Genomic DNA, 48,643 nt, shown 5'->3' on the forward strand with positions numbered 1-48,643 from the left:
CACCGAAACAAGCCCCAGCATGAGACGAAACGGGCTATCTCTCAAAGATCCCAAAACTTGGACACCTGAAAACCTGAACTGCAAAAAAACAAACCCGCCGAAAACGACGGGTTTGTCAGCAGTCTGATGGCCCGCGTTTGCGGGCCTTTTTCGTTTCAGGCTTGGGCAAGGTTTTCTGTTTACCGCTCTAAGGCATAGCTATAATAACCGCGCCGTCCCGGCCTTGAGCGGGGACCTCTGGCGGCCGGAAATGGGTCCCGGCTCAAGGCCGGGACGGCGTGCAGGTAGGGTTCCGGGGCGAAAGAAAACCCGCCGGGGGCTGGGTTCCAAGGGTCAGAAGCTGTACTTGCTTTCCACCAGCAAGCCGTAGCGGTGGTAGTCCTGCTCGGCATCCGGATCATCATAGTTCGAGTGCAGCCACCAGTAGCGCCCGCCGAGGCCAAGAGCCCAGTTCTGCGTCAGCGAGACGTCGATCATCGCATCCGCTTCGGCGCCGTAGGTATAGGTGCTGTCGACGGAACCCGTCTTGTTATAGGCCCAGGGAATGGCCGCCATATCCACGGACCAGCCGACCCGGTCGGTGATGCTGCCATCTGCCGAGAGGCCGAGGCGGATGGCATGCCAGGAAGCATCTCGCGTCAGTGTGGTGCCGCTGTAGGTTCCGGAAAACTTGTCCGTTAGATAGTGATAGCCGAGAAATGCGCCGAGCCGGGCACTGTCGCCTGCAAATTCCGAAACCTGCCATCCGGCATCCAGGGTCACATAGCCGAAGCTGGACGCTTCAAAGCTGCTGGCCTTGACGCCCAGAATGGAGTTGGAGCCGCTTGTGTTGCGTCCAAAGCCGCCATTGCCCTTGATAAAGGCGCCTTGGTCCGGATCGTCGAGCCGGAACAGGATTTCACCTGACTGGCCGGTGACATTGTCCGACTTGATGAGATTGGTTCCCCCGGCATCGATGCTCGAATTTGCCTTGCTGTACCAGTAGCGTATGCCGATGGTTCCGCGCAGGCCCTGGTCCTCATACAGCATCTGTTGCGGGGCAGGTGCGCCATAGTCAGCCGCCAGCACTGGGGCGGTTAGGAAGGGGAGTGCCAAAACGGCGGCGGTCATTCTTGTCATGGGCTGAAATCCATTTGGAGAAAACAATCAGGGATTGAGGTTACATTGGTGTGCATTTGGAAATTTATGGTTAATGCCTGGTTTAAATGCGGTTCTGATGAAGCCTACCTGCCTTGGTGACGGCAGGCGCAGGTCCGGACAATAAAAAACCCGCCGGTAAGGGCGGGTTTTTTGCAAGCTTTGGAGGAGGCGTTTAGCTGCCGGATATTGGCAGATAGTCCTGCGGGGTGATCCCAAGGCGGCGGTCCAGATAATTGCCGCAGCGGTCCATCAGATCGTCCACGTCGTTTTCGAAGAAATGGTTTGCGCCTGGCATGATCTGGTGATCGATGACGATGCCCTTCTGGGTCTTCAGCTTGTCGACGAGGGTCTGGGAATCCTTCAGCGGCACGACCTTGTCATTGTCGCCATGGATGATCAGACCGGAAGACGGGCACGGGGCCAGGAACGAGAAGTCGAACAGGTTCGCGGGCGGGGCAACGGAGATAAAGCCTTCCACTTCCGGACGGCGCATCAGGAGCTGCATGCCGATCCAGGCGCCGAAGGAGAAGCCGGCGATCCAGCAGGAGCGGGCGTCCGGATGAACGGTCTGTGCCCAGTCCAGTGCTGCCGCTGCATCTGAAAGCTCGCCCTGGCCGTGGTCGAACGCACCCTGCGAACGGCCAACGCCGCGGAAGTTGAAGCGCAGGACGGCAAAGCCGCGCTGAGCGTACATATAGTACAGCTGGTAGACGACCTGGTTGTTCATCGTGCCGCCGAATTGCGGATGCGGATGAAGCACGAGAGCAATCGGAGCGTTCCGCTTCTTTGCGGGATGGAACCGGCCTTCCAGCCGGCCGGCGGGACCGTTAAAGATCACCTCAGGCATGAAGCGCAATGTCCTCAGTCTTGGCCCGTTTTCAAGGGGCTAAAAAGCCCAGCGGGCGGATCGGGTTTTGTCTACGTGAAAGCCCTAAGTCTAAACTTGACTCATAGGTTCCGAGTTTCTAAAACCCTTGTTTAGAATTATTCGAAACTCGGCATGGCGTCCTCAGGGTGCCGTTGGAGCGGCTGCTACCCCAAAAAGGCCGGCGCGTCGTTTCGCATTTGGGCACCTTTACGCCATCCGTCCGGAAAATTTCAAGTTTTCCGTGCGCGGTAAGCGATAAAACCGTGCCGGGATCGAATCATCGTCCAAAACACGTAAGCAGACGGCAGTCATGAACGCGAAGCGGCCACATGTTTATCTGGATCACAATGCGGGCGCGCCGATGCGTCCCGCTGTGAAAGATCGCATGATCGAGGTCATGAGCGACGTGGGCAATGCGTCGTCCGTGCACAGCGATGGCCGCCGGGCGCGAGCCCGGATCGAGGCCGCGCGCGAGGCTGTGGCTCAGCTCTGTGGTGCGCGCAGCCGTGCTGTTACCTTTGTTTCGGGCGGCACGGAAGCCAACATGACGGTCCTGACGCCGCAATGGCAGGATCAGGGCGCGCCTTTCTATTTGGACCGGCTGCTGCGCAGCGCCGTTGAGCATCCCTCCGTCACGGCTGGCGGCCGTTTTGCAGCCATGTCCCAAGAGGTTCTGCCGGTCACAGCTGATGGAAACGTCCGGCTGGAGGATCTGGAACAGCGTCTCGCCGCTGGAGAGCCTGCGCTTGTCTCCGTGATGGCTGCCAATAATGAGACCGGAGTGATCCAGCCGCTGGAAGAGATCGGCCGTCTGGTCAAGGCAGCCGGTGGCTTCTTTCATGTGGATGCGGTTCAGGCCGCAGGCCGCATGCCGATCGATCTGAATGCCTGGCAGGCCGATGCGGTCACTCTGTCGGCCCATAAGTTCGGTGGTCCGCAGGGCATGGGCGCGGTCGTCGTCCGTTCCACCGCGCGGGTGCCCGCTGCGCTTCTGACCGGTGGCGGTCAGGAAAACTGGCACAGGGCAGGTACGGAAAATACCGCCGGGATCGCCGGGTTTGGTGTGGCGGCTGAGGAAGCTGCCGCTGAAGGCGCCGATAGTGCCCGCATGAAGGGGCTTCAGGACTCGCTTGAGGCGGGTCTGAGGACTATATGTCCGGATGTGACGATCTTTGGCGCGGCAGCGCCCCGGCTCGCCAACACCACTTGCTTTGCAGTTGAAGGTGTTGCTGCTGAAACCGCGCTGATCGCCTTTGACCTGGAGAGGATATCGCTGTCGTCGGGATCTGCCTGTTCCTCAGGCAAGGTTTCGGTGTCCCATGTGCTCAGCGCCATGGGCGTGGACGAGGCGGCAGCCCGTTGCGCCCTGCGTGTCAGCCTTGGGTGGAACAGCACAGAAGCAGATGTTGCCCGTTTTCTGGAGGTCTGGCCGTCCATTGTCGACCGGCTGAACCCCAAGGCCCGGAGCCGGGCCGCCTGAACGGGTAAAAGAGGAAATTCAGCGCCGGGCTCAGCTCTGGCGCGGCATCCAACGGCCGTAGCCGCGCGTATCCGGAAGGGGAAGCGCGCTTGGCGGGCCAGACATTGAAAAGCGGGGCGCAGGTCCCGATGAGACGGAGTAAACGACATGCCGGCTGTGCAGGAGACGATCGACAGGGTCAAGGAGATCGATGTCGATCAGTACAAATATGGCTTTGTCACCGAGATCGAGTCCGAAGTCGGCGCCAAGGGCCTTTCGGAAGAAACGGTCCGGTTCCTTTCGGCCAAGAAGAATGAGCCGGAATGGATGACCGAATGGCGCCTGGATGCGCTGCGCCGCTTCCAGACCATGGAAGAGCCCACCTGGGCCCGTGTCTCCTATCCGAAGATCGATCTCGATGCGCTTTATTACTGGGCGTCCCCGAAGTCCGTTGAAGGCCCAAAGAGCCTGGATGAAGTTGATCCGGAGCTGCTGGCGACCTACGAAAAGCTCGGCATTCCGCTGCGCGAGCAGGAAATCCTAGCGGGCGTCGAGCCGAAGAACCGGGTCGCCGTCGACGCTGTGTTCGACAGTGTGTCCGTCGTCACCACCTTTAAGGAAGAGCTGAAGAAGGCCGGTGTCATTTTCTGCTCCATCTCCGAGGCGCTGCGCGAACATCCGGACCTGGTCAAGAAGTACCTCGGCTCCGTGGTGCCGGTCACCGACAACTATTATGCGACGCTGAACTCGGCAGTCTTCTCCGACGGCTCCTTCGTCTATATTCCGGAAGGCGTCCGCTGCCCGATGGAATTGTCGACCTATTTCCGCATCAACGAGCAGAACACCGGCCAGTTCGAGCGCACGCTGATCATTGCCGAGAAGGGGTCTTACGTCTCCTATCTGGAAGGCTGTACGGCACCCCAGCGCGATGAAAACCAGCTGCACGCAGCCGTGGTCGAGCTGATCGCTCTCGATGATGCCGAAATCAAGTACTCCACGGTCCAGAACTGGTTCCCGGGCGACAAGGACGGCAAGGGCGGCATCTACAACTTCGTCACCAAGCGCGGCGATTGCCGGGGCAAGAACTCGAAGATCTCCTGGACCCAGGTGGAAACCGGGTCTGCGGTCACCTGGAAGTATCCGTCCTGCATCCTGCGCGGCGACAATTCCCGTGGCGAGTTCTACTCGATCGCCGTTTCCAATGGCTATCAGCAGGTGGACAGCGGCACCAAGATGATCCACCTCGGCAAGAACACGTCGAGCCGGATCATTTCCAAGGGCATTTCCGCAGGCAAGTCCCAGAACACCTATCGTGGTCTGGTCTCTGCCCACAAGAAGGCCTCCAACGCCCGCAACTTCACCCAGTGCGACTCGCTGCTGATCGGTCAGGACTGCGGTGCGCACACGGTGCCCTACATCGAGAGCAAGAACGCGACGGCCCAGTTCGAGCACGAGGCAACCACCTCGAAGATCTCCGACGACCAGATGTTCTACTGTCAGCAACGCGGCATGAACGAAGAAGAGGCCGTGGCGCTTATCGTCAACGGTTTCGTCAAGGACGTGATCCAGCAGCTGCCGATGGAATTCGCCGTCGAAGCCCAGAAGCTGATCTCGATCAGTTTGGAAGGGTCTGTGGGGTGATGACCGTTCCCTCCTTTCGTCATCCTCGGGCTTGTCCCGAGGATCTGCCGACCTGGGAGGAATAGGCCATGTCGGGGTTTGTTTACATGATGTCAGACAAACCCCGGGGTGTGATCTACACCGGCGTGACCAGCGATCTGCCAAAGCGGATATGGGAGCATCGCGAAGGAATCCGGAAAGGGTTCACGTCGAAGTACAAGGCCAGGAACCTTGTCTGGTTCGAAAGCCACCCGAGCATCGTCTTGGCGATCCAGAGGGAAAAGTCTTTGAAGCGCTACCGGCGCGACTGGAAAATCGAGTTGATTGAAGGGCTGAACCCGACCTGGATCGACCTTTATGAGAGAATGGACGAAATCGAAAATGCCTACCAACCGCACCGCAATACGAGGAAGTGGGATGACTACAATTAGTCGTCGGCATCTTCGCGCGGACAGGCGGGTAGATCCTCGGGACAGGCCCGAGGATGACGAGGTTCAGACTGTTCGCACGAGAGTTGAATGATGAACCCCGATGTTGCCGCCAAACAGTTGATTTCGATCTTTCTGGAAGGGCGCTTTAGCTGAGAGTTCGCCCTCTTTCGTCATCCTCGGGCTTGTCCCGAGGATCTGCCAGTCTAGCTCGATCTGTATGAACGAAGGGACGAAATCAAGAATGTCTATCAACCGCACGAAACGGCGAGGAAGTGGGATGACTATATTTAGCCGCTGGCATCTTCGGGCGGAGAGTGCGGTAGATCCTCGGGACAGGCCCGAGGATGACGGAGTTTTCAATTTCCGCATAAGTGTAACCCGGGGCTAGGGTGATGACCGCAGTTAGCATCGATAAGCCAGCCATGCTGGAAATCTATAGCCGATACTTGGAAGTCGTCGATTCAGTTCGCTCAATAATTCAGGAAAGTGTCTGGTCTCATCGCGCATTGGCTCATTGGAGATACGATAAATTGGAAATCGTGGTTCCAGAGAGGACAATCGGACTAATATATAGTTTCTGGTGGAGTGCTGGAGTTCTGATTTGGACTGACGAAACCTTACTCCGTTCTGGGGATGACGCTTGTTCAAAATCATTTTTTCTGAATTCGGATGCATTTGATGCGGAGATTACGGTCTCTGACATCATCAATACGATTGAGCCGCAGTTCGAAGAAGCTGTTAAGCGAGCTAAACGTGAGTGGGATGTAAAAAATCTTGAATGGTCTGCAAACGATCATGAATTGCCCGCTGATGACAACGATTAACAAACCGGACTGTCAGTCCGGACTGAAATGAGGACCATCTCAATGCTTGAGATCAAGAACCTGCACGCCCGCATTGCCGAAGACGGATCTGAAATCCTGCGCGGCATCGACCTGACCGTGAAACCGGGCGAAATCCACGCCATCATGGGGCCGAACGGCTCGGGCAAGTCCACCCTGTCCTACATTCTGGCAGGCAAGGAAGACTACGAGATCACCGAAGGCGAGATCCTGTTCAACGGTGAGAATCTTCTGGAGATGGAGCCGGACGAGCGCGCGGCTGCCGGTGTGTTCCTGGCCTTCCAGTATCCGATCGAGATCCCGGGCGTTGCCACGATGGAATTCCTGAAGACTGCCATCAACGCACAGCGCAAGGCGCGCGGCGAAGATGCCCTGTCCATTCCGGATTTCATGAAGCTGGTGAAGGCCAAGTCCGCGGACCTCAACGTCACCATGGACATGCTGAAGCGCCCGCTGAACGTCGGTTTCTCCGGCGGTGAGAAGAAGCGTGCGGAAATCCTTCAGATGGCCCTGCTTGAGCCGAAGCTCTGCGTGCTCGATGAGACGGACTCGGGCCTCGACATCGACGCCCTGCGCATCGTGTCCGAAGGCGTCAACAAGCTGCGCTCGCCGGAGCGTTCCATGATCGTCATCACCCACTATCAGCGCCTGCTCGACCATATCGTCCCGGATGTCGTTCACGTCCTCTCCAAGGGCAAGATCGTCAAGACCGGGGGCAAGGAACTGGCTCTGGAGCTGGAAAAGAACGGTTACGCCGATTACGTCGGCGAAGCAGCCTGAGCGGGGTGGGAGACATGAACGTGACCACACCGATCAATCTGACGCAGGCGGAAGCAGGTCTCGTGGACCGGTTCGACGCCGCGCGGACGGGTCTTGCCGGGTCTGATGCCGTTGCGGCTCTGAGAGCCGAAGCTGCCGGTCAGATCAAGGCCAAGGGCCTGCCGCACCGCCGGGTCGAGGAATATAAGTATTCCGACCTTCGTGCTTTCTTGAAGTCCGCAGCCCCTCTGGCAGCTGCCGTGACCACGGATGAGGCAAAGGCAGCGCTCGCGGCAGCAGAAACCCTTGGTGGTCTCGACCGCTACCGGATCGTGATTGCCAACGGATCTTATGTTGCTGATCTCAGCGACATTGAAGCCCTCAGCGCTGAAGGCGTGAGCGTTACCGACTTCAATGCTGCTCTCGCCGGTACAAACGGCGCAGCGCTCCTGGCGCAGCCGAAGTCTGCTGGTGCCGATGGCGTTCTGGCCCTTAACACGGCTTTCGTTCAGGGCGGCGTCGTCTTGAGCGTGAAGGCGGGCGCCGAGGTGTCCAAGCCGGTCGAGCTGGTGCAGATCGCTGTCAGCGAAGGGGCACAGGTAACCCGCTGCCGCGTGGAACTGGGGGAAGGCGCCAAGCTGCGTCTGGTCGAGACCTTTGCGGGCAAGGCCGGGGCAGGGGAAACCAATGCGGTCTTTGACTATGACGTTGCAGATAAGGCTCAGCTGGCGGCCACCCGTCTTCTGACCAGCGAAGGCGCAGGGGCTGTTTTGGCAACCACTCTGTCGCGTATTGGTGCAGATGCGGAATTGAAGACCCTCGGCTTCATCGCCGGGCCGGACTTCACCCGGAACCAGCAGTTCGTTGCTTTCACGGGTGAGAACTCCGAAGCCAAGATCTATGGAGTCACACTGGCGCGCGGCAAGGCTCTGGCCGATCAGACCCTGATCGTCGACCATGCTGTTCCCCACTGCAACAGCCGTGAGTTCTTCAAGACGGTTCTCGACGACGATGCCCGTGGCGTCTATCAGGGGCGCATCAATGTGGCCCAGCACGCCCAGAAGACCGACGGCGAAATGATGACCCAGGCTCTGCTCCTCTCCGAAGGCGCGGAAATGGCCAACAAGCCGGAGCTGGAGATCTTCGCCGACGACGTGATCTGTGCCCACGGTGCGACCTGCGGCGAGATTGATGATGATCTGCTGTTCTATCTGCGTGCCCGTGGCATTCCGCTGGACGAAGCCAAAACCCTTCTCGTTCTGGCTTTTCTCTCCGAAGCCATTGAAGAGTTTGGCGAAGAGGATGTAACGGAAGCCCTGGAACAGCGCGTCCGCGACTGGCTGGCTGCGAAGTAAAAAGCGAACTGCAAATCCGCAGCGTTGCTGGGGGTATCACCTTTCCCTCTGGAACAGGCCGGACTGCAGGTCCGGGTGAGGGAACGGGGGTTCTGTCGTCCGGAGCTTGCCCCTCACCCCAGCCCTCTCCCCTGAGGGGAGAGGGGGCAGGCTCTGGAACCGGTGGTTTTGGAGCAAGAGATATGAACGGCGCGCGAAGAACAGCGGAGAATGGGAATGGCGGGTGACATCGTCCTTTGGGGTGCCTTGAATTCCGGGCACTCCTATAAGGCCAGGCTGTATCTTCTGCTCGCCGGGGTCGACCACGCATATAACCGTGTCGATCTCTCCATTCCGCGCGCCGAGCGGCCCGCCGATTTCCGGGCGGTTTCACCCTATGGTGAGGTGCCGGTTTTGAAGCATGGACCACAGGTTCTCGCCCAGTCGAATGCGATCCTTCTGCATCTTGTCCGCTCCTGCGGGAAATTCGGGGTGGAGGACGCTGCCGGTCTCGATCAGATTACCCAATGGCTGTTCTGGGAAGCGAACCGGATCGGGCGCTCTTATCCGAACTACCGTTACTGCCGGCTGTTGGACCCGAACGTGGATCCGGGGCTGCTCGGCTGGTTCGAGGCGACGGCCAAGGACGATCTGGCGTTCATGGATCAGGTTCTGGCGGAAAAGGACTTCCTGACCGGGCAGTTTTCCGTCGCGGATATTTCCTGTGCGGCTTACCTTCTTTATGGCGATCTGAAGCGTCTGGAGCTGGGCGATTATGCCCATGTCGAAGCCTGGCTGGACCGGATCAGGGCCATGTCAGGATGGCAGCATCCGTTCGAAGTGATGGGATGAATGAAAAGCATGTATGACGTTGAAGCCATCCGCAGGGATTTTCCGATCCTGTCGCGTGAGGTCTATGGCAAGCCGCTGGTCTATCTGGACAATGGCGCATCCGCGCAAAAGCCGCAGGCCGTGATTGATGCGGTCACCAAGGCCTATTCGATGGAATATTCCAATGTCCACCGTGGCCTGCATTTCCTGTCGAATCTGGCGACCGACAATTATGAAGCTGCGCGGGAAAAGGTCCGCCGCTTCCTGAATGCTCCCTCGGTGGACGAGATCGTCTTCACCCGGTCCTCGACTGAGGCGATCAATCTGGTGTCCTACGGCCTGGGTCCGGATCACTTCAGCGAAGGCGACGAGATCGTTCTGTCGATCATGGAGCATCACTCCAACATCGTGCCCTGGCACTTCCACCGCGAGCGCAATGGCGCGAAGCTGAAGTGGGTCTATGTGCGCGAGGATGGGTCCTTCGACCTCGACGCCTTTGCGGACACGCTGTCGCACCGCACCAAACTGGTGGCAATCACCCACATGTCCAACGTTCTGGGCACGGTGGTGCCGATCAAGGAGGTGTGCCGGATCGCTCACGAACGTGGCATTCCGGTGCTGGTCGATGGCAGCCAGGGCGCGGTTCACCTGCCGGTGGATGTGCAGGATCTGGATTGCGACTATTATGTCTTCACCGGCCACAAGGTCTATGGCCCGTCGGGCATCGGTGTGCTTTGGGCAAAGACCGAGAAGCTGAAGGCCATGCGCCCCTTCATGGGCGGCGGTGAGATGATCATGGACGTCACCGAGGACAGGGTGACCTATAATGAGCCGCCGCACCGGTTCGAGGCGGGCACCCCGCCGATTGTTCAGGCCATCGGTCTTGGCGCGGCGCTGGACTATATGGATGCGATCGGCCGGGAACGGATTGCGGCGCATGAGGCGGATCTGGCAGCCTATGCCCATCAGCGGCTGGCAGAGATCAACTCCCTGCGCATCTTTGGCACTGCGCCTGGCAAGGGGGCAATCGTCTCCTTCGAGCTTCAGGGCGCCCATGCCCATGACGTCTCGACGATCATTGACCGGGCCGGGGTTGCGGTGCGTGCCGGGACCCATTGTGCCCAGCCGCTCTTGGCAAGATACGGTGTGACGTCTACATGTCGGGCAAGTTTTGGTCTCTACAACACGCGGGCGGAAGTCGACGTGCTGGTTGAGGCCCTGATCAAGGCACAGGCATTCTTCGCCTGAGGACGGATGATATGAGCGAGATGACGACCATCGACACCAATGCCGCCGGAGAGGAACTGCGCACCGACGTGGCTGCGACCTCCAGCATTCCGGCCGCAGAACTGGACCGTCTGACCAACGACATCATCAGCGCGCTGAAGACCGTCTACGATCCGGAAATCCCCTGCGACATCTACGAGCTTGGCCTGATCTACAAGGTCGACATCGAGGATGACCGCTCGATCAACATCGACATGACCTTGACCGCGCCCGGGTGCCCGGTTGCCGGTGAAATGCCGGGCTGGGTGCAGAACGCTGTCGAAGCCGTTCCTGGTATCGGGCAGGTCAATGTGGACATGGTGTTTGATCCGCCCTGGTCTCCCGAACGCATGTCGGACGAGGCCAAGGTGGCCCTCAACTGGTATTGAGTTTGTTGGGGCAGGGGTTTTGAACCTTTGCCCGAATACCTATATCCTGACTGAAGGACTCGAAATTTGATGCCCTCAGGCATCTTGTCCCGGGCGAAGAGGATGACATGGGCGCAGCGCGCAAATTCCAGGTGATGACACTGACCGACGCCGCAGCTGAACGGGTGCGCGAGCTGGTCGAGAACTCTGACAAGGATGTTCTGGGCCTGCGCGTCGGGATCAAAAAGGGCGGCTGCGCCGGCATGGAATACACCATGGAGCTGGTCGAGGAAGCGAAAGCCGGTGACGATGTCATCGAAAACAAGGGTGCACGGCTCTATGTTGACCCCTCTGCCGTTCTGTTCCTGTTGGGCACGGAAATGGACTTCGAGGTGACCAAATTCCGCTCCGGATTCATCTTCAAGAATCCGAATGAAGTATCGGCATGCGGTTGCGGCGAATCCGTCTCGCTGCAGGCTGCCGACCCCAGCGCGGTTTCTGCCGGCGCTTAAGGAAGCACTTTTGATGCCCAGTTTTTTCGAGCGGCTCCGTGCCGACAGTATTGCTGTCTGGCAGGACTATATCTGTCATGAGTTCGTCAATCGTCTCTCTGACGGAAGCCTGCCCGAAGAAGCGTTCCGAACGTATCTGGCGCAGGATTATCTCTTTCTCATTCAGTTCTCCCGGGCCCATGCGCTTGCCGTCTACAAGGCCGGCAATCTGTCGGACATGCACGAGGGCCTCGCTGGCTTGAAGGCAATCATGGACACGGAAATGGATCTCCATGTCGGCCTTTGCGCCGGTTGGGGACTGTCCAAGTCTGATCTGGAGGCACTGCCGGAGGCGAGCCAGACCATCGCATACACACGTTTCGTTCTGGAAACCGGCCTGCGTGGGGACTTGCTGGACCTTCAGGTTGCTTTGGCCCCATGCATTCTGGGATACGCGGAAATTGGCCGGCTGAATGAAGAGGCCCAGCCGCAGGGGCCGACTTCGTCGGCCTACCGGAACTGGCTGGATGAGTATTCAGGAAAGGCCTATCAGTCTGTCGCTCAGGCGTTTTCAGACTGGATGGACCGGACGGCGGAACGCTATCTGACCGAAGCGCGGTATCCCTCGCTGCTGAAGACCTTCTCTCAGGCAAGCACTCTGGAGACTGACTTCTGGCAGATGGGACTGAATGCCGCTCAGTAAGGCAAGGGTTCTGTCTTGACGGCGCCGGGAAAGCTGCGGACCGGGGGCTGAGACCTCAGGCGACCTCGGTACGCTCTCTCAGATCTTTTTCCGTGACCACAAGATTTCGGCCGTTCCGCTTGGCCGTATAGAGCGCTTCATCGGCACGGGCGACAATGCTGTGCGCCGTATCTCCCCGGCTGTAGATGGAGATGCCGATGGAAACCGTTACCCGGCCCAGGTTCTCGCCAGTCGACCGTTTGAGCAGTTCCTTGGACATGACCGAGCTGCGGATCTTCTCGGCGACATTGCGCGCTGCCACCAGATCCGAACGCGGCAGAATGATAGCGAATTCCTCGCCGCCGTAGCGGCAGGGGACATCATGCGATTTCACGCTTTGCTTGGTCGTTAAAGCGACAAGGCGCAGCACCTGGTCCCCGGTCTGGTGGCCATAGGTATCGTTGAAACGCTTGAAATGGTCGATGTCCGTGAGCAGCAGGCACAGGGGCTCAGCAGTATGTTGTGCCTGAGCGAGGCACTGCTCCAGAGCGGTATCGAAATGCTTACGATTGCCCAGGGTGGTCAATTCATCGGTCAGGGATTCGTAGCGGATCGCTTCCAGATTGGACTGAAGCGCCTCGAACTGGCGCTTCGATTCCAGAAGCTGAGCCTCAAGCGTGTTGTTCGCAAGGACGGCCTCACGCGTTGCGTGCAGCATCACGGAGATGAAGGCTTCCACCTTCTTGGGCTCATTGAGTTCAGGCAGAATGCTGGCAGCTTTCCGGAGCGAGGTCCCATACTCCGAGGCTGCGTCCACGCTGTGGGCCAGCGTCTCGATCAACCCCTCCACTTCCTTGGAGACCTTGGAGCCGACATCACTGAGTCGGTCGCCAAGACGGGTCGGGGAGAGATACTTTGCATAAAGCTGCTGCATGTCCTCGGAAGAAATGCTTCCCTTGTGACGCAGGATCTCATTGATTGCCCGGTTCAGGCCGTGATTATAGCCCGAGGAATAGGTGTACCAGAGCTCATAGCTCTTTGGGTAAGCAGGCAGACTGTTTCGCTTTATGTAGGAAATGGCGGATTCACCGTAGACGATGGTCCGTTTGAAGTCGTCATCTTCTGCCATTTTTCGCCCACTTCCAAAAACAGATAAACTCATCACTCGGATGAAAACCACCTATCGTCAATTTCTACAATAACGCTTAAGTTAAAGTTAAAGAGGCTGGGTGATTGGCGTCTGGTGCGGGTTCTGTTTGGCGACCGAGCGTTGAGACAAGGTTAGCTGGATCTCTGCATAGGTTGCATCTTATTGATACATCAAATTTGAATGGTTTTTAATTATAGATTTTGTTTGAAGGATTATTAGGGCACTCACAAGAGATAGTGTGTATTTCTTCAAGACCGTCCCGCCGCCCAAGTTCATGATGCAGGTGTTCGGGGCGCCGGCTTTGAAATTGTTCAGTTGAAGCTGGAACTATTGAAATGTTTGGCATTTGCTTGACGGGCAAGATCAGTCCGATGCTTTGCAAACATGTCCGGTAGAAACAAAAAGCCCCGGATTACTCCGGGGCTTTATGAAAATATTTTCAGGAAGCTTTCTTGGGGCGCGGCTCCCGGAGGATGAAGGCGGGAATATGTCCGCCGATCCCGAAGGCCGGTTCGCTTCTGTCCTGGCGGCCGCCGCCGCGGGGCGAGGCGTTCCGATCGCCGCGAGCATTCCGGTCCCCGCGGGAAGGGCGTTCGGAGCGCACTGGACGCGGCTGCTGTTCGGCATCCGCGCTTTCGTCCGTGTTAGCTGCGATCGGGGTAGCTTCAGCTGCAGCCTTGGGCGCGCGGCGGCGAGGTGCTCTCGTGGCTGCCGGTTTTTCCTGAGCTGCGATTTCCGTGCTCTGTTCGGCGCTGGCTTCGGTACCTTCCACGACCGCATCTTTCCGGCTGGAGCGGGATCTGGGGGCGCGCTTCTTGGGGGAGGCTGCCTGGTTGTCCTGCTCCTCCGGAGAGGTCTTTGCGGCAGCGTTGCGTCCACCCCGGCGGCGGGCCTTACGCTCTTCGGCTGCAGCTTCGAAGTCCACCGGCTCGCCCGTCCATTCGATAGACTGCTTGGTCAGTGTTTCGATGGCGTTCAGATACTTCTGGTCTTCGCCCGTTACGATGGTGAAGGCGGCGCCCGTCCGTCCGGCGCGGCCAGTGCGGCCAATACGGTGAACGTAGTCTTCCGCATGGATCGGAACGTCATAGTTGAAGACGTGGCTCACGTCCGGAATGTCCAGTCCGCGCGCAGCAACGTCGCTGGCGACCAGAAGCGTGACATTCCCCTTCCGGAAGTTGTCCAGCATCATCATGCGGGTGCGCTGGTCCATATCGCCATGAAGCGCACCGACATTGTAGCCGTGACGCTCAAGAGACCGGAACAGTGTGGTGATATCACGCTTGCGGTTGCAGAAGACGATCGCGTTCTTGAGGTCTTCGGCGGTTTCAAGCAGCTCGCGCAAGGCTGCGCGCTTTTCGAAATCTGCGCTTCCGGCAGCCTTCAGCTGCTGAGTGACATTCGCCGATGTGGACGACTGAGCCGCGACTTCGATCTGGGCAGGGTTCTGCAGGAACGTGTCCGTCAAACGCTGGATTTCCGGCGGCATGGTGGCCGAGAAGAACAGGGTCTGGCGGGTGAATGGGATAAGTTTGCAGATGCGTTCGATATCCGGGATGAAACCCATGTCGAGCATACGGTCTGCTTCATCGATGACCAGGATTTCGACCCCCTGAAGCATCAGCTTGCCGCGTTCGACGTGATCGAGCAGACGGCCCGGCGTCGCGATCAGCACATCCGCGCCGCGGTCGATTTTCTTGTCCTGTTCACCGAAGGACACGCCGCCGATCAGCAGGGCGACGTTCAGCTTGTGATTGACGCCGTACTTGTCGAAATTTTCCTGAACCTGTGCGGCAAGCTCGCGCGTCGGCTCAAGAATGAGCGTGCGGGGCATACGGGCCCGGGCACGGCCCTTTTCAAGGAGCGTGAGCATCGGCAGCGTGAAGCTGGCGGTCTTGCCTGTTCCCGTCTGAGCGATGCCCAATACATCCCGGCGTTCGAGTACAAGAGGAATGGCGCCTGCCTGAATGGCCGTCGGTTCGGAGTATCCAGCGGCTTCAACTGCGGCGAGAACCTTCTCGCTAAGGCCGAGACTATTAAATGACATAGAGCGGGGTGCCCGGTAGGTTATTGCAAGGATGATGAGATCTTCCAGCCGACTGCGGCCAGGTTGCGCACACCCTACATTTGTTCGCTTGCGTGTCAATGATTGCGAGGGGGGAATGGCGCAGAAATTCGCCAGATATGCCTCTGGAAGCCTATTTCGGTTAACAAGGCGGGTTGTATCCGCGCGAAAGGCTTCTCATTGCGGGTTTCCGGCTTGCGATTGACGCAGGTGCGGACGGCTCCGTTTACCCAATGGCAGCGGGAGGCGTCCGGATTTTCAGGCGGGGATACGGAACGAGGACCGGGTCTGTGCGGGCCGCTGGTTGCCTGTCCAGCTTGAATCAAGCAGCACATAATCACGCGCGAAGCGGCGGCGCAGCTCCCGGGCTGCCGGAGACCCGGCGAGCGATTGCGCAATTTCCTTCACGCGGGCGGAGGTGGAGATCTTCGGCGCTTTGGGGCCGATGTCGACACGCGCACGTTCCCACAACTGGCCACGCAGACGGGACCATTGCAGGTGCAGGCGGTCCATGGACAGGATCAGGTCCGGAACAATACGGCCTTCATGCTTCAGGATCGACGTTTGCGTCCGCAGCTGGTTGTCGCAGGACATGTCGGACGTCGTCGCCACACGGGCGGCGAACTGGTCGAGCGTCATCTCCTTCGAGAAGCCGTTGTCAGCAAAGAACGTGGGAAGCGGCGCATCGCTCTCAATCACGGAGACGAAACTATCCGCCACCCGTTCGAACGGATTCTGGATGAGGGCGAAAACAAACGCGTCAGGCAGCTTGCGCTGCAGATCCCGGGCCGTATAGAGGTCGGTATCACGATGCCACACGAGGGCCGGGTCCGGTTGTCTTTGGCTGAAAGCCTGTGAAGAGAGCGTAGCGCGTCTTGAACCTCCGATGTCAGAAGCTTCCCTGAAGGTTTCTGCTGAGCTGGACAGGCGGTCGATAAGTCTGGAGAGGGTGCGCGCGGGGCACCCGGGAATACGAGCGTAAGCGACCTTGATGTCCGGGAAGGTCACAAAATGATGTTCCCGGAGCGGCCGCCTTCTGCGGTCTATGGCTGAATACAATGAATGAAGCATAGGAAAAAATCCCAAAATCCGAGCTTAGAAGTAACGTATCATTATCGCTGCGTCAATTTGTTCGGAACGGGGCGGAGCTTAAAAAATAACCCTGTTCAAAATTTGACCCATCAAATGTCCAGATCTTCCGCGAATTCGGCATTGTCCTGAATGAAACGGAACCTGGCTTCAGGCTTGTTGCCCATGAGGCGCTCGACCGTGTCGCTTGTCTCTTCTTCCGCCATTTCCGAGATCGCCACACGCAGCATCGTCCGCTTGGACGGATCCATGGTGGTTTCCTTCAGCTGGGCCGGCAGCATTTCGCCAAGGCCCTTGAAACGTCCGATCTCCACTTTGGACTTGCCCTTGAAGACGGTCGCCATGAGCTCGTCCTTGTGAGCGTCGTCGCGAGCATACAGGGTCTTGCCGCCTTGTGATAGGCGGTAAAGCGGGGGCACAGCCAGGAATAGGTGCCCGTTGCGGATCATGGCCGGCATTTCCCGGTAGAAGAAGGTGATCAGCAGGGATGCGATATGGGCGCCGTCCACGTCCGCATCGGTCATGATCACGACCTTCTCATAGCGCAGATCCTCGTCGCGGTACTGGGTGCGGGTGCCGCAGCCCAGGGCCTGGATCAGGTCGGCGAGCTGCTGGTTCGCAACCAGCTTGTCACGGCCCGCATTGGCGACGTTCAGGATCTTGCCCCGCAGTGGGAGGACCGCCTGGTTGGCGCGGTTGCGCGCCTGTTTGGCGGAACCACCTGCCGAGTCTCCCTCCACGATGAAGAGTTCCGTGCCATCCGCCTGATTGGCAGAGCAATCGGCCAGCTTGCCGGGAAGCCGCAGCTTGCGGACGGCAGTCTTGCGGGCGACGTCTTTTTCCTGGCGGCGGCGCAGACGTTCCTCGGCCCGGTCAATCACCCATTCCAGCAGCTTGTTGGCCTGGTTGGGGGACGCAGTCAGCCAGTGGTCGAAGGCATCGCGGACAGCGGTTTCGGCAATGCGGGTTGCCTCGTTCGTGGCCAGCTTGTCCTTGGTCTGGCCAACGAATTCCGGCTCGCGGATAAAGACTGACAGCATGCCGCCGGCGGAGGTCATGACGTCGTCGCCGGTGATCAGCGCAGCCTTCTTGTTGTTGGTCAGCTCGCCATAGGACTTGAGGCCGCGCAGCAGCGCATAGCGGAAACCGGCTTCGTGAGTGCCGCCTTCCGGTGTCGGAACGGTGTTACAGTAGGAGTTGACGAAACCGTCGCCAGCATACCAGGTGACCGCCCATTCGACCGCACCATGGCCACCGGATTTGCCGGTGGTGCCGGCGAAGATATCATCAACGACGCGCCGTTCCTTTTTCAGCTTCTCTGCCAGGAAGTCACGCAGGCCGCCGGGGAAATGGAACACGGCTTCCGCGGGCGTGCTGTCCTTTTCGTCCAGCAGCTCAGGCGCACAGTGCCACCGGATTTCAACGCCGCCAAAGAGATAGGCTTTCGAGCGGGCCATGGCCAGGAGACGGGCGGGCTTGAACTTGGCACCGCGCCCGAAGATTTCATGGTCGGGCTTGAAGCGGACCAGTGTCCCGCGCCGGTTCTGGGTGTCGCCAACCAGCTCGAGCGGGCCTTGCGGCAGGCCGCGCTGGAAGCGCTGGCGGTAGAGCTTGCGGGCGCGGGCAACCTCGACGATCAGATCTTCCGACAGGGCATTGACCACGGAAATGCCGACGCCATGCAGACCGCCGGAGGTTTCATAGACCTTGCTGTCGAACTTACCGCCCGCGTGAAGTGTGGTCATGATCACTTCAAGCGCCGACTTGTCCTTGAACTTCGGATGCGGGTCGACTGGGATGCCGCGGCCGTTGTCCGTAACGGTCAGATAACCCTCACTATCAAGGGAAACGTCGATCCAGGTGGCGTGACCGGCAACGGCCTCGTCCATGGAGTTGTCGATGACTTCGGCGAAGAGGTGGTGCAGGGCGCGTTCGTCCGTGCCACCGATATACATGCCAGGACGGCGGCGGACCGGTTCAAGTCCCTCGAGAACCTCGATGTCGGCAGCCGAGTATTCCCCATCGGGCCGGATGGCGGGGGCGGCAACCGGCTTGATGGCAGGCTTGGGCGCGCTCTGGAAAGGCAGGTCGTCCTCTCTGGCTTCAGCCGCGTTGCCACCAAACAAATCGCTTTTACCGCTCATAGAATCCTGTCCATCCTTTGCCGGGCTTTGGGTTGGTCCGGTTCCGTATCGTGCTCATTAACACGTTTTTCCCCGCCACCGGCGGGAGCCGGGCTGAGTGCCTTGCCTTTGCCCTAAACGTCTTTTGCCCGAATCAAAAGAGATTGTCTCAGAACAAAGCTGGAACATCAAAGCGCAAGCGCGGAACTCCCCCGTTTTAAACAGGCTGGTTTGCAGATTTATTCATTCCAGCAACCGAAAATGAACCGGCTGGTGCTCAGATATCTGTCTGACGGCCCGGTACCGTACCGAAGGGGTTTGGGTCCGGTGCGAGGGGGAAGGAGCGGGAGTGAGGTGCGTGCAGAAACCGCATTTTACTCTCTCTGGGCGAAGTTGATGAGGTGGGATGGTTAAACTGTGTCCTTTTGGCAACTGTTCCCCAGGGAGTCGCGTACTGCCCCTGAATGCGGCGTTGCTGCCGCGGTTCGGCCATGTTTCAACATCATCCGGTAGAGGTCTTCCAAGGAGCCAATGTCCGTTCAACTTGAACCTGGCAATGGCTGACCCGGAAAATTGGGCGACGAATGGAGCGGCTTGGAAATTGGGCAGATTTGATCTTGGCAAAATGGGCAGAATAAGCCGGCTTGACGAGATGAATCCCCCGAACTGCCACATTCAGACCCTGAAAGGCCCAAGTCTGGTCGAATTGCACGGATACAGTGTGAAACAGATGGGACAGGGATACGACAGGCCTAGAGAGTTCAAGATCATGTCCGCATTGCGGGACCTTATCATAACGGCAGGTGTGGCTGCCGGCGTTGTCACGATGGCCCTGAGCGGTCAGGCGGCTTACGCGTTTGACGGCACGCCGACGCAGACCAAGCCCTTGTCACTGGAAACGATCTCTCCGAGTGAGGCGCTGCGCTACGGTGCGCGCCAGTATTATTCCGGCGACAAGGCCGGTGCGCTGAACTCCCTGCGTTACGCTGCTGAAAACGGTCAACCCATGGCCGCCTGGAAGCTCGGCGAAATGTATGCCTCAGGCGATGGGGTTAAGGAAGACGACCTCAAGGCCTTCGAATATTACAGCCAGATCGTCCGGGAGCACGGCGACGACCGCCCTGAAGCGCCGGATGCGCCGTTTGTCGCCAGCGCTTTCGTGGCGCTCGGCAATTATTATCTCAACGGGATTTCCGACGTCGTTCCGCAGAATGTCGCGCGGGCCCGCCAGATCTTCACCCACGCAGCCTCTTATTTCGGTGATCCGCAGGCCCAGTATGAGCTGGGGCGCCTTTATCAGGACAGCAGCAGCCGTATGGCTGTGCGCTGGTATAATCTGGCCGCCCTCAAGGGCCACGTCGGAGCCCAGGCCCGCCTCGGAGAGACCCTGTTCACGCAAGGCCATGATGACGAGCGCAAGGCGCGTGGCCTGATGTGGCTCACCATCGCGCACCGCCGCGCCAGCGGCGCTGATGCCGGATGGATCAATGCGCTGCACGAGCAGTATTTCGGTCTTGCGAGCGAAGCGATCCGAAGCCGTGCCCGTGTAATGGCTGACGCCTGGATCGACCACAATCCAGCAGCCGTCCTGGCCGCATCAAGCCCCACACTTCAGTAAGACCTCAGTGCGTTTGCGGCAAAACCGCTGCAAGTTTCCTGCCTGATTGTCTTTTGTCAGCTGGAGTGAGTCCGGCAGAAGGGCAGGGCGTGTCTGTCACCTGCCAGGACGGATTGTTGATCACCATCGTGCAAACGGCGATCTTCCGCCCCTCCGCTTGCTTCAGGCAGACGGATTCTCCGATATCGTAGCGTTTGTCGTAATAGCGGCAGGTGCAGGGCAGGGCGTCTTGCTCGATGCTCTTGTACTGCGAAGAGGGCCATTGCCGTTGTGGCTCGCCGGCACTCGCAGCACCTGTTCCTGCCGGATAAAGAAGACCTGACAGCACGAGGCAAAGCGCGCCAGCCGCCATGGCTGACGGAAATGTCCTGGCCAGAATTTTAAGGGCTTCAGTTCCTGGCGAAGGTGTCATGGAACGTGTCATGGCAGACCCCTCAATCTGAGGTCAGCCTAACATGCTCTTTTCATCCCTAGAAGAACCCTGGGGAAATCAGCTGATGTCTAACGGGCGAGGGGCTTCAGGCCGCCGCCAGATCCACCCACACGGGCACGTGGTCGGATGGCTTTTCCCAGCCGCGCACATATTTGTCGATGCCGCAGCCATTCAAACGGTCGGTGGCCTGCGGTGATAGAAGGATGTGGTCGATGCGGATGCCGTTGTTCTTCTGCCAGGCGCCGGCCTGATAGTCCCAGAACGTATAGGTTTCGGGAGCTTCCGTGCAGGCGCGGACAGTTTCCGTCATGCCCAGATTGACGAGCGCGCGGAACGCCTGGCGGCTTTCGGGCTGGAACAGGGCATCGTCCACCCAGGATTCCGGCTTGGCGGCGTCAACCGGATCGGGAATGACGTTGAAATCGCCCAGAAGCAGAAAGGGTGTCTCTTCCGCAAGGCGCTTTTCCGCGTGAGCGATCAGCCGGTTCATCCAGCCGAGCTTGTAGGAGAATTTCTCCGTGCCGAGCGGATTGCCGTTGGGAAGATACAGGCAGCCGAAGCGGATTGCCCCCTTGGGCGTTGAAACCGTTGCCTCGATATAGCGGGCCTGTTCGTCGCTGTCGTCGCCTGGAAGGCCGCGCTGAACATCTTCCAGCGGCAGCTTGGAGAGGATAGCAACGCCGTTGAAACCCTTCTGGCCGTGGGTTTCCACGTTGTAGCCAAGGCCTTCAAAAATCTCCCGCGGGAAACCCTCGTCCACGGACTTGATCTCCTGGAAACAGGCAATGTCCGGCGACGCTTCCTTGAGCCATTCCTCAACAGCTTCGACCCGCGCCTTGACGCCGTTGATGTTCCAGGTGGCGATTTTCATGTCAGGCGCAGGGCTCCGGTCAGGATTTTGGGTCTGCTCAGCCGTCAGGGTGCTGAGCGTGTGAGGTCAGATCGTGAAGCTGGTGCCGCAGCCGCAGCCAGCCACCGCATTCGGATTGGTGATCTGGAAGGACTGGCCGATCAGATCGTCGACGAAATCGATCTCGGAACCGGTCATGTATTGAAGGGAGACCGAATCGATCAGCACGGCAATGCCGTTTTTCTCGATCACAAGGTCATCCTCTTCCCGTTCTGTAACGAGATCATATTTGTATTGCAGGCCGGAGCAGCCGCCGCCTTCCACGGAAACGCGCAGGGCAGTGCCTTCCGGCTCATTGGCAACAATGCGGGCGATGCGCTTGGCAGCGCGGTCGCTCACTGTTACGGGATGTTCAAGTGTTTCGGTCATGGTGCAGCCTTGAATTGGGGGAGGCGCTTTCCCTGATAGGTATGGTTTCGCATCGCCGCCGTCAATGTGCCGGGCCGGTATGCAGCTCATAACAAAAGCCCCAACGGAGGCGGGATTGGATCTGGAATTAGGGTATGGCGCTCAGGAGCGCGCGGTTTTTGCACAGGATCCGGCCAGAAGCCGGGGGCGTCTGTTCCCGGAACCGGAGAGCCCGACGCGCACGCCGTTTCAGCGGGACCGTGACCGGATTATCCATTCTTCGGCCTTCCGCCGCCTGAAGCACAAGACCCAGGTCTTCGTCTATCATGAAGGCGATCACTTCCGCACGCGCCTGACCCACACGATCGAGGTCTCCCAGATCGCCCGCTCGCTCGCCCGTGCCCTGCGGCTGGATGAGGATCTGGCGGAATGCCTGGCGCTGGCGCACGATCTTGGCCACACGCCCTTCGGCCATGAGGGCGAGGATGTCATGCATGAGTGTATGGCGCCCTTCGGCGGCTTTGACCACAACGCCCAGTCCCTGCGCGTTGTCACCAGCCTGGAGCACCGCTACGCGGAGTTCGATGGTTTGAACCTCGCCTGGGAAACCCTTGAAGGTCTCGTCAAGCACAACGGGCCGCTGGTGGACGGCGAGGGAAGGCCACTCGGCAAGTTCGCCGGCAGTCAGCTGCCCTTCGCCATCCGCGAATATGCAGGCAAGCAGGATCTGCTCCTGTCCAGCTGGCCAAGCGCTGAAGCGCAGGCTGCCGCGATCGCCGATGACATTGCCTATGATGCTCATGACCTTGATGACGGCCTGCGCGCAGGCCTCTTTGCCGTCGAGGACATGAAAGCCGTGCCGTTCCTTGCGGATATCCTGGCCGAGGTGGATGCCAAGTATCCGGGGCTGGAGGAATACCGGAGGATCCATGAGATCGTGCGCCGTTCCATCACCCGCATGGTGGAGGACGTGATTTCCGAATCTTTCCGCCGCCTCAAGGAGTTGGACCCGCAGTCCGTGGAGGATATCCGCAGCTGCGGGCTCTGCATGGTCGGGTTTTCCCCGGCTATGGAGGCCGCCGAAAAGGAAGTGAAACGCTTTCTCTTCGCACGGGTCTACCGCCACGAGGATGTTCTGGCTGTCCGGAGGCAGGTGGCGCGGGTGGTCCGTGAGCTCTTTGCCTATTTCATGCAGCATCCCGAAGAGATGCCCGCTCCCTGGTGCAATGCTCTGGAGGAGGCTGCCGAAGAGGTCCAGGCCCGCCGGGTTTGCGACTATATCGCGGGCATGACCGACCGCTTCGCCATGGACGAACACCGCAGATTATTTGACGATACCCCTGATTTGGGTTAGGCCGCTTCTCGACTTCAGACCCTGCTGCGCTGGACGCTCCAACGTCTTCAGCGCGCGGGGCTGTTCTACTTGGGTGCTCGCGAGGGCGCCCGTACAGGTTGGATGATTATGAATATCTTCGCTGAATTCGCCGAACGGGTGAGGGCTGCCGTTGCCGGACTGGATCTGACGGCAACTGATGGAACTGCTCTGGACATCTCCCGCGTGACCGTGGAATCGCCCCGCGATCCGGCCCACGGGGATCTGGCCACCAATGCCGCCATGGTTCTGGCAAAGCCTGCTGGCCTCAAGCCGCGCGATCTGGCCGACAAGCTGGCCGACAAGCTGCGCGCCGATCCGGATATCACCGAAGTCTCCGTTGCCGGTCCCGGCTTCATCAACATGCGCCTGGCTCCGGCCGTCTGGCAGCGGGTTCTGGCAGCAGTCGTCTCCGAAGGGCTTGATTTCGGCCGTTCGAAGATGGGCAGCGGCAAGAAGGTCAACGTCGAATACGTCTCCACTAATCCGACTGGCCCAATGCATTTTGGCCATACGCGCGGTGCTGTTGTCGGCGACGCGCTGGCGAGCCTTCTCGGCTATGTTGGCTATGATGTGGTGCGCGAGTATTACATCAACGACGCCGGCTCCCAGATTGACACCCTGGCCCGCAGCACTTTCCTGCGCTACCGCGAGGCTTTGGGCGAAGAGATTGGAGAGATCCCGGAAGGTCTCTATCCAGGCGACTATCTGGTTCCCGTCGGTCAGAAGCTTGCTGCAGATCACGGTTCTGCTCTCAAGGACATGTCCGAAGACGAATGGCTACCGATCGTCAAAAACGCGGCTATTGACGCCATGATGGACCGGATCCGGGAGGACCTGCTGCAGCTCAACGTCAAGCATGAGGTCTTTTTCTCCGAGCGGACACTCCATGCCCGCGATGCGGACGGCAAGTCCAAGATCGACGAAATGATCGAGGCTCTGCGCGGGGATGGGCTGATCTATGAGGGCACGCTGCCGCCGCCGAAGGGGCAGGTTCCGGACGATTGGGAAGACCGCGAGCAGACCCTGTTCAAGGCTTCGGACTACGGCGATGACACCGACCGTGCGCTGAAGAAGTCTGACGGCTCCTACACCTATTTCGCGGCGGACGTTGCTTACTTCCGCGACAAGTTCCTGCGCGGCTTCGATGAGATGATCTACATCCTTGGCGCAGATCATGGCGGTTACGTCAAGCGTCTGCAGGCAGTGGGCAAAGCCGTGTCCGGCGGCAAGTCCGAAGTCATCGTGCGCCTGTGCCAGCTGGTGAAGCTGTTCCGCGCCGGTGAGCCGTTCAAAATGTCCAAGCGTTCCGGTAACTTCGTGACACTTCGTGATGTGGTGGATGAAGTTGGCCGTGATCCGGTCCGCTTCATGATGTTGTACCGGAAGAACGACGCGCCGCTGGATTTCGATTTCCAGAAGGTGACCGAGCAGTCAAAGGACAACCCGGTTTTCTACGTTCAGTATGGCCATGCGCGCTGCTGCTCGGTCCTGCGTCAGGCGGGGGAAGAATTGCCGGGCGTCGATATGTCGGATGAAGTATTGGCTGCTGCTGATCTGTCCGCGCTCGATGACATCGGTGAACTTGAGCTGATCGCGAAGATGGCCGAATGGCCGAAGATCGTGGAAGCTGCTGCGGAAACGCACGAACCGCACCGGATTGCGTTCTACCTGCATGAGCTTGCAAGCTCCTTGCACGGACACTGGAACAGAGGCAAGGAAATGCCTCAATTACGGTTTATTAACGCCAATGACACCAAATTAACCCTAGCGCGTCTTGCTTTGGTTCGTGCAGTCTCCTTGGTGCTTGCTTCAGGTCTTGCGCTTCTGGGCGTCGAAGCGCCTGAAGAGATGCGCTAAAAGTTTTTGGAAGTCATAGCCCGTTTTCTGCCGGAAACGGGCTGAAACCTTAGGCCGGATAGCAAAACGCCCATGTCAGCAAACGAACGTCCGACCTCCGATTTACGTGCCACAGCCCGGGCTGTGGGGCAGGAGGACCAGTCTGCAGCGGAAGATCCGCTTGTCGAGCTGGCCCGAATCGTCAATCGGAACAAGCAGGCGGGAGCCAGCGTGGCAGCAGGCCGCGTCGGAAGCACCGACTATTTCGCCGGTCTGGATAGTCTGGGCGGTGAAGGCGATACTCTCAGCCGTGGCGCCCCGGAACCCGCAAGCGCTCCGCGCGTCGAGCCGCAGTTTGAAGCGCCCCAGCCTGAGCCGCAAATTGAAGAAGCCGTTGCCGAAGACGATTGGGGGCTTGAGGAAAGCCTGAGCGCAGCGGTCGCAGCCAGCCATCAGCCCGCAGCTGTTACGGCCCCGGCCTATGATGTCCAGCCTGCCTCGCGTCTGGGCAATACCGTTTCGCTCGATCTGGAGCAGAATCTGACTGCCGAGCTGGAAGACGAGCTTATGGGTGCTCTGCGCCAGAGCTTTGATCCGGCAGCGCCTGCTGGTCAGGAACAGGATTATGCGGTCGAAGAGGCCGCTGTCGAGACCGCAGCTTATCAGCCCGAGGCCTATGAGCCGGAAGCCTATGAGCCCCAATCCTATGAGGCTCAGTCTTACAATGCTCAGTCCTATGAGGCGGAGCCCGCCTATGACCGGAACGCCTATGGAGAGCCAGTTCAGGCAGAGGCGCAGACCAGTGAAGCCGACGCATGGCCGGAAGACGCCGAAACAGCTGATCCCTATGCGACCGCCTATGAGCTGTCGGACCCTGAGCAGACCGAAGCCGAGCCGGCCTACGAGGCCGAACCTGCTTATGCACCCGCTGTCTCCGTAACAAGCTCCTACGCCGCCGGGCAGGGCGCGCAGGGCGGCTGGCAGTATGAGCCGGAGCCGGAAGCCTCCCAGCCGATGGCGGAAGAGCATGCGCCCTATGCCGAGCCGGTACAGGCCCAGGCACCCGCCCAGGCACCCGCCCGCAAGGCGTCCGTGGTCGATGAGGATGATCTCTTCGCGGCTCTTTCCATCGATACGTCAGCATCCGCATCGAGCTATCGTGCGCCTCAGGTCTCGGCACCCCAGGCGGCAGCGCGCAGTTCGGCGGGCCCTGATTTCGACGCTCTCTTTGCCGATCTCGACTTCGGGACTTCAGGCAAGTCCAAACCAGCAGACAACCGTCCTCAGGTGGATGTCTCCGATGATATCGACGACATGAGCTGGCCGAACGCGGCGGCCATGCTGCCGGACGTGCCGGAAGAAGACGCGCCACCGCCTCCTGGCGGTTATGATCTGGACGCTGTCGCCCGCGCCATGCAGGAAAGCGACCCGACTATCGGCCAGCAGGGCGTTCTGCCGCCTCATCCCGAACGGGAAAAGAAGGCAGCCCCCCATGGCGGCGGTTCTCGCAAGGGGCTTTATGCCGCCGGTGCCGTACTGGCTGTGGCCCTGGTCGGCGGGGCCGTTGTTCTGTTTACGGGCGACAACTCCGTCAGCGTTCCCGATGGAGCGCCTCCGGTGATTGCCGGTCTGGAAGAGCCCCTGAAGATTTATCCGGAAGAGCAACCCGCGGAAGAGAACCAGAGTTCCAAGCTGATCTACGACCGGGTTGGCAGCAACGCCTCCGATCCTTCGCGCGAGCGTCTGGTTCTGCCTGAACAGACCCAGCCAGCCGAGCTGCCGCCTGCACCCGAAGGGGTCGTGACCAGCGATCCTCTGGTTCCTTCCGGGCCGAAGAAGGTGCGGACACTCGTTGTGCGGCCTGATGGCACGATCATTCAGGGGGATGAGCCTTCTGACTCTCCGGCACCCATCCGCAGCGTTTCGACCACTCCGGCACAGACGGGGACGTCTGAAAACGCTGCCGGCAGCGATGTAACGCCGTCCGGAACGACGCTTCCGGGCGCGGCGCCTGCCGTTCCGGCAATCGTTTCTGGTGCGGAGACCGGCCAAGCACCGGCTGAAAGCACCCCGCAGACAGCTGCTGACATCACGCCGGTTGAGCAGCCGCCTGCAAGTGAAATCCCGTCTGTCCTGCCGAAGGAAAAACCGGCAGTGCCTGTGCGCACGGCAGCTGCCGCGCCGCAGCAGACGGCTCCTGTCCGCAGCGGCCCGCTTGACCTGACCAACCCGGGTGCTGCTCCTGTCAGAACCGCGCCGGTTCAGGCCCAGGCGCCGGCACCGGCTCAGCCCGTAACGGCGGCCCCGTCCAGTGGATCGATCCCGGACGGAACCTATGTGGTTCAGGTAACCTCGCAGCGCTCTGATGCAGCTGCCCGCGATGCCTATACCGCGCTTCAGCGCAAGTACCCGTCGGTTCTGGGCGGACGCTCGGCTGTGATCGTTGCTGCGGAAATCCCGGACAAGGGCACCTTCTACCGCGCCCGCATCCCGGCAAGGTCCAAGGAAGAGGCGATCCAGGTCTGCGAAAGCCTTCAGGCCGCCGGTGGTGACTGCTTCGTCCGCCGCCAGTAACGAGCGATCGGTAACAGAATACGAAAAGGCCGGGGCATTGCTCCGGCCTTTTCTGTAGCGCGCTGGCACACGCCGCTCTTCAGGGAGCAAGAAGCCGGGTGAGACCGGTGAGGGCGCTTGTTGCCCGGGCGGCAAGGGTTTGTTCCGAAGGGCGCATGGCAGCGCTGGTCACCAGACGGATCTGAAGGTCGCCAACGAGCAGCGAAATATAGAGGTCTGTTGCCGCGCCTGTTTCTTCAAAGGCGAGAAGCCCCTTGGCTCTTGCTCCTTCCAGAACCTTGCCGATCAAAGGGGCGATTGTGTCCCGTCCTGCGGCTCCCAGCGCCTCGCCGAGCTCGCCGGTGGGATCTGAGGCTGCAGCTTTGTTCAGGGCGATTGCTCTCGGGCTGGTTAGAAGCTGGAGAAGCTTCGGGCCAAGGGCGGCAAGTGTTTCGAGGGGCGCGCGGGACTCGGATGCCTGTTCCTCAAGAAAGGCGCGGATTTCTGCGGTGTTGCGCTCGACCAGCGTCCGGAAGAGGCCTTGCTTGCCGCCGTACCAGTTGTAAAGGGTTTCGTTGGATGCCTTGGCCTTGCGGGCAATCGCCAGCATGGAGGCCGCCGCATAGCCTTTTTCCTCCAAAACCGCATAGGCGGCCCGCTCAATCTCGCTTTGGCGCTGTGTCTTGCTGCCGTCCCGCATCTGTTCTCCTTCGGGTTGACAGTAACCGTACATGGAATTACGGTTTTAGCAACCGTACACATGATTACGGTTTTGAGGAGGTGTTCATGACCCAATCCCGTCCCGCCGCTGCGGCACTTGCTGCTCTCATCATTCTGCAATCTGTTATGCTAATGGCGCTCTATGCCGGGGTACCGCCCCATCCTCCGGCGGCAACTCCCTTGTTCGGCATCGGGCCGTTTCTGGGCATGGCCCTTTCAGCCGCAGCCGCGGCTTTGGTTCTCGGTCCGCTCAATGGGCCAGCGGGACGGGCGCTCACCGCTCTGGCCGCTGCTCTGGCGCTGGTCTCTTTCGGTCCGCAGAAATATGCAGATCCGGCGTTTGCCCAGATTTGGCCTGCCGTTCTGAGTGCCCAGGCGGCTGTGGCCATGATTGGTCACGCGCTCTGGCGCAGCCGGAAAGCCGCCCGATGACCTCGGGTCCTCTTCAGCCCGTCAATGCCTTGGCAAGATAGGGCAGGCTGAGGTCCAGGCGGTAATCGATGCCTGAATGATTGTCCTCAAATTCCTCATAGACATGGGGAACCTTGGCGGCAGACAATTTACGGGTCATGCGCCTTGCGCCATAGAGCAGATTATACTGGTCAAGGGTGCCGCAATCGATCCAGATACCCTTCAGGGACTTCAGCGCGTCCACATGCCGGTCCATCATCCGCACCGGATCCCAGCTCAGCCAGGTGTTCCAGCGCTCATCGATGAGCTCGCAGGTTTCCGGATCGACCGGCAGCCGGATGCCGCAAAAGGCGTCCGGATCCGGATCATAGGTCGCGGCCATGGCCAGGGTCATGAGCACATGCATGTCCGAGCCGGAATATTTCGGCCCCGCCTCGAAGCTCTTGATGAAGTCCTCGATGGCCCCCTTTTTCTGAAGCGTTCTCAACGTCGCAGGCATGTCCGGCAGGTAGCAGAGCTCGAAAGCCATATCGCCGGAATGGCAGGCGATGGCAGACCAGACATCCGCGTGCAGCATGCCGTGGATCAGGGAGCCATAGCCGCCGGACGACTTGCCGAAGCAGGCGCGCAAGCCAGGGCCGCCGCAGCCGAAACGGTTCTCGACCGCCTCCAGCATTTCCGTGGTGAGATAGGTTGCCCACGGCCCCATGGCCGCGCTGTTTATATACTGGTTGCCGCCAAGCCGGGTGAAACAGTCGGGAAAGGCCACGGCAACCGGGGGCAGGGCGCCTTCGTGGATCAGCCGGTCCAGGCGCGCAGGCAGGTTCTCGCCAAAGTTCTTCCAGCTGATATGGCCGAGGCCGCTGCCGGTAAACCCGGCCAGATCGACCAGGAGCGGCAGTCCCTCGCCGCTGTGGCCGTTCGGGATATAGACGGCGACTTCGCGCGTTGTCCGGTCCCCTAGCATGTTGCCTCCCAGAATTGAGGAGGCAATCTGAAGGTGATGGACCGTTCCCTGCGGGCTGTCTGGAAGAACGTACATGGTATCTCCGGATCGTGTGCTTTTTCCCTTTATGCGCGTTTCCATCCGGAGGGTGCAAGGCATTGCTGCACGTGTCTGCTTGACCGCCGCCAATCCCGCAGATACAGGCAATCCATGACCAAGGCATTCATCAGCGGCTGTGCCGGACTGCGCCTCACGGCGGACGAGAAGACGTTTTTCACCCGGGAAGATCCCTTGGGCTTGATCCTGTTCCGGCGCAACTGCGACCACCCGGAACAGGTGGCGGCCCTGACCGCAGAGTTCCGGACGGCGGTCGGGCGTGAGAACGCGCCTGTGCTGATCGATCAGGAGGGCGGACGGGTCATGCGCCTGCGCCCGCCCCACTGGCCGTCCTTTCCGCCGCAGAAGCTCTTTGGCGATCTTTACCGCGCCGATCCGGGCCGGGGCCGGGAAGCCGCCTGGCTTGGCGCCAGACTGATCGCCCATGAGCTTCTTGCCCTCGGCATCAACGTCGATTGCCTGCCGCTGCTGGACGTCAGCCAGCCGGATATGGTGGATGCCATTGGGGACCGTGCCTATGGCAGCGCGCCTGACATGGTTGCGAAGCTTGGCAAGGAAACCTGCGAGGGGTTGCTGGCAGGCGGTGTGCTGCCGGTCTTCAAGCATCTGCCGGGTCATGGACGGGCAACGGTGGACAGCCATCTGGAGCTGCCGCGCGTCGACGCGCCGCGCGAAGAGCTGGATGCGGTCGACTTCGCCCCCTTCAAGGCCCTGAGCAGCTATCCGATGGCCATGACGGCGCATCTCCTGTTCACCGCCATCGATCCGAAGGCGCCAGCGACCCAGAGCCGGGTCATCATCGACAGCATTATTCGTGGCCAGATGGGCTTTGATGGCGTCCTCATGAGCGATGACATCAACATGAAGGCCCTTGGTGGGGATATGCGCGAAAGATCGGCTGCAACTTTTGCCGCCGGGTGCGATCTTGTGCTTCACTGCAATGGGGAACTGGACCAGATGCAGGCTGTCGCGGATGTGGCGCCGGATCTGGAGGGGATGAGCCGCCTGCGCTGCGAGCGGGCGCTTGGCTGGCTGAAGGCGCCGGATCCTGCCTTTGATGCGGGAGCCGCCTGGGCCCGGTTCCGCATTCTGACCGAAAGCCTGGCCTGAGCGCCGCGGGCGGAAGGCAGGAACAAGGGAACCCGCCGGGATCCTGTGAGGGGCTGCCCGCAGCACTCTCTGACGGGAAACGGGCAATTGGGACTGGGGCATGGCAAGCGATGACGATCAGGTCGATCTCCTGAGCACCGCATTGGAAGAGGACCGCGCCTCTTCCGATCCCATGCTCATGGTTGATGTCGAAGGCTTCGAAGGTCCGTTGGACCTGCTGCTTACGCTCGCCCGCAATCAGAAGGTGGATCTGACGAGGATCTCCATTCTGGCCTTGGTTCAGCAGTATCTCGACTTCGTGACCGAAGCGCGCAAGATGCGCCTTGAACTGGCGGCGGACTATCTGGTCATGGCGGCCTGGCTCGCTTACCTCAAGTCCCGTCTCCTGATCCCGGAGCAGAAGGGCGAGGATGAGCCGTCCGGTGAGGAACTGGCGGCAGCGCTGGCGTTCCGGCTGCGCCGTCTCGAGGCCATGCGGGACGTTGCTGCCCGGCTGATGAAGCGCTCGCGGCTTGGCGTCGATGTCTTTGCCCGCGGCCATCCGGAAACCACGTCGGTCACCCACAAGAGCATCTGGTCAGCCAGCATCTACGAATTGCTGACCGCCTATGCGACCCAGCGCCAGCGGACGTCGGTGACCCACCATACGGTGATCCGGCGCAACGTCTGGTCTCTGCAGGAAGCCCGTGAGTTGCTGACCCGGCTGGTTGGCCGTATTGCGGAATGGGCGCCGATCAACGATTACCTGCGGGATTATCTTTATGACGACGAGGACCGGGCAACCGTGATCGCGAGCACCTTTTCCGCCAGCCTCGAAATGGTCCGCGAAGGCCATATCGAGATCCGGCAGGGAGAGGCATTCACCCCGATCTATATCCGCGCGAAGGCAAAGGAGCGTCAGGATGGCATCTGAAGCGGATCTGCTGACAGCAACCGAATCCGGGCGGCCGCCGCTCAGCGACCGGGACCGGGAAGGGATGCGCATGGTCGAAGCGCTGCTCTTCGCCTCTGCCGATCCCCTGTCTGTTGACGAGATGAAGGAGCGCCTGCCGCGCAATTGTGATCTGCCGGCCATACTGGCGGAGCTGCAGCGCATCTACGCGGTGCGCGGGGTCAATCTGATCCGTGTCGCGGGGAAATATGCCTTCCGGACTGCCGAGGATCTGGCCTATCTCATGCGCCGCGACCGGGAAGAGGAGCGCAAGCTCTCCCGCGCGGCTCTGGAGACCCTAGCCATCATTGCCTACCATCAGCCGGTGACCCGTGCCGAGATTGAAGAGATTCGCGGGGTTTCTACCTCCAAGGGAACCCTGGATGTGCTTCTGGAGACAGGCTGGGTGCGCATGCGCGGGCGCCGCCGCACACCGGGACGGCCCGTGACCTATGGCACCAGCGAGCTGTTCCTGCAGCATTTCAGCCTGGAAAACATCCGCGACCTGCCAGGTCTTGAGGAGCTCAAGGGCGCGGGCCTTCTTGACAGCGCGATCCCGGCCTCGTTCTTTGTGCCGACCCCGGACGATACACCGGATCTGACCGAGGAAGAGGACCCGCTTGAAGAAGGCGGCCTGTTCGGCGACGCGGATCTGGACCAGAAAACCGAGACCACATGACCTTGAATGACCCCAAGATGGGGAAAAGCGGCCAAATATCAGCGGATCTTGCAAGCAGCCGTACGCCGCGCAATGACAGCGATCCGAACTGGGGCCCCCGGGGAACAGCCCGCGCGACGATCGCCGCCGGTCTCGTGTTCGAGGGAATCTGCCATGATTATGATGGCAATGACTCGGTCGTTGACCTCTCGATTTCGGTCGCACCGGGGGAAGTTCTCTGCCTTCTCGGACATTCAGGCTGCGGCAAAACGACACTTATGCGCATTGCCGCCGGTGTCGAGCGGCAGAGCCGGGGCAGGGTGCTGATCAACGGCCAGGAAGTGGCTGGTCCCAACCGGTTCGTCCCGCCCGAACAGCGGGGTGTCGGGCTGATGTTCCAGGATTATGCGCTGTTTCCGCATATGACCATTCTGGACAACGTCTGTTTCGGCCTCAACGATCTGCCGCGGGAGGCGGCGGAACGCGAGGCGCTGGCCACGCTGGAACGTGTCGGCCTCAAGGGCTATGCCGCCGACTACCCCCACGCCTTGTCCGGGGGAGAGCAGCAGCGGGTCGCGCTTGCCCGCGCAATCGCTCCGCGTCCCGGTGTCCTGCTGATGGATGAGCCGTTCTCGGGGCTGGACCGCCGCCTGCGCGACAGTGTGCGCGAGGAAACCATGTCGATCCTGCGCGAAACCCGCGCCACCTGCATTGTCGTGACACACGACCCGGAAGAAGCCATGCGCATGGGCGACAAGATCGCCCTGATGCGCCGGGGGCGCCTGGTTCAGCACGGAACTTCCGAGGAGCTTTACAGCAATCCCGCAGATGTGTTTGCGGCGCGGTTCTTCTCCGAACTCAACCAGATGCAGGGCAAGGTCTCCCGCGAGGGGATCGAAACGCCTATCGGGCTGATCCAGGGCAATGGCGCGCCGGTCGGAACGCACCTCGAAGTCTGTGTCCGTCCTCACGGCATCGTTCTGGAGCCGGCGGGAAGCACCAGCGTCACCGGCCGCATCGTAGCCAAGCGATTCGTCGGCGAGATGGATCTTCTGGCCATCCGGGTCGAGGGGCACGACAGGTTGCTGCAGGCGCGGGCACGTCCCGGTGGTGGTTTCGAGGTGGGCATGGATGTGGGATTGTCCACCGATCCTCAGGATGTTCTGGTGTTTGAAGCCCAGCAGTGACCTTTAAGGACTTGTTCCTTATTCCTATATGGGGGCATGGTCACTGTGTTGCGGCTGCGAAGCCTTTTTTGTAATAGTGGCGGCAGGCTGAAGAGCCGGACCAACCGGGAGTTAGACGCATGGGCGTGAGTGTTTGGCAGATTCTGATCATCGCGGTGGTCGTCGTTCTGCTTTTCGGACGGGGCAAGATCTCCGACCTGATGGGTGATGTCGCCAAGGGCATCAAGAGCTTCAAGAAGGGCATGGCCGAAGACGACGACGCACCGTCGGCTTCCAGCGCGCCTGCCGCGTCCCCCAAGACGATCGATCATCAGCCGTCGCAGACCGTGTCTGCCGAAACGGCTGAAGACAAGTCCAAGGCTTCCTGAAGCGACGCCGCGTCCGGCGCCGTGCCCGGCTGCCGGACCCAACCAGTGGGCCGGACCTGAATGTTCGATATCGGATGGACTGAAATCATGGTGATCGCCTGTGTTGCGATCATCGTTGTCGGTCCGAAAGACCTCCCCCGCATGCTGCGGACCGTCGGTCAGATGATCGGCAAGGCCCGCCGCCTGTCACGGGAATTCCAGTCCACTTTCAATGACGCGATCCGGGAGGCTGAACAGCAAGCCGGTATCGACGAGATGCGCAAGCAGGTGGAAGCAGCTGGCAACACCAATCCCCTCGGAGACCTCAAGAAGTCCATCGAGGCGGATTTGAACGCAAAGACTGCCAAACCGACCGCGCCTGAGGCCGTTCCGCCGGTGCCGATGGCAACGGCTCCCTCAGCTGAACCTGCAGCCGAGCCTGTTCCGGTAGAAGCTCCGGATGCGTCCGGAGAAGCCGCCGTTCCTGTTTCCGAAAAGACGGAAGCCGCCAAGGCTCCCGAGGAATCCAAGGCATGAGCCAGGACGATATCGAGGCCTCGAAGGCTCCACTCATCGAGCATCTGATCGAATTGCGCCAGCGGCTGTTGAAGTCGGTGATCGCGGTCCTGATCATGTTCGTGATCTGCTTCTATTTCGCCACCGACATCTACAACATCCTGACGGTGCCCTACCTGAAGGCTGCTCCCAATCCGGAGCACGTGGAGATGATCTTCACCGCGCCGCAGGAGTGGTTCTTCACCCAGCTGAAGCTGGCGCTGTTCGGGGCCATGTTCCTGGCGTTTCCGGTGATCGCCTCTCAGGTCTACATGTTCGTGGCGCCTGGGCTTTACAAGAACGAGCGGTCGGCCTTCCTGCCGTTTCTGGTCGCCACGCCGATTCTCTTCGCGCTTGGTGCCTGCCTCGTCTATTTCCTCGTCATGCCCATGGCGATGACCTTCTTCCTGTCCATGGAACAGGTTGGAGGCGAGGGCAAGGTGGCCATCCAGCACCTGGCAAAGGTGAGCGAATATCTCAGCCTGATCATGGTGCTGATCTTCGCCTTTGGCCTTGTGTTTCAGCTGCCTGTGATTCTGACGCTGCTGGGCCGGGCCGGGCTGGTTTCGGCGCAAACCCTCCGGGAAAAGCGCAAGTATGCAATCGTCTTTGCCTTCGTGGCAGCAGCTGTCCTGACGCCGCCGGATCCGATTTCGCAGATCGGCCTTGCACTGCCGACGCTGCTTCTCTACGAAGTCTCCATCATTTCCGTCCGGCTTGTCGAACGCCAGCGAGCGGAACGAGAGGCAGAGCGCGAGGCCGCTGAGGGCTGAGGCTCCTGCAAATCGTCCCGGAGCGGCGCGGCAATCCGCACTTAACCAAGCGCCGCCCGGGAAGCACGATGTTCGATATCAAATGGATCAGGGAAAACAGCGAAGCCTTTGACGCGGGTCTTGCCCGCCGTGGCTATGAGCCCTCAGCCGCCAAGCTGATTGCGCTGGATGATGCGCGCCGGTCCCATATCACCAAGCTTCAGGACGCCCAGAACCGCCGCAACGCCGCCTCCAAGGAAATCGGCAAGGCAAAGGCCAGCGGCGATGAAGCCGCAGCCCAGGCCGTGATTGATGAGGTCGCCAAACTCAAGGCCTTCATCCAGGTGGGCGAAGAGGAAGAGCGCAAACTGGTTGCCGCTCTAGATGAAGCCCTTGCCGTCATTCCGAACCTGCCCCATGACGATGTGCCGGATGGGGAAGACGAGGCGGGCAATGTCGAACTGCGCGTTGTCGGTGAAAAGCCGGTCTTCAGCTTCAATCACAAGCCGAAGGAACACTTTGAGCTGGGGGAAGTGCATGGCGGAATGGATTTTTCGACCGCTGCCAAACTCTCCGGTTCGCGCTTCGTGGTGCTGAAGGGCCAGATCGCCCGTCTGGAACGCGCCCTCGGCCAGTTCATGATCGACATGCACACGCAGGAGCATGGCTATACGGAAGTGTCGCCGCCGCTGCTCGTGCATGACACGGCTCTGTTCGGAACGGGCCAGTTGCCGAAGTTCGAGGAAGATCTCTTCAAGACGACGGGTGATCACTATCTGATCCCGACCGCCGAAGTGCCGCTGACCAATCTGGTGGCAGGTGAAATCCTGGCCGAGGAAGAACTGCCCCTGCGCGTGACGGCGCTGACCTATTGCTTCCGCTCGGAAGCAGGGTCTGCCGGGCGCGATACGCGCGGCATTCTCCGTCAGCACCAGTTCCAGAAGTGCGAACTGGTCTCCATCACCCGTCCGGAAGACTCGCTCAACGAACTTGAGCGGATGCTGTCCTGTGCGGAAAACGTGCTGAAGAAGCTCGGGCTGCATTACCGGGTCATGACGCTTTGCACCGGGGATATGGGCTTTGGCGCCCGCAAGACCTACGACATCGAGGTCTGGCTGCCGGGGCAGGACACGTTCCGTGAAATCTCGTCCTGCTCGGTCTGCGGCGATTTCCAGGCCCGGCGCATGAATGCCCGCTACCGGCTCAAGGGCGAAAAGCAGCTTGGCCACGTACACACACTGAACGGTTCGGGTCTTGCCGTTGGCCGCACGCTTATCGCTGTCATGGAAAACTATCAGAATGCCGATGGCACGGTTACCGTGCCGGAAGCACTGCGTCCCTACATGAACGGGCTGGAGACCATCGGCTGATATGCGCATTCTGATCACCAACGACGACGGCATTCACTCTCCGGGCCTTGCTGCCCTGGAGCGCATCGCCCGGACCTTGAGCGATGATGTCTGGGTCATTGCGCCTGAGACGGACCAGAGCGGCGTTGCTCATTCGCTGACCTTGAGCGAGCCCCTGCGGCTGCGCAAGATCAGCGAGCGGCACTATGCCCTGCGCGGCACGCCGACCGATTGCGTGATCATGGGTCTGCGCAAGGTTCTGCCCGGTGCGCCGGATCTGGTTCTGTCCGGTATCAACCGGGGCCAGAACCTGGCCGAAGACATCACCTATTCGGGCACCGTTGCCGGGGCGATCGAAGGCTCTCTGCTGGGCATTCGCTCCATCGCGGTCTCGCAGGCCTACAATTGGACGGATGAGAATGGCCCGGACTACGGCATTGCCGAGGCTCATGCCACGGAGCTGTTCCGCAAGCTGATCGATTTCGAACTGCCGCCGTTCACTCTGCTCAACGTCAACTTTCCGGCCTGCCCGGCGGATGAGGTGCAGGGCGTGAAGGTGACCGTTCAGGGCCATCACGAGCAGAGCGGCCTGGTCGTGGACGAACGCAAGGACGGGCGCGGCAATCCCTATTTCTGGCTGGCCTTCCGTGACCGCGGCAAGTCGATCCTTGAAAACAGCGACCTGCATGCGATCGAAGACGGCTATATTTCCGTGACGCCGCTGCGCATCGATCTGACGGCCCATGACATGGTTGGTCAACTGGCCAGCAGTCTGTCGGACGGAACCGGTCAGGACTGAGCAGCTGTCATCGGGGGGAATGAATGAGCGGCGCAAACGGGCCGGGGCAGATTATTGAACCGCACCGCGAAACCCCCGATGAGGTGGAGGCGCGGGCCTCGCTTGTTCTTGCCTTGCGCCGGAGAGGCATTGGCGACCGGGCGGTGCTGTCAGCTATAGAGCGGGTGCCGCGCCGCCTGTTCCTGTCCGCCGTTCACCATCATCTGGCCTATGAGGATGCCTCACTCCCGATCGAATGCGGGCAGGTGGCTTCCGCACCCTCCTTTGTCGCCAGGGTCATGCAGGAGCTGGAGCTGAAGCCGGAACATTCGGTTCTGGAGGTCGGCACCGGCTCAGGCTATCAGGCCGCCGTCCTCGCCCATCTGGCGGGCAGGGTGGAAAGTGCCGACCGGTATCAGGCGCTCGTGGATCTTGCCGCCCAGCGGATAGCCGCTCTCAAGCTGAAGACCGTGCAGGTCCACCACGCCGACGGCTTGCTCGGACTGGGCGCACAGGGGCCCTTTGACCGGATCGTGCTCAACGGATCGGTGACAGAGATCCCGCAAGGGCTTTTTGCGCAGTTGAAGCCGGGGGGGATTCTGATTGCGCCGCTTGGTATTCCCCGTGAACCGCAGACGCTGATCAAGCTGAACCGGGCAGGCGGGTCAGAGGAGCGCAAGAGGCTCGGTACCGTGCGCATGATCTCCTTGGTTCCCGGTCTCGCTGGGCGGCTGTGATAAAACAGGCCCGGACTTGATATCTGGGGCAGGTCTGGTTGAGATCTTGTCCAGCTTGCTTCACGTATTGTCAGCATTGAGGATCTATCTGAGCGAAAGTCAGCATTGGCACAGATTGAGCCGGTTTCTTAGCTCTTTATAAACCTTACTGGTTTCTACTCTTAACCATAATGATCAATCATCTATCGGTTGAGAGTGCTATGAGTAAGCGGCTGCGTATCCTCCGTGGCGATCTGATGTCACGGATTGCCTTGATCTCCCTGACCGCCGGTCTGCTGGCGGGGTGCAGCTCTGCGACTGAGCGCTTCAGTGACTATGACTTCACCACGAGCAGTGTGTCGAACCGGCCTTCTGCCTCCAGCCAGCCGGCGCAGCCGTCCTACCGGGATGTCGCCAGCGGCTCGCAGAATTACGGCTACAACGGCCAGCTTCCCTCCGCAGGCGGGCGTGCCGGTGCAACCGGGTCCGTAACCCGCTCCGCAGATGGGGCTCCTCTGCCTCATGCAAATGTGCCTTCCGGCGGCGCCTCTTATGCATCTGCTCCGGCAGCCGCTCCCGTGCCTTCGCGCCGGTCTGTGGTGACTTCGAATTCGCTTCCGCCGGTCGAGACGGCGCCTGCGCCGGAAACACGCACGGCTTCGCTGCGTGAGCCGGTTGCGGCAACGCCTTCGGTCTCGACGGCGAATGCGGTTTCCTGGAATGGCTGGTCTTCTGCGGGGGGCACGCGCGTCACTTTGCGCAACGGCGACACGGTCGCGGGTCTGTCCAAGCGTTACGGGGTTCCCGAGCGGGCGATTGTTGCTGTGAATGGCATCGAAGACATTTCTTCGGTCCGTCCGGGACAGAGCCTGATCATCCCGACCTATGTCTATTCGCCGAATGGCAGCAGCCGGCAGGCCGATGCTGGGGCGGTCGTTCGTCCATCGTCACGCCCGGATACAATGGTAACCGGTTCGATCCCGAACGCGTCCGAGGCGGGTGTCCGCGCTGTTCCTGAGGCCAAGCCCCGCTATCAGCCGCAGTTCGCTGAAGTCCGCTCCGGCAAGGTCTCGGATGCAGCTCCCGTCCGCGTCAGCACGCCGGACGCAAAGCCTGCCCATTCGGCCGCGCCTGTCGCCACCCGCACGGTGAGCGTTTCCGGGTCTGTTCCCCAGAGCCCGTCCAAACCTGCTCTGGTCTCCAGTGTGCAGGAGCCTGTCCGTCAGGAAGCCGCTCCGGCCAAGATTGAGAAGCCCCAGGTTGTCGCCAATGCGGATCCGGTCGAAACCGGCGTTCCGAACTTCCGCTGGCCGGTTCGCGGCAAGGTGATTTCTGACTTTGGCGCCAAGCCGGGCGGCGCGCGCAATGACGGCGTGAACCTCTCCGTTCCGGAAGGCACTCCGGTCAAGGCCGCCGACAGCGGCACGGTGATCTATGCCGGGAACGAGCTGAAGGGCTACGGCAATCTGGTTCTGCTGCGCCATGAAGACGGCTGGGTGACGGCATATGCCCATAACTCAGAGCTGAACGTGAAGCGCGGTGACGCGGTCAACCGGGGTGACACGATCGCCCTTGCCGGCGCCACGGGTTCCGTTAATCAGCCCCAGGTGCACTTCGAAGTGCGCAAGGGCAACAAGCCCGTCGATCCGATGCGCTATCTGCCGAAGGACTGAGACAGTCTGCTGAGCGGATTTTCACTATCGAAAGCCCCGGCAAGTCCGGGGCTTTTGCATGTGTGGTCTGCCTGCCTGAAAACCCAGGGGTGCCGTTGTCAGCTCAGCGTCTGTCCCAGACGTCCGGCGAGGTCCTGGATGAACTGAAAGGCTACACGTCCTGAGCGGCTGCCACGGGTGGTGGCCCATTCCAGCGATTGCGCGCGCAGGGCGTCCGCCTCGATCTTGAGGCCGTAGTGCGCGGCATAGCCGTTGACCATCTCCAGATAATCGTCCTGACTGCATTTGTGAAAGCCGAGCCAGAGGCCGAACCGGTCGGAGAGGGAGACCTTTTCCTCGACCGCTTCTGCCGGATTGATGGCGGTGGAGCGCTCGTTCTCGATCATATCCCGCGGCAGCAGATGGCGGCGGTTGGACGTTGCATAGAAAATGACGTTGTCCGGACGCCCCTCGATGCCGCCTTCCAGCACCGCCTTGAGCGATTTGTAGGACGTGTCGTCATTGTCAAAGCTCAGGTCGTCGCAAAAGATGATGAAGCGCTGGCTTGCGTCCCGGATCTGCTTCATCAGGGCGGGCAGCGTCTCGATGTCCTCCCGGTGGATCTCGATCAGCTTGAGATCGTTTGAACCCATTTCCTGATTGACAGCAGCTTGAGCAGCCTTCACCAGCGAGGACTTGCCCATGCCGCGGGCACCCCAGAGCAGGGCGTTGTTCGCGGGCAGCCCGCGGGCAAAGCGGCGTGTGTTGTCGAGCAGAAGATCCCGGACCCTGGAGACGGAACATAGCAGAGCGATGTCGACCCGGTTCACCTTGGCGACCGGCACCAGTTCGCCGGGGGCAGGGGACCAGACGAAAGCATCCGCCGCATCGAGATCCGGCGCGGCAGGAAGCGGCGGCACCGCACGGGCCACAAGTTGCAGCAGGGAATCGAGTTTCTGGTTCAAAAGGGCGATGTCGCTGGTTTCGGGCATTGGGACTTGTAACCTTGAATTTCGGACCCACTTTGGGGGCGGCCAGGAGCGAACAAGACGAGTAACACGGGGATGGCGGTACGAAAACGGCGCTTATTCCCATTCCGGTACGCTTGTGGCGGGCCGGATTACTTGAAAACCGCCACGCCGCCGGTATAGTCCGGCCACCAGAATTTGGCATTTGTTGCCGGCGGCAAGCTTTGCCGGCGCGAAGAGCCCTCAGAGGAGATATGTATGTTCATCACCCCCGCCTACGCGCAGACCGGAGCTCCGTTCGACGTTGGCATGATCGGCCAGTTCCTGCCGTTCATCCTGATCTTCGTGATCATGTACTTCCTGATCATCCGTCCGCAGCGTCAGCGCATGAAACAGCATCAGGCCCTGATCGCAGGTCTGCGCCGCGGCGACAAGATCGTCACCAGTGGCGGTCTGATCGGCAAGGTCTCCAAGGTGGTGGACGACAGCGAACTGGAAGTGGAACTGTCTGAAGGCGTCAAGGTGCGGATCGTCCGCTCCATGGTTCAGGAAGTCCGTTCCAAGTCCGAACCGGCCAAGGAAGGCGCATAAGCGCTCCCTGACTTCGCATTTGCGCCAGGCCGGTCTCTTTTCCCGGCCTGGCACCCCAGCACAGGCCTCCCGTCATGCTTTATTTTGCCCGCTGGAAGATTGCCGTCATCACACTCGTGGTCCTTGCCGGCATTCTGACGACGCTGCCCAATTTCTTCTCCGCCAAGACTCTTGAAAGCTGGCCGGGCTTCCTGCCGCACAACAAGATGGTTCTTGGCCTCGATCTGCAGGGCGGTGCCTATCTGCTCTATGAAGTCGACAAGGCCGACTATGTCCAGAAGCGCTTCCGGACCCTTGAAGGCGATATCCGCAATGCGCTGCGTGAGCAGCCGCGCATCGGCTATACAGGCCTCGGGATCCAGGGCGATGCTGTTCAGGTCCGGATCCGCGACCTGTCCCAGCTTGAGGAAGCAACCAAGCGCCTGAACGGCTTGCGCAATCCTCTCGTCAACTCGGTCTTCGGCGGTCAGGCCGTCAACGAGTTCGACGTCAATGTTTCCAGCGATGGTCTGGCGCGCATCACCTATTCCCAAGAGGGCCTGGACCAGCGCCTGCAGTCGATCGTTCAGCAGTCGATCGAGGTCATCCGCCGCCGCGTCGACGAAATCGGCACCACGGAACCCAGCATTCAGCGGCAGGGCACCGACCGTATCCTGGTTGAGGCACCGGGTGAAAGCGATCCGCAGCGCCTGAAGGATCTGGTCGGCCAGACCGCGCAGCTGACCTTCCACATGGTCGATACCTCCATGTCCGGCCAGCAGGCGCTCCAATCCCGTCCGCCAGTGGGCACCGTCGTGGCCATGTCCACAGACGATCCGCCCATCCCCTATCTGATCGACGAGACACCGCTTCTGACCGGTGAAGACCTCGTGGATGCCCAGGTCTCCTTTGATCAGCGCAACAATGAGCCGGTGGTGAACTTCCGCTTCAGCACGGCAGGCGCCCGCAAGTTTTCGGTCATCACCCAGCAGAATGTCGGCAAGCCCTTTGCCATCGTTCTGGACAATGAAGTGATCTCCGCTCCGGTCATCCGGGAGCCGATCACCGGCGGGTCGGGTCAGATCTCGGGTAATTTCACGGTTGAAGGCGCCAATGACCTGGCGGTCCTGCTGCGTGCGGGCGCTCTTCCGGCCAAGCTGACCGTGATCGAAGAACGCTCCATCGGCCCGGGTCTTGGCGCCGACTCGATCGAAGCCGGCAAGCTGGCCTCGCTGATCGGGGCTGCCGCCGTCGTGATCTTCATGATCCTGGCTTATGGCCGTTTCGGCATCATTGCCGACGTTGCACTCGCGGTGAACGTGATCCTGATCTTTGGGGTGTTGACGACACTGCAGGCAACGCTGACGCTGCCGGGTATTGCCGGTATTGTTCTGACCATCGGCATGGCGGTGGACGCCAACGTACTGATTTATGAGCGTATCCGCGAGGAAATGCGGGCAGGGCGTTCTGCGATCTCCGCCATCGACGCCGGGTTCAGCCGCGCACTCGGCACCATCCTGGATGCCAACATCACAACGCTGATCGCGGCACTGATCCTGTTCCAGCTCGGGTCCGGGCCGGTCAAGGGCTTCGCCGTTACGCTTGCTGTCGGTATTTTCACGACCGTCTTTTCGGCCTTCACCTTCACGCGGTTCCTGATCGCCATGTGGGTGCGCCGCGCGCGGCCGACGAAACTGCCTCTGTAATCCGGGAGTTGAAAGAGTGGCTTTGCTAAGACTTATTCCGGATGACACGAAGATCCGGTTCATGTGGCTCAGAAAGATCAGCTTCCCGCTGGCCATCGTTCTGGGGCTTGGTTCCATTGCACTGTTCTTCATGGTCGGCCTGAACTACGGCATCGACTTCAAGGGCGGTACGGTTATCGAAATGAAGACCCAGGGGCCTGCCGATGTGGCGGGTATCCGGTCGGCCCTGAGCGATCTGAACCTGGGCGACGTTCAGGTTCAGCAGTTCGGCGGTGAAGATGAAGTGCTGGTCCGCATTGAGGAGCAGCCGGGCGGAGAACTTGCCCAGCAGGCCGTAGTCGCCAAGGTGCGTGATGCCTTTGCCGAAGACCAGGTGGATTTCCGCCGGGTTGAGGTCGTGGGCCCACGCGTGTCCGAAGAGCTGGCGCGTGCCGGGATCCTCGGGGTTGCTGTCTCCCTGATTGCGATCCTGTTCTACATCTGGTTCCGGTTCGAGTGGCAGTTCGCCATCGGTGCGATCCTGACCACTTTCAATGACGTGCTGGTCACCATTGGCCTGTTTGTCATCCTGCGTCTGGATTTCTCGCTGTCGTCCATTGCGGCGGTTCTGACCATCATCGGTTACTCGCTCAATGATACCGTGGTGGTCTATGACCGGATCCGCGAAAACCTGCGCCGCTACAAGAAGATGCCGCTGACCGATCTTCTCGATCAGTCCATCAACGAAACCCTGTCGCGCACCACCATGACGTCGCTGACGACCCTGCTGGCCCTGTTTGCCCTCTATGCCTTCGGCGGCGAGGTCATCCGGTCCTTCACCCTCGCGATGATCTTCGGGATTGCCATTGGCACCTATTCGTCGATCTTCCTGGCAGCTCCTTTCCTGATCCTGTTCAACCTGCGTTCGGACGGCAAGTCTGACGGAGAGAATGCAGAATCCGGGGAAACCGGCACAGCTCCGGCGGCCTGAGGCGATCATGGAAATCCGGGACGCTCATTTTCCGGGCCGGGCCCCGCTCGATGCCTATGGCAACGGCGGGTTCCGGTTCGCCAACATGTCCCACCGGGGCTCCATCCTGTGCGTGCCTTCGGGCATCTATGGATGGACCCCGGTTTCCTTTGCCGACCTTACCCTTGACGCCTTCGCCAAGGTTCTGGAAGAGCCGGGCGATATTGAAGTGCTGCTCGTCGGCACCGGTACGGATCTCCGGCCCCTGCCTCAGGAGCTGAAACAGGCGTTCCGGGAGGCCGGTATCATTTCCGATGCCATGTCCACAGGGGCCGCCGTGCGCACGTTCAACGTCATGCTATCGGAAGAGCGGGCCGTCGCCGCAGCCCTTCTGGCAGTGGAGTGAGTCTAGACGCTTCAATCGCGTTGCGTGGTGGGCTTCTTCTCTATCCGCAGAGTTCGCAGCATGCTCCCGTCTCCCCCCTTGAGGGGGAGATGTCAGCGTAAGCTGACAGAGAGGGGTAAAGTTTCTGCAAGCTCAGTGACGCTGATGTGCTCCGAGGGGCTGAGTACCCCACTCTGTCTCCCGAAGGAGACATCTCCCCCTCAAGGGGGGAGAACGGGGTATGCCGCGCTGCTTTGATGTAAGGCCAAACGTTGTGCGAGGGGATCTCTTGGCTTTGAAATGCCGGTTTTATTCTGAGATTCTCCTTCCCAAATCACATACGATCAGATCATGACCTCCAGCTCTTACGACTACGCCCGCGAGATCGTCTATGCCCAGGACCGGGACCGGTATCTGGCCGGGCTCTTTGCAGCTGAGGACGCCCGGAACGGGCTCTGGTCGCTTTATGCGTTCAATGCGGAGATTGCCCGGGTCCGGGATCTGATCCGCGACCCTCTGCCGGGCGAAGTGCGGCTGCAGTGGTGGCGGGACTTCCTGCAAGGCACGGAGCACGGGGATGCGGCTGCCAACCCGGTCGCCGATGCGCTGGGGCAGACGATCCGCGCCTATAACCTGCCGGTCAAGGCCTTGACCGACATGATTGATGCCCGCGTCTTTGATCTTTACGACGACCCGATGCCCACGCTTCATGATCTGGAGGGGTATTGCGGTGAAACCGTTTCAGCTCTGTTCCAGCTGGGGGCTCTTGTCCTGAACAAGGGGCAGGATGCAGGCACGGGAGAGGTGGCTGGCCATGCGGGCGTTGCCTTTGGTCTGTGCGGCCTGATGCGCGCATTGCCTTGGCACGCGGCCCGCGGACAGATGTATCTGCCCGCCGACCTTCTGGACCGGCATGGCGTTGACCGTCAAACAGTGCTCAAGGGCGAGGCCACGCCCGAGCTGAGGGCCGCTCTTGCAGAACTCCGTGGCCATGCCCGCCATCACCTGGTCCGTGTGCGCCAGAAGCTCAAAGATGTGCCGCCGCAGGCCGCAGCCGTCTTTCTTCCGCTTGCCTTGGTAGAGCCGGTGCTGGCCCGGATGGATGCCAAGGATTTCGATCCCCTGCGCGGATCTGCCGAGCTCTCCCAGCTCCGGCGCCAGTGGATTCTGTGGCGGGCTGCGCGCAAATCCGGTCCGAAACTCTGAATTCTCACAAAAAGACGGCCCCGGATAGAATCCGGAGCCACTGATTTGCTGATCGTCAATTACTCGGCTGAAGCGGGGCGATCCAGGTGGCGAAGTCTGCTTTGGCGCGTTCGGTCATGGCCAGCTTCTTGGCATTGGTCTTTTCCTTGCCCTTGAGCCGCTTGCCATCTGCTCCGGTTTTCGGTGCGTCGACGGGCGGAAACAGGCCGAAATTGACGTTCATCGGCTGGAATGACCGTGGGCCGCCTTCATCCTCGCGGGAAATATGCCCGCCGGTGATGTGGCCGATCAGGGCGCCCATGGCGGTCGTTTCCGGCGGGGTGACGATATCCCGGCCGAGCCGCTCCATGGCGGCAAAAATGCCGGTCATACAGCCGACGCTGGCCGATTCCACATAGCCTTCGCAGCCGGTGATCTGGCCGGCGAAGCGCAGGCGCGGCTCGGCCTTCAGGCGCAAGGTGCCGTCCAGAACCTTGGGCGAGTTCAGGAAGGTGTTGCGGTGCAGGCCGCCGAGGCGGGCGAACTGGGCGTTTTCCAGTCCGGGGATCATCTTGAAGATCTCTGCCTGGGCGCCGTATTTCAGCTTCGTCTGGAACCCGACCATATTGTAGAGCGTGCCGAGGGCATTGTCCTGGCGCAGCTGCACCACCGCATAGGCCTTGACCGTCGGGTTATGGGCGTTGGTCAGCCCCATGGGCTTCATCGGACCATGGCGCAGGGTCTCGCGTCCGCGGGCCGCCATCACTTCAATTGGCAGGCAGCCGTCGAAATAGGGCGTGTTTTCTTCCCATTCCTTGAAATCGGCCGTGTCACCTGCGATCAGCGCGTCGATGAAGGCGTCATACTGTTCCTTGTCGAGCGGGCAGTTGAGATAGTCCTTGCCGTTGCCGCCGGGGCCCACTTTGTCATAGCGGGACTGGAACCAGGCCTTGGAAAGGTCGACCGACTCGAAATGCACGATCGGCGCGATGGCGTCGAAGAAGGCCAGGGCATCCTCGCCGCAGCGGGCCAGAACGGCTTCCGAGAGAGCTGGAGAGGTCAGCGGGCCGGTGGCGACGATCACACTGTCCCACTCCGCCGGTGGCAGGCCTGCGATCTCCTCGCGCTGGATCGTGATCAGCGGATGCTCTTCCAGAGCCTTTGTGACCGCATCGGAAAAGCCGTCCCGGTCCACCGCCAGCGCACTGCCGGCGGGCACCTGATTGGCATCACCGCAAGCCATGATCAGCGAGCCGGCTTGGCGCAGCTCGTGATGCAAGAGACCAACGGCGTTGTGCTCGCTGTCATCGGAGCGGAAGGAGTTGGAGCAGACCAGCTCGGCCAGGCCTTCGCCCTTGTGGGCATCGGTTTTGCGGACGGGGCGCATCTCATGGAGCACCACGGGAATGCCGCGCCGGGCGATCTGCCAGGCAGCTTCGGAACCAGCCAGTCCGCCGCCGATCACGTGGATGGGGGTCATGTCTTCGATCCTTTGGGATTGGGGGCCTACGGGCAGGCCTCAAACTTTTTGCCAAGGCGCGTCAGAAGCTGACGAACCAGCCGGGCTTTCAGGCGTTTGATTACAGTCTTGATTGGCAAGCTGCAATGCCGTGCTACACAATTCCGTAAGGGCAATTGGGACTGGGGATTCGCCAGGTGAAATTTGGAAACCAGACTAGAGGTGCCACCGGCTTCGCAAGGGCGCTGCCGGCACTGGTTGTTGCTGCGCTTCTGGCGGGGTGTGCAGGACAGGCCGAGGGCGATGCGGGAGCCTGGTATGGCGCGCATAATGGCACCGCGCCCAAGGTGGACCGGATCTATGTCTGTCACGGCTTCGGCTGCGCCTACAAGACGCCGGTGTCCTTTTCCGGAAAGGACCTCGCCCGTTTGAAATCCATCCTGAAGAAGGGCGCCGTGTCTCCGGCGGCGGAGCGCAAGGCAATTGCGGCGGCCGTGAGCTGGCAGGAGCGCCGTGCAGGCCCCATCGTAGGCTCCAGCAACGATATCGGCGGGCTGGACATGCAGAATGCAGGTGTGCGCGGACAGATGGACTGCATCGATGAATCGACCAACACCAACAGCCTGCTGCTTTTCGCGCAGCGTCACGGCTATCTGAAACACCACACGGTGTCCTCGCCCGTGGCACGGGGCTTCTTCCTGGATGGCCGGTATCCGCATGCCTCTGCGACGGTCAGGGAAAAGGGGAACGGAGCAGTCTATGCGATTGATTCCTGGCCGACCAGCAACGGGGAACTGCCGGTGATTTCACCGCTGGACGTGTGGATGGCCCGGCAATCCGGTTAGGCAGAACGTTGTGGCAAAGAGCACGGTCTGCCAGTCATAGAAAAGGTCAAAGAAAAGCCCGCCGGGGGAGGAAACCGGCGGGCATTTTTGCGTCCGCTGTAGCGGCGCTTCACACGGCTTTCGGGAGGAGGAGCGCCGTCTGAACTTTAAAATCTGTCATTTAGCGGGTTGCGGACCGTGCCACGGACACGATGTCCGCGCGGCTGATGCCGAGGTCGGAGAGCTCACGGTTGGAGAGCTGGGACAGCTCGTCGTAGGTGTTCCGGAAACGCTTCCAGCTCTGGTACTTGCGGGCGACATTGTTGAACATGATAGGCCTTCTTTCTCTCTCTGTGGCCTAGAGCGCCGCGGATCGGCGTCAGGCCCGTTCGTCATTTGATAATCAGAAGATAGGCCTATCGGATTGCCTTAGGTAGAGGCCAAACCGCACGTCTGATCTGCTGAAAATGCAGACCTTTGCTCAGTCTATGCTTTGGAGGTCTGCCGCTTTATTTTGTTGAACTGTTGCGGACAAAAGAAAAGCCCGCCGGAGGGAGGAAGCCGGCGGGCTTGTTTGCTTCTGCTTTTGCGAAGCGCCGGATTGGCCGTGGGAGGAGACCGGCCGTCCGGGAAGGAACTCAGTGCTGACCTTAGAGCGTGTCGCGTTTAATCACTTTGATATCCCGCCGCTTTGAGGAAGTTGTAGCACTCCTCCTCGGGGAAGAGATTGCAGACGTGCCCGACGGCATTCCACAGGTCTTCATAGGTTCTGGCGGC

Annotated in this window: 47 protein-coding genes; 33 read left to right on the forward strand and 14 right to left on the reverse strand. The window is 60.4% G+C overall.

Annotated features, from left to right (window positions below):
* Positions 1 to 333: 333 nt before the first annotated feature.
* Together IG616_RS21625 and IG616_RS21630 are read right to left on the reverse strand one after the other, a co-directional pair.
* Complete coding sequence (locus IG616_RS21625; protein WP_192150841.1) at positions 334 to 1,119, reverse strand: hypothetical protein; 786 nt, start codon at positions 1,117 to 1,119, stop codon at positions 334 to 336.
* Positions 1,120 to 1,312: 193 nt separating this feature from the next.
* The gene (locus IG616_RS21630) at positions 1,313 to 1,987 is read right to left on the reverse strand and encodes an alpha/beta hydrolase (protein ID WP_192150842.1); all 675 of its coding nucleotides are present in this window, start codon (positions 1,985 to 1,987) and stop codon (positions 1,313 to 1,315) included.
* A gap of 331 nt (positions 1,988 to 2,318) precedes the next feature.
* Between IG616_RS21630 and IG616_RS21635 the strand changes: the two genes are divergently transcribed.
* The 11 genes from IG616_RS21635 (at position 2,319) to tenA (ending at position 12,112) form a co-directional block, all read left to right on the forward strand.
* A complete protein-coding gene (locus IG616_RS21635; protein WP_192150843.1) occupies positions 2,319 to 3,488 on the forward strand; it encodes a cysteine desulfurase family protein in 1,170 nt (389 codons plus the stop codon).
* Positions 3,489 to 3,635: 147 nt separating this feature from the next.
* Complete coding sequence (gene sufB, locus IG616_RS21640; protein ID WP_192150844.1) at positions 3,636 to 5,108, forward strand: Fe-S cluster assembly protein SufB; 1,473 nt, start codon at positions 3,636 to 3,638, stop codon at positions 5,106 to 5,108.
* 68 nt (positions 5,109 to 5,176) lie between these two features.
* Positions 5,177 to 5,518 (forward strand): GIY-YIG nuclease family protein, encoded by a 342-nt coding sequence (locus IG616_RS21645; RefSeq protein ID WP_192150846.1) that lies wholly within the window; start codon positions 5,177 to 5,179, stop codon positions 5,516 to 5,518.
* Between the two features lie 392 nt (positions 5,519 to 5,910).
* The gene (locus IG616_RS21650; RefSeq protein WP_192150848.1) at positions 5,911 to 6,342 is read left to right on the forward strand and encodes a hypothetical protein; all 432 of its coding nucleotides are present in this window, start codon (positions 5,911 to 5,913) and stop codon (positions 6,340 to 6,342) included.
* A gap of 42 nt (positions 6,343 to 6,384) precedes the next feature.
* Positions 6,385 to 7,140, forward strand: a complete 756-nt coding sequence (gene sufC, locus IG616_RS21655; RefSeq protein WP_192150850.1) for a Fe-S cluster assembly ATPase SufC — start codon at positions 6,385 to 6,387, stop codon at positions 7,138 to 7,140.
* Between the two features lie 14 nt (positions 7,141 to 7,154).
* The gene (sufD, locus tag IG616_RS21660; protein WP_192150852.1) at positions 7,155 to 8,474 is read left to right on the forward strand and encodes a Fe-S cluster assembly protein SufD; all 1,320 of its coding nucleotides are present in this window, start codon (positions 7,155 to 7,157) and stop codon (positions 8,472 to 8,474) included.
* 216 nt (positions 8,475 to 8,690) lie between these two features.
* Positions 8,691 to 9,305, forward strand: a complete 615-nt coding sequence (locus tag IG616_RS21665) for a glutathione S-transferase family protein (protein ID WP_192150854.1) — start codon at positions 8,691 to 8,693, stop codon at positions 9,303 to 9,305.
* Positions 9,306 to 10,532, forward strand: a complete 1,227-nt coding sequence (locus IG616_RS21670) for a cysteine desulfurase (protein WP_192150856.1) — start codon at positions 9,306 to 9,308, stop codon at positions 10,530 to 10,532.
* Positions 10,533 to 10,543: 11 nt separating this feature from the next.
* Entirely contained in the window at positions 10,544 to 10,939 is a 396-nt protein-coding gene (locus IG616_RS21675) for an SUF system Fe-S cluster assembly protein (RefSeq protein ID WP_192150858.1), read from the forward strand.
* A gap of 107 nt (positions 10,940 to 11,046) precedes the next feature.
* Positions 11,047 to 11,430 (forward strand): Fe-S cluster assembly scaffold SufA, encoded by a 384-nt coding sequence (gene sufA, locus IG616_RS21680; RefSeq protein ID WP_192150860.1) that lies wholly within the window; start codon positions 11,047 to 11,049, stop codon positions 11,428 to 11,430.
* A 13-nt stretch (positions 11,431 to 11,443) separates the two neighbouring features.
* Positions 11,444 to 12,112 (forward strand): thiaminase II, encoded by a 669-nt coding sequence (tenA, locus tag IG616_RS21685; RefSeq protein ID WP_192150862.1) that lies wholly within the window; start codon positions 11,444 to 11,446, stop codon positions 12,110 to 12,112.
* Positions 12,113 to 12,167: 55 nt separating this feature from the next.
* Here tenA and IG616_RS21690 read toward each other — a convergent pair whose 3' ends face one another.
* From IG616_RS21690 to parE, 4 genes are all read right to left on the reverse strand, one after another.
* On the reverse strand, positions 12,168 to 13,220 hold the full coding sequence (locus tag IG616_RS21690; protein ID WP_192150864.1) for a GGDEF domain-containing protein: 1,053 nt from the start codon (positions 13,218 to 13,220) through the stop codon (positions 12,168 to 12,170).
* A 460-nt stretch (positions 13,221 to 13,680) separates the two neighbouring features.
* Complete coding sequence (locus tag IG616_RS21695) at positions 13,681 to 15,288, reverse strand: DEAD/DEAH box helicase (RefSeq protein WP_192150866.1); 1,608 nt, start codon at positions 15,286 to 15,288, stop codon at positions 13,681 to 13,683.
* Between the two features lie 276 nt (positions 15,289 to 15,564).
* A complete protein-coding gene (locus IG616_RS21700) occupies positions 15,565 to 16,377 on the reverse strand; it encodes a sulfotransferase family 2 domain-containing protein (protein WP_246476359.1) in 813 nt (270 codons plus the stop codon).
* Positions 16,378 to 16,487: 110 nt separating this feature from the next.
* The gene (gene parE / locus IG616_RS21705; protein ID WP_192150870.1) at positions 16,488 to 18,539 is read right to left on the reverse strand and encodes a DNA topoisomerase IV subunit B; all 2,052 of its coding nucleotides are present in this window, start codon (positions 18,537 to 18,539) and stop codon (positions 16,488 to 16,490) included.
* Between the two features lie 748 nt (positions 18,540 to 19,287).
* Here parE and IG616_RS21710 point away from each other — a divergent pair.
* Positions 19,288 to 20,136, forward strand: a complete 849-nt coding sequence (locus IG616_RS21710) for a tetratricopeptide repeat protein (protein WP_192150872.1) — start codon at positions 19,288 to 19,290, stop codon at positions 20,134 to 20,136.
* 4 nt (positions 20,137 to 20,140) lie between these two features.
* Here IG616_RS21710 and IG616_RS21715 read toward each other — a convergent pair whose 3' ends face one another.
* The 3 genes from IG616_RS21715 to erpA all read right to left on the reverse strand — a co-directional run bounded on the left by IG616_RS21715 (position 20,141) and on the right by erpA (position 21,848).
* Positions 20,141 to 20,560, reverse strand: coding sequence for a hypothetical protein (locus IG616_RS21715; RefSeq protein WP_192150874.1), 420 nt, complete (start codon positions 20,558 to 20,560; stop codon positions 20,141 to 20,143).
* Positions 20,561 to 20,654: 94 nt separating this feature from the next.
* Entirely contained in the window at positions 20,655 to 21,440 is a 786-nt protein-coding gene (xth, locus tag IG616_RS21720; protein WP_192150876.1) for an exodeoxyribonuclease III, read from the reverse strand.
* A gap of 66 nt (positions 21,441 to 21,506) precedes the next feature.
* Positions 21,507 to 21,848, reverse strand: a complete 342-nt coding sequence (erpA, locus tag IG616_RS21725) for an iron-sulfur cluster insertion protein ErpA (protein ID WP_192150878.1) — start codon at positions 21,846 to 21,848, stop codon at positions 21,507 to 21,509.
* A 79-nt stretch (positions 21,849 to 21,927) separates the two neighbouring features.
* Here erpA and IG616_RS21730 point away from each other — a divergent pair, with 79 nt between their 5' ends.
* The 3 genes from IG616_RS21730 to IG616_RS21740 all read left to right on the forward strand — a co-directional run bounded on the left by IG616_RS21730 (position 21,928) and on the right by IG616_RS21740 (position 27,612).
* Positions 21,928 to 23,181: a deoxyguanosinetriphosphate triphosphohydrolase gene (locus IG616_RS21730; RefSeq protein WP_192150880.1), complete on the forward strand. Its 1,254-nt coding sequence runs from the start codon at positions 21,928 to 21,930 to the stop codon at positions 23,179 to 23,181.
* A gap of 108 nt (positions 23,182 to 23,289) precedes the next feature.
* Positions 23,290 to 25,059 (forward strand): arginine--tRNA ligase, encoded by a 1,770-nt coding sequence (gene argS, locus IG616_RS21735; protein ID WP_192150882.1) that lies wholly within the window; start codon positions 23,290 to 23,292, stop codon positions 25,057 to 25,059.
* A gap of 72 nt (positions 25,060 to 25,131) precedes the next feature.
* Positions 25,132 to 27,612 (forward strand): SPOR domain-containing protein, encoded by a 2,481-nt coding sequence (locus IG616_RS21740; protein ID WP_192150883.1) that lies wholly within the window; start codon positions 25,132 to 25,134, stop codon positions 27,610 to 27,612.
* Between the two features lie 79 nt (positions 27,613 to 27,691).
* Here the strand turns inward: IG616_RS21740 and IG616_RS21745 are convergent, their stop codons facing one another.
* On the reverse strand, positions 27,692 to 28,291 hold the full coding sequence (locus IG616_RS21745; RefSeq protein ID WP_192150885.1) for a TetR/AcrR family transcriptional regulator: 600 nt from the start codon (positions 28,289 to 28,291) through the stop codon (positions 27,692 to 27,694).
* An 86-nt stretch (positions 28,292 to 28,377) separates the two neighbouring features.
* On the opposite strand from IG616_RS21745, the gene IG616_RS21750 reads away from it, so the two are divergent.
* Positions 28,378 to 28,743, forward strand: a complete 366-nt coding sequence (locus tag IG616_RS21750; RefSeq protein WP_192150886.1) for a hypothetical protein — start codon at positions 28,378 to 28,380, stop codon at positions 28,741 to 28,743.
* A 13-nt stretch (positions 28,744 to 28,756) separates the two neighbouring features.
* On the opposite strand, the gene IG616_RS21755 is transcribed toward IG616_RS21750, so the two are convergent.
* Positions 28,757 to 29,764, reverse strand: coding sequence for an alpha/beta hydrolase (locus IG616_RS21755; protein ID WP_192150888.1), 1,008 nt, complete (start codon positions 29,762 to 29,764; stop codon positions 28,757 to 28,759).
* A gap of 114 nt (positions 29,765 to 29,878) precedes the next feature.
* Here IG616_RS21755 and nagZ point away from each other — a divergent pair, with 114 nt between their 5' ends.
* From nagZ to IG616_RS21810, 11 genes are all read left to right on the forward strand, one after another.
* Complete coding sequence (nagZ, locus tag IG616_RS21760) at positions 29,879 to 30,895, forward strand: beta-N-acetylhexosaminidase (RefSeq protein ID WP_192150890.1); 1,017 nt, start codon at positions 29,879 to 29,881, stop codon at positions 30,893 to 30,895.
* 100 nt (positions 30,896 to 30,995) lie between these two features.
* On the forward strand, positions 30,996 to 31,808 hold the full coding sequence (locus IG616_RS21765; RefSeq protein ID WP_192150892.1) for a segregation and condensation protein A: 813 nt from the start codon (positions 30,996 to 30,998) through the stop codon (positions 31,806 to 31,808).
* Positions 31,798 to 32,505, forward strand: a complete 708-nt coding sequence (gene scpB / locus IG616_RS21770; protein WP_192150894.1) for an SMC-Scp complex subunit ScpB — start codon at positions 31,798 to 31,800, stop codon at positions 32,503 to 32,505. The genes IG616_RS21765 and scpB overlap by 11 nt, the downstream gene beginning before the upstream one ends.
* On the forward strand, positions 32,502 to 33,671 hold the full coding sequence (locus tag IG616_RS21775; RefSeq protein WP_246476360.1) for an ABC transporter ATP-binding protein: 1,170 nt from the start codon (positions 32,502 to 32,504) through the stop codon (positions 33,669 to 33,671). Before scpB ends, IG616_RS21775 begins: the two co-directional genes overlap by 4 nt.
* 119 nt (positions 33,672 to 33,790) lie before the next feature.
* Complete coding sequence (locus IG616_RS21780) at positions 33,791 to 34,039, forward strand: twin-arginine translocase TatA/TatE family subunit (RefSeq protein ID WP_192150896.1); 249 nt, start codon at positions 33,791 to 33,793, stop codon at positions 34,037 to 34,039.
* Between the two features lie 60 nt (positions 34,040 to 34,099).
* On the forward strand, positions 34,100 to 34,555 hold the full coding sequence (gene tatB / locus IG616_RS21785; RefSeq protein WP_192150899.1) for a Sec-independent protein translocase protein TatB: 456 nt from the start codon (positions 34,100 to 34,102) through the stop codon (positions 34,553 to 34,555).
* Positions 34,552 to 35,346 (forward strand): twin-arginine translocase subunit TatC, encoded by a 795-nt coding sequence (gene tatC, locus IG616_RS21790; protein ID WP_192150901.1) that lies wholly within the window; start codon positions 34,552 to 34,554, stop codon positions 35,344 to 35,346. The genes tatB and tatC overlap by 4 nt, the downstream gene beginning before the upstream one ends.
* Before the next feature lie 68 nt (positions 35,347 to 35,414).
* Entirely contained in the window at positions 35,415 to 36,695 is a 1,281-nt protein-coding gene (gene serS / locus IG616_RS21795; protein ID WP_192150903.1) for a serine--tRNA ligase, read from the forward strand.
* A 1-nt stretch (position 36,696) separates the two neighbouring features.
* On the forward strand, positions 36,697 to 37,473 hold the full coding sequence (gene surE, locus IG616_RS21800) for a 5'/3'-nucleotidase SurE (protein ID WP_192150905.1): 777 nt from the start codon (positions 36,697 to 36,699) through the stop codon (positions 37,471 to 37,473).
* A gap of 23 nt (positions 37,474 to 37,496) precedes the next feature.
* Complete coding sequence (locus IG616_RS21805; protein WP_192150907.1) at positions 37,497 to 38,189, forward strand: protein-L-isoaspartate(D-aspartate) O-methyltransferase; 693 nt, start codon at positions 37,497 to 37,499, stop codon at positions 38,187 to 38,189.
* 200 nt (positions 38,190 to 38,389) lie between these two features.
* On the forward strand, positions 38,390 to 39,841 hold the full coding sequence (locus IG616_RS21810; RefSeq protein WP_192150909.1) for a M23 family metallopeptidase: 1,452 nt from the start codon (positions 38,390 to 38,392) through the stop codon (positions 39,839 to 39,841).
* Between the two features lie 98 nt (positions 39,842 to 39,939).
* Here the strand turns inward: IG616_RS21810 and IG616_RS21815 are convergent, their stop codons facing one another.
* Entirely contained in the window at positions 39,940 to 40,812 is an 873-nt protein-coding gene (locus IG616_RS21815) for an ATP-binding protein (protein WP_192150911.1), read from the reverse strand.
* A gap of 234 nt (positions 40,813 to 41,046) precedes the next feature.
* On the opposite strand from IG616_RS21815, the gene yajC reads away from it, so the two are divergent.
* The 5 genes from yajC to IG616_RS21840 all read left to right on the forward strand — a co-directional run bounded on the left by yajC (position 41,047) and on the right by IG616_RS21840 (position 45,604).
* A complete protein-coding gene (yajC, locus tag IG616_RS21820) occupies positions 41,047 to 41,379 on the forward strand; it encodes a preprotein translocase subunit YajC (protein ID WP_192150912.1) in 333 nt (110 codons plus the stop codon).
* A 74-nt stretch (positions 41,380 to 41,453) separates the two neighbouring features.
* Positions 41,454 to 43,064, forward strand: coding sequence for a protein translocase subunit SecD (secD, locus tag IG616_RS22935; protein ID WP_192150914.1), 1,611 nt, complete (start codon positions 41,454 to 41,456; stop codon positions 43,062 to 43,064).
* A gap of 16 nt (positions 43,065 to 43,080) precedes the next feature.
* Positions 43,081 to 44,034, forward strand: a complete 954-nt coding sequence (gene secF, locus IG616_RS22940; protein ID WP_343072414.1) for a protein translocase subunit SecF — start codon at positions 43,081 to 43,083, stop codon at positions 44,032 to 44,034.
* Positions 44,035 to 44,041: 7 nt separating this feature from the next.
* Positions 44,042 to 44,419, forward strand: a complete 378-nt coding sequence (locus IG616_RS21835) for an Mth938-like domain-containing protein (protein WP_192150916.1) — start codon at positions 44,042 to 44,044, stop codon at positions 44,417 to 44,419.
* A 330-nt stretch (positions 44,420 to 44,749) separates the two neighbouring features.
* The gene (locus IG616_RS21840; RefSeq protein WP_192150918.1) at positions 44,750 to 45,604 is read left to right on the forward strand and encodes a phytoene/squalene synthase family protein; all 855 of its coding nucleotides are present in this window, start codon (positions 44,750 to 44,752) and stop codon (positions 45,602 to 45,604) included.
* A 55-nt stretch (positions 45,605 to 45,659) separates the two neighbouring features.
* Here the strand turns inward: IG616_RS21840 and trmFO are convergent, their stop codons facing one another.
* Positions 45,660 to 47,063, reverse strand: a complete 1,404-nt coding sequence (trmFO, locus tag IG616_RS21845; protein WP_192150920.1) for a methylenetetrahydrofolate--tRNA-(uracil(54)-C(5))-methyltransferase (FADH(2)-oxidizing) TrmFO — start codon at positions 47,061 to 47,063, stop codon at positions 45,660 to 45,662.
* Between the two features lie 176 nt (positions 47,064 to 47,239).
* On the opposite strand from trmFO, the gene IG616_RS21850 reads away from it, so the two are divergent.
* Complete coding sequence (locus IG616_RS21850) at positions 47,240 to 47,887, forward strand: hypothetical protein (protein WP_192150922.1); 648 nt, start codon at positions 47,240 to 47,242, stop codon at positions 47,885 to 47,887.
* Between the two features lie 160 nt (positions 47,888 to 48,047).
* Here IG616_RS21850 and IG616_RS21855 read toward each other — a convergent pair whose 3' ends face one another.
* Entirely contained in the window at positions 48,048 to 48,197 is a 150-nt protein-coding gene (locus tag IG616_RS21855) for a DUF1127 domain-containing protein (RefSeq protein WP_192150924.1), read from the reverse strand.
* Between the last annotated feature and the right edge of the window lie 446 nt (positions 48,198 to 48,643).

It is taken from the genome of Roseibium litorale (genome assembly GCF_014842915.1).
GTDB classification, from domain to species: Bacteria; Pseudomonadota; Alphaproteobacteria; order Rhizobiales; family Stappiaceae; genus Roseibium; species Roseibium litorale.

Coding starts and splice junctions, on each gene's coding strand:
- IG616_RS21625 (WP_192150841.1), bottom strand. CDS start 1,119: ATGACAAGAATGACCGCCGCCGTTTTGGCACTCCCCTTCCTAACCGCC.
- IG616_RS21630 (WP_192150842.1), bottom strand. CDS start 1,987: ATGCCTGAGGTGATCTTTAACGGTCCCGCCGGCCGGCTGGAAGGCCGG.
- IG616_RS21635 (WP_192150843.1), top strand. CDS start 2,319: ATGAACGCGAAGCGGCCACATGTTTATCTGGATCACAATGCGGGCGCG.
- sufB (WP_192150844.1), top strand. CDS start 3,636: ATGCCGGCTGTGCAGGAGACGATCGACAGGGTCAAGGAGATCGATGTC.
- IG616_RS21645 (WP_192150846.1), top strand. CDS start 5,177: ATGTCGGGGTTTGTTTACATGATGTCAGACAAACCCCGGGGTGTGATC.
- IG616_RS21650 (WP_192150848.1), top strand. CDS start 5,911: ATGACCGCAGTTAGCATCGATAAGCCAGCCATGCTGGAAATCTATAGC.
- sufC (WP_192150850.1), top strand. CDS start 6,385: ATGCTTGAGATCAAGAACCTGCACGCCCGCATTGCCGAAGACGGATCT.
- sufD (WP_192150852.1), top strand. CDS start 7,155: ATGAACGTGACCACACCGATCAATCTGACGCAGGCGGAAGCAGGTCTC.
- IG616_RS21665 (WP_192150854.1), top strand. CDS start 8,691: ATGGCGGGTGACATCGTCCTTTGGGGTGCCTTGAATTCCGGGCACTCC.
- IG616_RS21670 (WP_192150856.1), top strand. CDS start 9,306: ATGAAAAGCATGTATGACGTTGAAGCCATCCGCAGGGATTTTCCGATC.
- IG616_RS21675 (WP_192150858.1), top strand. CDS start 10,544: ATGAGCGAGATGACGACCATCGACACCAATGCCGCCGGAGAGGAACTG.
- sufA (WP_192150860.1), top strand. CDS start 11,047: ATGGGCGCAGCGCGCAAATTCCAGGTGATGACACTGACCGACGCCGCA.
- tenA (WP_192150862.1), top strand. CDS start 11,444: ATGCCCAGTTTTTTCGAGCGGCTCCGTGCCGACAGTATTGCTGTCTGG.
- IG616_RS21690 (WP_192150864.1), bottom strand. CDS start 13,220: ATGGCAGAAGATGACGACTTCAAACGGACCATCGTCTACGGTGAATCC.
- IG616_RS21695 (WP_192150866.1), bottom strand. CDS start 15,288: ATGTCATTTAATAGTCTCGGCCTTAGCGAGAAGGTTCTCGCCGCAGTT.
- IG616_RS21700 (WP_246476359.1), bottom strand. CDS start 16,377: ATGCTTCATTCATTGTATTCAGCCATAGACCGCAGAAGGCGGCCGCTC.
- parE (WP_192150870.1), bottom strand. CDS start 18,539: ATGAGCGGTAAAAGCGATTTGTTTGGTGGCAACGCGGCTGAAGCCAGA.
- IG616_RS21710 (WP_192150872.1), top strand. CDS start 19,288: ATGTCCGCATTGCGGGACCTTATCATAACGGCAGGTGTGGCTGCCGGC.
- IG616_RS21715 (WP_192150874.1), bottom strand. CDS start 20,560: ATGACACGTTCCATGACACCTTCGCCAGGAACTGAAGCCCTTAAAATT.
- xth (WP_192150876.1), bottom strand. CDS start 21,440: ATGAAAATCGCCACCTGGAACATCAACGGCGTCAAGGCGCGGGTCGAA.
- erpA (WP_192150878.1), bottom strand. CDS start 21,848: ATGACCGAAACACTTGAACATCCCGTAACAGTGAGCGACCGCGCTGCC.
- IG616_RS21730 (WP_192150880.1), top strand. CDS start 21,928: ATGCAGCTCATAACAAAAGCCCCAACGGAGGCGGGATTGGATCTGGAA.
- argS (WP_192150882.1), top strand. CDS start 23,290: ATGAATATCTTCGCTGAATTCGCCGAACGGGTGAGGGCTGCCGTTGCC.
- IG616_RS21740 (WP_192150883.1), top strand. CDS start 25,132: ATGTCAGCAAACGAACGTCCGACCTCCGATTTACGTGCCACAGCCCGG.
- IG616_RS21745 (WP_192150885.1), bottom strand. CDS start 28,291: ATGCGGGACGGCAGCAAGACACAGCGCCAAAGCGAGATTGAGCGGGCC.
- IG616_RS21750 (WP_192150886.1), top strand. CDS start 28,378: ATGACCCAATCCCGTCCCGCCGCTGCGGCACTTGCTGCTCTCATCATT.
- IG616_RS21755 (WP_192150888.1), bottom strand. CDS start 29,764: ATGTACGTTCTTCCAGACAGCCCGCAGGGAACGGTCCATCACCTTCAG.
- nagZ (WP_192150890.1), top strand. CDS start 29,879: ATGACCAAGGCATTCATCAGCGGCTGTGCCGGACTGCGCCTCACGGCG.
- IG616_RS21765 (WP_192150892.1), top strand. CDS start 30,996: ATGGCAAGCGATGACGATCAGGTCGATCTCCTGAGCACCGCATTGGAA.
- scpB (WP_192150894.1), top strand. CDS start 31,798: ATGGCATCTGAAGCGGATCTGCTGACAGCAACCGAATCCGGGCGGCCG.
- IG616_RS21775 (WP_246476360.1), top strand. CDS start 32,502: ATGACCTTGAATGACCCCAAGATGGGGAAAAGCGGCCAAATATCAGCG.
- IG616_RS21780 (WP_192150896.1), top strand. CDS start 33,791: ATGGGCGTGAGTGTTTGGCAGATTCTGATCATCGCGGTGGTCGTCGTT.
- tatB (WP_192150899.1), top strand. CDS start 34,100: ATGTTCGATATCGGATGGACTGAAATCATGGTGATCGCCTGTGTTGCG.
- tatC (WP_192150901.1), top strand. CDS start 34,552: ATGAGCCAGGACGATATCGAGGCCTCGAAGGCTCCACTCATCGAGCAT.
- serS (WP_192150903.1), top strand. CDS start 35,415: ATGTTCGATATCAAATGGATCAGGGAAAACAGCGAAGCCTTTGACGCG.
- surE (WP_192150905.1), top strand. CDS start 36,697: ATGCGCATTCTGATCACCAACGACGACGGCATTCACTCTCCGGGCCTT.
- IG616_RS21805 (WP_192150907.1), top strand. CDS start 37,497: ATGAGCGGCGCAAACGGGCCGGGGCAGATTATTGAACCGCACCGCGAA.
- IG616_RS21810 (WP_192150909.1), top strand. CDS start 38,390: ATGAGTAAGCGGCTGCGTATCCTCCGTGGCGATCTGATGTCACGGATT.
- IG616_RS21815 (WP_192150911.1), bottom strand. CDS start 40,812: ATGCCCGAAACCAGCGACATCGCCCTTTTGAACCAGAAACTCGATTCC.
- yajC (WP_192150912.1), top strand. CDS start 41,047: ATGTTCATCACCCCCGCCTACGCGCAGACCGGAGCTCCGTTCGACGTT.
- secD (WP_192150914.1), top strand. CDS start 41,454: ATGCTTTATTTTGCCCGCTGGAAGATTGCCGTCATCACACTCGTGGTC.
- IG616_RS21835 (WP_192150916.1), top strand. CDS start 44,042: ATGGAAATCCGGGACGCTCATTTTCCGGGCCGGGCCCCGCTCGATGCC.
- IG616_RS21840 (WP_192150918.1), top strand. CDS start 44,750: ATGACCTCCAGCTCTTACGACTACGCCCGCGAGATCGTCTATGCCCAG.
- trmFO (WP_192150920.1), bottom strand. CDS start 47,063: ATGACCCCCATCCACGTGATCGGCGGCGGACTGGCTGGTTCCGAAGCT.
- IG616_RS21855 (WP_192150924.1), bottom strand. CDS start 48,197: ATGTTCAACAATGTCGCCCGCAAGTACCAGAGCTGGAAGCGTTTCCGG.